The organism is Companilactobacillus sp. HBUAS56275 (assembly GCF_036913655.1).
In the GTDB taxonomy this organism is placed as follows: Bacteria; Bacillota; Bacilli; order Lactobacillales; family Lactobacillaceae; genus Companilactobacillus; species Companilactobacillus pullicola.
This window is the reverse complement of record NZ_JAYKKK010000003.1, coordinates 403,701-459,151: the sequence shown is the minus strand read 5'-3', so window position 1 is coordinate 459,151 and position 55,451 is coordinate 403,701. Positions and strand designations below refer to the sequence as shown.

The window sequence follows — 55,451 nt, the reverse complement described above, 5'->3', positions numbered from 1 at the left end:
AAAGTCAAAAAGACAATGAAGAAGAATATATTAAAGACAACATATTAAATCAAAACTTTAAGGTGTCTCAACCACATCAAGTTTGGTTAGCCGATTCAACCCAACTTGAATATGGAATAAAGAATAAACACAAAGTGCAGTTAAGTGGCGTATTGGATCTCTACGGCCGTAGAATGATCAGTTATCATATAAGTCCATCAGAGGATACTGACTCAGAGATCAGTACATTTAAAAAAGCTTTTAAATCTATGGGTGACGTCCATCCGATGGTCCATACGGACCGAGGATCGGCATTCTCGTCAAAAAGATTTAATATATTTCTTATACAACATGAATCAATTCATAGTATGTCCAGGCCGGGAACGCCTTACGACAATTCTCCAATAGAACGTTGGTGGAATGATTTCAAATTGAGATGGATCAATCTACATGAGACACCTAAAACATTGGAAGAGTTAAAACTTTTGGTGAAGGACGGAATGAATTATTTTGATACTCTAGATAGATCGGAAACAAGAAATGGACTCACTCCAAAGGAATATTGGAATGAGTCCATCTCTTAAAGTTATATTATTTACTCGAAAAAAGTGTCAACTTGACAAGGCCTAGTGCATTCCAGCGGTCCACAGAGATTTTGCTTTTGACGGCATCCAGCACTAATTAAACAATAGAACAACATCTTTTTTACTAAGAAAAACGTAATTTACAAATGTAGGCTTGCAAATTTTTCATTAAAGTTTTAAATAATAAATAGTAAATCTATATCTGTAAACTTTATTTACGAGAATTGGTCTTATCCAATTAGAATGCGGTTTTAGGGCAAAAAAATAAAGGCCTACCACTAGCCTTTATTTTGCGAGAAATTAAAACCAGAGCCTACCACAAACCCTGATTCCTAAGCAGTTGAGAAGGAGTACTACTCTAAAAGGATAACAATGAAACATTGTTAGGTTAATACATCTCGCCTATATAACCAATTTAATTATAAGTCCGATATAAATTTATTTCTACAATTCAGGAAAATAATTTGAGCAAAAAAACAAGATTTTAAAAAGATTCATAAATTAAGTACACTATTTTGTTGTATTTGATGACATTCATGACAGAGAACGAAAGGAATGTCATAATCAAAGTACGTATAGAATGCTGATATTATATAATTTGTTCAGAAAAGTATAAGTATTTTATATAAAATTGGAAGCACATCGTGGCCGTTATGATACATAATGGTCAATGATAAAGAGAGATTATTGCATATTGAGGATATTTTATAGAGAAGGGTGGTACGACATTGAAAGAAGTACGCATTTCTAATGCTGAACGTGATAACTTTATTCGATCGGTCGAAGAATCTGTTGGATCTTTTAACTTGGGTTGTGAAGGATCACTAATAAATCTTGTATTCAAGCATTTGGAATTATTAGGATACAGTGACAGTTTAGACGATGAATTGAATAGTTTCCGTCGTGACTTGATTGAATATGATATCAATACAGGTCACCGTCATAATCGTGACGTTGAAGAATTATTGTTTAAAATAAAAAATCGTAATTTACCATATATCTAATATATTGTAGGAATATTCGTTATTCCTACTTTTTTTGTGCCTGATAAGATAATATGATGACTAAGAGGTGCGAAAATGTTAAAGATAAATTCTAGATCAATTCAAGATGTTCCAACATTAGAAGTCGTACAAGAAAAACTAATTAATGAACCTCTACCTTTGGTAGTCTTCTATCACGGTTGGCGTTCAGCAAAAGAACAAGTTTTGACACAAGCTAGAAAACTGGCGCAGAAAAATATTCGTGTCGTTTTGCCTGATGCACCTAATCATGGTGAGCGTTATGCGGACGTTTCTTCTGTTCCTTCAGTGACTTTTTGGAACAGCATTCAAGGAAACTTGCAGGAGTTTGAACTTATTCGTAAATTTTATCAGGACCGTAATTTGATTAAAGATCAAAAAATTGGCGTCGGCGGTTATTCAATGGGTGGCATGACAACTGCTGGTTTGTTGACGCAACATCCTGAAATCACAGCAGCCACAGTAATAATGGGTACACCTGATTTCAAAGGTTACGCACAATTAGTGATTAATGATGCTAAACAACGTAATTTATATATGCCAGCTGATTTTGAAAAGTCAGTAGCTTGGATCGACAACTATGATTTGAATAGTCAGCCGGAAAAAATCAATCAACGCCCAGTCTTATTTTGGCATGGAACGGCTGATCCACGAATTCCATATCGCATGTCCAGAAATTTCTTCAATAATTTGCAGGGACACACGTATGGCGAGCAGGTGGCCTTTATTACTGGCTATAAAGCAGGTCATTTAGTTGAACCGAGATTGATGGATAAGATTGCTAATTTCTTTGAGTATTACTTAGAGTGATTCTTTCTAGGAACGTAGATAAATAGGATGCAAAGATTGATCAATCCAAGAATAACCAAGACGATAAAAGCATGTTGTGTACCGATAGCAGTGGATGTAGCAGTACTTAAGTGGGTATTGCTTTGACTTTGAGCAATAATAGCTGAGACGATTGAAGTACCAGTAGCACCGGCAAATTGTTGCAACGTGTTTAATAGAGCGTTGCCATCGGCCTGATCATCGTTAGATAAGTATTTAAGACCATCCGTCATGATATTGCCGACTGACATACCCATTCCCAACATGTAGATAATGTAGAACCAAACAATCATCGTATTAGATAGTTTTAAACTGAAAATGGCAAAGATGATCAATGAAATATTAGCTAAGGTGACACCAGATAAGATTGGAATTCTAGCTCCGACTTCGTCCAAAATCTTACCACCTAATGGGGCTAAAATGGCGCCGACGACTCCAGCAGGGAGAACAGCTAAACCGGCAACAGTAGCGTTATTACCATTAACTAGTTGGATATAATTTGGCAAGATAAAAGCAAATCCTAGAGATAAAATTTGAAATAAAAAGAAACTGAGTAAGTGACCACTAAAAATATGATTCTTGAGAACACCAAGATTTAACAGGGGTTCTGAAAGATTGTTAGAACGTAGAATAAACCAAGTTAGGCCAATAATACCGACAACAAAGGCCAGAATAACAGTTAGGTTCATTTGACTCATGTTGCTAAAACCAAAAATCAGACCGCTGAAAGTTAAGATTAGTGCAATTAAACTTGGTACATCAAAACTAGATTTTTGAATGGCGCTCTTTTGTTGGATATTTTTGGTACCCAATAAGAATGAAATAATTAAAACGGGTAAAAGGATAACGAAGATATAACGCCAGCCTAATGAATTGATGACTAAACCACCAAAAGTAGGCCCGATTGCTGGGGCCACAGCTGTAATGAGGGTACCTAAGCCCATCATGAATCCAATTTTACTTTCAGGTACATTTTCTAAGATGATGTTGAACATTAAAGGTAAAGCAATTCCGGTTCCTAAACCTTGAATTACACGGCCAAGTAATAGAGCAGGGAAAATAGGAGCTACAGCATCGATTAGAACACCAAGGATAAAGAATAAATTAGCGTAGATAAATAATGTCTTGGTCTTAAAATTGCGTTTAAAAAATGATGATAAAGGTACAACGATGGCGACAACTAATAGGTAGATCGTAGTCATCCATTGAACAGTTGAAGTGGTGATGTTGAATTCTTTCATTAAAGTGGGAAAAGCGATGTTCATTGATGTTTCAACAATGACCCCACAAAATGACATTAGTCCTGCAGCAATGACTGCTAGCAGAACGTTTAAAGGTATCTTTTCTTTTTTATCCATTATAAGTCCTCCTGGAAAGCTTGAAATTTAAGGAATTTTTCGACAGTGCTCAATTCCTCAGTAGTAAAGTTTTCTTCTAAAATATGTTGTTGATGGTGCATGTATTCATCAATCTTTTTTTCGAGTGCCTGCGCCTTGTCAGTTAGATAGACCGACTTTTGACGACCGTCATGAGCAGACGGTTTGCGGTAGATCAAATCCTTCTTTTCCATACGTTGCAGAGCAATAGTCGCAGTGGAGCGTTGAATAAAGAATTCATTTTCGATATCACGTTGGAATAATTCCTTGTCTTTGTTATGACTAAGAAAGTCGATGATCGACATTTGGACCCAAGTGGTGTCATATTCTTTAGCAAAAGCATCAAAACGTCGGGATATCTGATTTGAAGCAATTTTTAGTAGCGTATTAGTACCTTTTCGTGGCATGATTTTACCTCTTTAGAATAAATGTTAGATGACTAACGATTATTCATCTTACCCCGATGTTTTTTCGAATGCAATAGAAAGTTTGAATCAGAAATTAAAATGGCGTCTATTCAGGAATTGAATAACCTGAATAGACGCCATTATTTTAGTTTAAAAGTTTTAGAAAGCTAGATACAAATAGGATGGTTGCCTTACAATTTTTCATATTTCAACTTAAGCAGTTGCGTATGTAAAATTTTGCCGCTCGTAGTTTTAGGAATTTGCTTAACTAAGCGGAATTCTGTTGGTACTTGATAATCCATCAGATTGTGTTGACCAAATTCTTCGAGATTTGCGCTACTGAGATAGGCATGCTCTTTTAATTCGATGTAAGCGACGGGAACTTGTTTTTCTAATCCATTAGCGACACCGACAATACAAATGTCCGCAATTCCGTTGATACTGCGATAGACATTTTCAACTTCACGTGGATAAATAATTTTGTTGCCACGATAAATCAATTCGGATTTGCGACCTTTGACGTATAGAAAATTATCATCGTCTAAATAACCCATGTCGCCAGTTCTGAAAAAGCCATCCTCTGTGAAACGTGATTGATACAATTGCCTTTTGTTCAAGTAGCCGATGGCAATTGTGGGGGACTTAACTTCGATGCAACCAATGTTATCTTGGTTGATATCGGTAATGCGAATCTGTTCCGTGAAAAATGGTTGTCCACAGGATCCAGTTTTAGATTCGGCATCATTAAAGCTGAGAGCAGCGATATTGGAAGTAGTATCGGTCATACCATATGATTGTAAAACTGGAATGTTAAGCAAATTACAACGCAGTAGAGTCCAATTGTCGACTAAACCATAGCCTAAGAAAACACAGCGGAATTTAGGATTATAACTTTTTCCCTTAGGCAGTGTGTTCAATAATTCTCGTAACATTGGTGGCGTTAGAGAAATTATTGTAGCTCGTTCATTGATAAGGACTTTGTTGATTTGATTGATATCGAAACCATCAATTAAGTAAACACCGATACCATAAATCAGAGAACGCATGATAATGGAAAAACCGGGCGCATTGAAAATCGGTAGTGTTAATACCCAGATATCTTGCTTAGCGATGTCCAAACTCAAAGAAGTTCCCATTGCGGAGAAGAAAAAGTTGCCATAAGTCAGCATAACGCCGATATCATTGTTATCATTAGGAGTGTAGAGGATCGCTGCCACCTGATCATTATCGAATTCAGAAATCGGTGCGTAGTCGTAGCTCTTATCAAGACTCAAAATATCGGACATCAAAGTTTTTGACCAATCCACTTTGAGGATTTCAGAAGTGGGTGCTGAGTCACTGATCAGGATCGTTTTGGGTTTAGAATCGTTGATTTGATAGTTCAATGAATCAAAGGAAAGCTCGGTATCAAGCATGATGGTCCGTGCTCCAAGCTGTTGAAGTGCTAGAATAGCAACGTAACCGTTGAAGCAATTATCGGAAAATAATGCTACGGGATCATTTTTACGAATTCCACTAGTAAATAATTTGCTAGCAAATAGTTGCACGCACAGATTTAGTTCTTTAAAGGTGAAATCCGCATGTTCTAGGATTAAAGCCACCTTATCAGGATCTAATTTTGCACGTTTGACTAACCAATTTTCCAAAATGTGACCTCTTTTCCTTTAGTAATTTGATACCATTAAAATTGCTATAACTTGATTGTAAAACATTTGAATAATAAAATTTTAACTAATTATGAAAAAAATTGAGGTAAAAAATGAGTTTGCTAAATGATTTAGGGATTGAAGTAGTTGAAGAAGGAAAACATAAAGTAGTTTTGCAGATGGATGTCAGTGAAGAACACCTGGAAATGGAAGCAAGAAAAGCCGGTAGCATCAATGCTATGTTGTCGGAAACGGCAGCCAGTATCGGTGCTAATTTGAACATGGATAATAATGATACTGCCGCAATTTTAGGTGTGTCACTCCATAATCTTAATTCACTGAAACTCGGTAAAATTCTTGTTGAAGCAATCTCAATTAGAAATGGTAGCAATATTCAAACTTGGCAAGCCACGATTCATTATGAAAATAGTGCGATTACCAACAGTTTGAGTACAATTACCTTAAAAAAAATCCAGATCTAACTTAACGACGATAGATTCTGGAGTTTATGATTTCAAAGAAAGCTAATATGATGAGACTTAATCCGAATAATTGATAGATGAAAATAATTGTTTTGGAAGGGTTCAAGATAAACACAATACCTGCAAGCATTAGAAGGGCCGAGTAGAAGTAGTCCAAGTAGGGTGTTATCTGAACCCTTTTTGTCATCTCGTGAGAATCCCGAAATTGGTTGATACCGTTGACTAACAGGATGATTCCTAAAACTGGCGGTACTAGATTTACAAAAAAACGAGCAAAGAATAAAACCCCTAAGGCTAAGAATAAAGCACCAATTCCTAAACCGATAGCAATATTGTTTTCGCCAGTACTCTTACGAATACTCAAACCATCAATGATCGATAAAATCCCATAGATGGCTATGTAACTAGAAACGATATAGATGATAATGTTAAAACTTTTGATGGGTGCGATGACAATTAGAATCCCCGCAGCCAATAAAAAGAAGAAACGTAACCAACGATAAAGTTGGAACTGCTTAACCATATTTTTATCCCCCTAAAAACGTCTAAATATATGATAACAGAAAATGCTAAAAATAGAATTACTCATAACAATCTTATTCACAAACTGTCCATTATAAATATAAATAAATTGATATATCAAGCTATGAGCAAATCACTTTTATTGTGAAATCGTTATGGTACGGTATAAGTAATTGATACTAGGAGGGACAACTATGAGTGTTCGTGCATCGGATAAAATGGTCGAAGTTTTAGAAAAGTGGGGTGTCGATAACATTTACGGAATACCAGGCGATTCTGTAGACACGACAATTGATGCTTTGTATCGTTCTCAAGATAAAATTAAATTTACGCATGTTTTACATGAAGAAGTGGCTGCTTTAGCCGCTGCTGCGCATGCAAAATTGACGGGAGAATTAGGGGTCTGTTTGTCGATTGGTGGACCAGGCGCCATTCATCTATTAAATGGTTTGTATGACGCTAAGATGGATCATGCACCTGTTTTAGCAATTTTAGGACAAGTTCAATCTAAGTTATTGAACACCGATTTCTTCCAAGAAGTAGATACTCACGTCTTATGCGAAGATGTCGCCGTCTATAATAAAATTATCATGGATCCACAATCATTACCGAGAATTGTGGACGAAGCTATCAGAACTGCCATTGCCAAAAAAGGTGTGGCAGTCTTGACGATTCCTGATGACATTCCCGGACACATGATTAAGGATAATTTCACTCCTAACGTCGATAACTTCAAGCTAGAAGACTATAAAGTGGATGACAGTCAGATCAAAAAAGCCCTTGAAATGATGGAGATCCATTCTAATCCAATCGTCTTAGCTGGTGTTGGAATTAAGGGCGCTAAAGCTGAAACTAAAGAATTTATTGAAAAATATAAATTACCTATTATTTTGACTATGCCGGCCAAAGGTATGGTAGACGATGATCATCCTTACAACTTGGGACAATTAGGTAAACTAGGAACGAAGCCAGCTTTCGAGATGATGCAAAAAGCTGATCTGGTCATTATGCTAGGAACCGATTATCCTTATGCACCATACTTAAATAAGAAAGTCGATGCTATTCAAGTCGATATCAATGCTGACCGTCTAGGCAAACGCCGTCACGTCAATTTAGCAATTCAAGGGGATGCCAAAGAAGTCTTGAGTCGCTTGAATGAATTAGGTGAACCAGTCAAAGAACGTCACTTCTTGGATTTGGCAGTTTCAAAGATTGGCCAGTGGCACAGTTGGATGCACGATGTTTATACTAAGAAACACACAGGAGTTTTACCTTCATTAATGTTCCACAATCTCAGTAAGAGTGCCCCGAGAGATACTGTTTGGTCAATTGATGTCGGAACTTCAACTGCCTTTGGAGCTCGATTCTTAACCGCCAAATCAAGTCAGATGTACACAATTTCTGCTTGGTTAGGAACCATGGGCTGTGCACTGCCAGGAGCAATTGCTGCCAAGATGGATATGCCAGAACGTCCCGTTTATGCCGTTGCCGGTGATGGTGCCTTCTCAATGGTCATGCAAGACTTTGCCACAGCCGTAAGATATAATTTGCCGATATTATTTGTAGTACTGAATAATAAATTGTTAGCCTTTATTGAATATGAGCAACAATCAGCCGGACAACAAAATTATGGAATCAGTTTACCAACAATTGACTTTGCCAAATTTGCTGAAGCCTGTGGTGGAATTGGTGAAAGAATCACAACTGATGAAGAATTCTCCGAAGCCATTGCCAAGTATCGTCATCCTGAAAAGCCAGTGTTGCTGGATGTAGCCGTTAATGACGAAGCACCACTTCCTGGCAAAATCATGATGGATGAAGCTCAGGGATACGCTAAATTTGGATTTAACCACGTTGTAGATAAGAAGAGCTTGCCAGAATTACCACCAATGAAAGAAATTTTACGTTCATTCTTATAGAGAGCGAAGCAGGCCTGGGAATTTCCGAGGATTTGCCTAAGAACTGGAATTAGCCGCTGAACTTGCGGATGATTTCAGTTCTGTAGCAAACCGGAAGAAATTGGCCTGCGCAGCTCGTTTCCACTATAAAACATAGAACATTGGTTATTAACCAACAGAAAAAGGACCCGCAAACTAAAATTTGTGGGTCCTTTTTATATCCATATGATTAGTGAATTGAAACATCTTTAGAACTGATAAATTCGTTAGTTGCTAGACGATAGAAAGTTTGACCATTTAATTGAATAGTACGGTCAGTCTTCCAACTTGTATTAGCAGCTAGTTTACGGTTAGAAAGATTACCTTCAGCGGTATAAAGTGGTTTGGCAGCATCGCCATTCACAGTAGCCACGGCCTTAGCATATTCAAATACATAAACTTGACTAGCTTTAACCCATTGGTCGGTAGCAACACGATAGTAAGTTTCACCATCAACAGTAGTCTTTTGGTCAACGAGCCAATCAGTCTTAGGTCCAAGTTTTTGATTAGAAATCACACTTGGTTGATTTCCGTTGAATGAATATAGTTGGACAGCTGGTTGATCACTATAAGTAGCGACAACTAACTTAACAGCAGAACTATCAAGACTGCCATTAATGACATCGGCATCACTAACTTTAATAAATTCGTTAGCACTAACACGATAATATTCTTGTCCATTGATATAAGCAATACGATCACTAGTAAATTGTGTACCTTTAGCTAAGTTATGGTTAAGCACGTCACCTTCAGCTCTGATCAATTCTTTATCAGAGTCTGTATGAGCTTTGAGGTTCAAAAGATCAGCTTTGTATAGGTAAACTTGACTAGCTTTGACCCATTCGTCAGTGGCGACACGATAATAAGCTTCACCGTTGAAGTTAAGTTTTTGATCAGTTAACCAACCAGTATCAGTACCTAACTTACGGTTAGCCGCAATTGACATTTGGTTGTTATCAAAATTGTAAATATCAACAGCTGGCTTATCGGCAAAGGTTGCTAATGTTGCATTGATATCCTCAACATCTGCTTCTTGGTTAGTATTACCAGAATTGATTGGAGAATAGGTAATAGGTGTTGAAGCATCAACCGGTTTTTTGTCATTGTTAAGGTCAATAATAGTTGATTTGCCATCAGCATTATATTCAACGACTAAGTTAGGAGCTTTATAACCAGATTTTTCAGGAATATTAATGGTCTTTTGATCATCTCCATAGCGACCAGCAGGTACGGTTATGGTAGAAACAGAACCATCAGGATTCTTAACGTTTAGTTGTTGAGCAGGATTTTCAACACCAAGATATTGAACAGGATTATCTTTAGAGATTTCCTTATTATCTTGTTTAACAACGATACCTTCTGGAGTGTAAGTTACTTCAACTTCTGGAGTTTCATAGCCATTAATAGGATCCAGAGAAATTTTGTCGGAAGTAGTACCGATGGTACCAGCAGGGACTGTTATTTCCTGGGTTCCCTTTGAAGTATTGACGGTAACTTTACTTTCAGGAACTGGATCTCCATTATAAGAAATTCCTGTAGCAGGTATCTCATTATCCTTAAGATCTTTCAAAGTAGGAGTACCATTTGGTCCGTAAGTAACTACAACGCTAGGAGCTTGGTAACCATCTTTTTTAGGAGCAGTTACAGTAATGTCTTTGTCGCCAAAATTTCCTGTAGGGATGTCCAAAGTAGTAGTGCTGCCATCAGGGTTAGTAACGGTAACCTTTTGAGCAGGGTTAAGAGTACCAATATATTTGATAGGATTTTCTTTAGTAATAGGATTTCCCTTTAAATCGGTAACAACATTTCCTTGAGGAGTGTAGTTAACTTTGACTTGAGGAGCAGTGTAGCCATCAACGGTTGGTAGAGTGATTGGATCGGAAGTAGTACCGATAGTACCAGCAGGGATGACTGCAGGTTTTTCACCTTTAGGTGTTGTGACTGGGAATGTAGATGCATCAACGTGATTACCAGTATACTCAAGCGGTTGTTTGGTATCAGAGATAATCTTATTGTTACCATCTTTCAAAACAGGAGTACCGTCTGATCCGTAAGTAACAGTGACACTAGGAGCAGTGTAACCATCCTTATTAGGAGCAGTTACAGTAATACCTTTATCGCCAAAGTTTCCAGCAGGGATATCCAAAGTTGATGTGCTTCCGTCAGGGTTAGTAACGGTAACTTTTTGAGCGGGGTTTGGAGTACCGACATATTTAATAGGATTTTCATTGGTTATAGAATTGCCATTCGCATCAGTAACAGAAGTTGTTCCGTCTGGATTGTAAGCAACTTTAACTTGAGGAGTCTTATAACCTTCAATAGGGTTTAGATCAACAAGTTGAGTAGTACCAACAGTACCGGCAGGAATAGTAACATCCTGATTACCTTTTGAAGTTATTACTGAAGCTTGGGAAGAATCAACAGGGTTACCAGTATAAGTTAATGGTTTGTCTAGATTTGTAATAACATTACCGTTTTGATCCTTCAAAACAGGAGTACCGTCTTTTCCATAATCAACGGTAACACTAGGAGTTTGATATCCCGTTTGTTCAGTGGCACTTATTGTAGTTTTTGGATCTCCGTAGTGCCCTGCAGGAATATTCAAAGTAGTGGTAGTTCCGTCTAGATTAGTAACGGTAACTTTTTGAGCAGGGTTAGGGGTACCAACATATTTGATAGGATTCTTGCTGTTAATAGGGTTGCCAGCCAAATCAGTAACAACATTTCCATTAGGAGTGTAGTTAACTTTGACTTGAGGAGCAGTGTAACCAGTGACCACTGGTAAGTTGATTGGATCAGAAGTAGTGCCAATAGTACCAGCAGGGATGTCTACAGATTTATTTCCCTCAGGTGTAACAACTGAAAATGTAGATTGGTCAACGTGATTACCAGTATATTTGATAGGATTCTCAGCGTTAATAGTGTTTCCATCTAAGTCAGTAATAACATTTCCGTTAGGGGTGTAATTAACTTTGACTTGAGGAGCAGTATAACCATCAACTGTTGGTAAGGTGATTGGATCAGAAGTGGTACCGATAGTACCGGCAGGGATAGTAATCTTTTGATCACCTTGAGAAGTAGCTACTGAGGTATTAGAAGATACAACAGGGTTACCAACATATTTAATAGGATTCTCAGCGTTAATAGTGTTTCCATTTAAGTCAGTAATAGCATTTCCGTTAGGAGTGTAGCTAACTTTGACTTGAGGAGCAGTGTAACCATCAACGTTTGGTAGAGTAATTGGACCAGAAGTAGTACCAATAGTACCAGCAGGGATAGTAATCTTTTGATCACCTTGAGAAGTAGCTACTGAGGTATCAGAAGATGCGACAGGATTACCAGTATATTTGATAGGGTTCTCAGCGTTAATAGTATTGCCATTTAAGTCAGTAATGACATTTCCGTTAGGAGTGTAGCTAACTTTGACTTGAGGAGCAGTATAGCCATCAACGTTTGGTAAAGTGATTGGATCAGAGATGGTACCGATAGTGCCGGCGGGGATATTGATCTTTTGATCACCCAAAGAAGTGGCTACTGAGGTATCAGAAGCTGTAACAGGATTACCAACGTATTTAATAGGGTTCTCAGCGTTAATGGTATTTCCATCTAGGTCAGTAATAACATTCCCGTTAGGAGTGTAGCTAACTTTGACTTGAGGAGCAGTGTAACCATCAACAGTTGGCAAAGTAATTGGATCAGAAGTAGTACCGATAGTACCAGCAGGGATAGTAATAGGTTGACTACCCAAAGAAGAAGCTACTGAAGTGTCAGAGGAATCAACAGGATTACCAACGTATTTAATAGGGTTCTCAGCGTTGATAGTATTTCCATCTAGGTCAGTAATGACATTTCCTTGAGGGGTGTAGTTAACCTTGACTTGAGGAGCGGTGTAACCATCAACAGTTGGTAAGGTGATTGGATCAGAAGTAGTGCCGATAGTACCAGCAGGAATGGTAATAGGTTGACTACCTTGGGAAGAAACTACTGAAGTATTAGAACCATCAACATGGTTACCAACGTATTTAATAGGGTTCTCGTCGTTAATAGGGTTGCCATTTAAGTCAGTAATGACATTTCCTTGAGGGGTGTAGTTAACTTTGACTTGAGGAGCAGTGTAACCATCAACAGTTGGTAAAGTGATTGGATCAGAGGTGGTACCGATAGTACCAGCAGGGATAGTAATAGGTTGACTACCTAAAGAGGAATCCACTGAAGCATCAGAGGAATCAACATGGTTACCAACGTATTTAATAGGGTTCTTGTCAGTAATAGGGTTGCCGTCTAAATCAGTAATAACATTCCCTTGAGGGGTGTAGTTAACTTTGACTTGAGGAGCAGTGTAACCATCAACTACTGGTAAGTTGATTGGATCAGAAGTAGTACCAATAGTACCAGCAGGAATGGTAATAGGTTGACTACCTAAAGAAGAATTCACTGAAGCATCAGAGGAATCAACATGGTTACCAACGTATTTAATAGGGTTCTTGTCAGTAATAGGGTTGCCGTCTAAATCAGTAATAACATTTCCTTGAGGGGTGTAGTTAACTTTGACTTGAGGAGCAGTGTAACCATCAACTACTGGTAAGTTGATTGGATCAGAAGTAGTACCAATAGTACCAGCAGGGATAGTAATAGGTTGACTACCTAAAGAGGAATCCACTGAAGCATCAGAGGAATCAACATGGTTACCAACGTATTTAATAGGGTTCTTGTCAGTAATAGGGTTGCCGTTTAAGTCAGTAATGACATTTCCGTGAGGAGTGTAGTTAACTTTGACTTGAGGAGCAGTATAGCCATCAACGTTTGGTAGAGTAATTGGATCAGAAATAGTACCGATAGTACCAGCAGGGATAGTAATAGGTTGACTACCTAAAGAAGAAGTTACTGAAGTGTCGGAGGAATCAACAGGATTACCAACGTATTTAATAGGGTTCTCAGCGTTAATAATATTGCCATTCTCGTCAGTAATGACGGCACCAGAAGAAGTGTAATTGACTTTAATTTTAGGTGTAGAATAACCGGCAACATCTGGAAGAGCTACATCGTCGGAAGTATTACCAACATTGCCAGCTGGAACGGAGACAGGTTGATTACCCAAAGAAGTAACTACGGATACTGTGCTTCCAGCAATTGGAGCACCATAATAATTAACTGTTTCGTCAGCAGTTGCTGTGGTTTGACCAAATGTAACGTTAACTGTTTTGGTAGTTGTTGTATATGTTTGACCATCAACAGTTATGGTTTCGGGTGCATTGATCTCATTAGACTCACCAATCTTACCTTGTGCGACAAATTGTCGATCGCCATGGTTGGTGTGGATAGTAATTAAGTTACTTACGACAGTTCCTTGTTCTGAGGCACCACTTGCCGTAAAAGTTATTTTGATGCTGGGGTAGGAACTGATATCTAGACTACCCAAACCGCCAGAGGCAACACCGTTTTCATCGAAATTAGGAATACCGTTAAAGTGGTAATTTGGATCAGAGCTTACCCAAGTACTTCCTTTGCTAGATGTAAGTGCTGTTTCAGGGGAGAATTTGTTGTTTCTATATAAAGTAATGCTAGAGAAGTTAGTGCCGTCAAACATACCTTCACCATATAGGGAGTTACCAGTAGTTTTAAGTTGAGTAAGAATCATACCGCCGATATCCAATTTATCAATGCTGATATCATTTTTAAACATGCCATCAGTATGCTGTAGACTTTGAGTTTGCCACGCACTAATATTTGGGCTAGTAAGACTGATACAATTAGCGTAAGTATACCTAGCATCTGTTGCGTTTCTGACATTACTTAAATTAGCGGAAGAATAAGTGGTAGATATTAAGGAAGTATCATTCTCATACATATGACTGATGTTTGTCATGGAGCCTATGTTATTACCTGACCAGTCGACTGTGGTTAACTTGGGATCGTCTTTGAACAGTCCCTCAGCATTTTGGGTTCCTGGAATGACAGTATTTCCTGAAGCATCTGTAGTTCCTGCAGTATTTAAATTGGAAAGATTCTTAATAGTGGTCAGATTACTCATACCAGAGAATACGTATGAGATATCTGTTAGTGCGGTAGTGGGTGCTGTGAAATCAATTGTAGTAACATCAGTGGCATGTCCACCCCAAAGGGTAGGATCTGGTTTACTTGTATTCTCAGTAGCATTAGGGTCAATATCTTTACCAATGGTTCCACCATTAATCGTTAAATAACCATTAGCATCAATTGCCCAATTATCTCCAGAGTCAGGTAATTTAGAAACTGAAGTGGATTCGGCTACAGGTGCAAGGGCAGCCTTTTGTGCAGTAGCTGTTAAAGTTGTTTTTTGATTGGCACTTTCACCAGTGTCAGTTTTTGAAGCATCTGCTTGTTGGGCATCAGAACTGGTAGTGTCAGTCTTTGTACCATCTAATTGTGTATTTCTAGTAGTATCAGTACTTGATTCAGGAGTAGATGCTTGTGGTTCAACAGTACCTGAAGTTTTTGCAGCGGTATCAGTTCCAGTTGCGGGAACATCAGCTTTAGTTGCTACTGGTTGATCGGTAGTTTTGTCATCAGTATTATTAGTACTATTTTTGGAAACGCTAACAACGTTGTCGGTAACTGATGAAGTTTCCGCCGAAGGGGCTTTTGCAGTCAAAACTGTTTGTGTTTGGTTGCTAGTTGTGTCAGCTTTGACCAAAACACTAGGCGCACTTAGTAGGAACAATCCCCCTGCGATTGAAAGGCTACTTAGGACGACCCAATTCTTCTTCGATTTAACGAGTCGTTTTCTCTCGATTGTATTTGGATCGTGCTTTAATTGTTGGAATCTCATAATTAATTACCCTTTTTATTCTATAAAGAATATAAAATATCACGGTATTGATTATAGTTCTCAACTATTTTAGTAAAAATTCATAAATGATAAACAATTCTTAATAAAAGTGGAATGTTTTATAGGCCTATAAGTATTAAGAAAATATAGTGTAATTGGGAATAAAATAAACTGCTTATATATAATGATGTATAGATGATTAATTCAAATCTAATTTATCAGAAAAATATATAGCTAGGTTATATACCGAAAACTCGGTCTTTATTGTCTTTGTAGTGGTTGAAGCTTTCATAAAATTCTTGCAAGTAAATTAAAAAAACATTAAAATAAGACGAATTATATGAAATAGTAATTTTGATTACTTAATACAAGATTTCTTATAAGAAGGGATGTTTATATGAGAAACCTTTTTAGACGTTTAACTCTAAAAGAAGATCCGAGTATTTATGAAGATAAGGATTCACACTTAGTGAGAGTCTTAACAGTTAAAGACTTTTTAGCCTTGGGTGTTGGGACAATTGTATCGACCTCTATTTTTACTTTGCCAGGGGTGGTAGCGGCTCAACATACAGGACCATCAGTGGTCTTTTCTTTCATAATTGCGGCGGTTGTTGCTGGATTGGTAGCTTTTGCCTACGCTGAAATGGCGGCTGCGATGCCGTTTGCTGGATCAGCTTATTCATGGATCAACGTAATGTTTGGTGAATTTTTTGGCTGGATAGCTGGTTGGGCTTTGTTGGCTGAATACTTCATTGCTTTAGCGTTTGTTGGTTCAGGACTGTCGGCTAATTTTCGAGGACTGTTAGAACCGATTGGAATTCGTTTTCCTAATGCGATTGCCAATACTTTAGGGAGTAATGGTGGCGTGTTAGATTTGGTCGCAGTTATTGTGATTGCGGCGGTAGCGTTGTTACTTTCCCATGGTGTCAGTGGCGCAGCTCGTGTTGAAAATGTTTTGGTTGTTTTAAAAGTTTTAGCCATCTTAACTTTTATCGTTGTCGGTTTAACGGCAATTCATGTTGAAAATTATGTACCGTTTATTCCTAAATATCGTGTAAACAGCGATGGAACGGCCTTTGGTGGTTGGCAAGGAATCTATGCTGGTGTTTCGATGATTTTCTTGTCATATATTGGTTTTGATTCGATTGCGGCTAATTCCGCTGAGGCTAAAGATCCAGGGAAGACAATGCCACGTGGAATTTTGGGCTCACTGTTGATTGCGGTTAGTTTGTTCATTGCCGTGGCTTTGGTGTTAGTAGGAATGTTTAAATCATCTTCCTATATGAATAACGCTGAACCTGTTGGTTGGGCTTTACGTCAAGCAGGGCATCCGGTGGTAGCTAGTGTTATTCAAGCAATTGCCGTTATCGGAATGTTCACTGCTTTGATTGGAATGATGTTGGCAGGGTCACGTTTGATCTATTCATTTGGACGTGATGGGATGTTGCCTAAGTGGTTAGGAAAACTTAACGAGAAGAATCTTCCTAATAACGCGTTATTAGTTTTATCCGTAGTAGCGATTATTATCGGTGCGGTCTGTCCATTTTCATTCTTGGCACAACTGATCTCAGCGGGAACCTTGATAGCTTTCATGTTTGTTTCCTTAGGAATCTATCCTTTGAGAAAAAGGGAAGGCAAGGATATCGAGAATCCTGATTTCAAGATGCCATTTTATCCGGTCCTACCAGCATTAGGATTTCTGGGTTCCTTAGTTGTTTTCTGGGGTCTTGATATTCAAGCTAAACTTTATGCCGGTGGTTGGTTTGCAATTGGATTAGTAATTTATTTTGCTTACGGTATGAGTCATTCAACCTTAGGTAAAAAGAATAAGACAAAATAAAAAGGAGTTACCACGTAGAGGTGGCAGCTCCTTTTTATTCTGCAGCTATGTTTTCCAGACATAGGGGTGCAGGTAATAATTTTGCATACTTAGTATAACAAGAGCTGAATCAGAAATAAAGTCAAATTTCAATCGAATTTGTTATACAAAATGTATAAAAGCGGAATTTATCTTTAAAACATATAGTTATCAAGGACCATAAATAAAAAAATAGTGCCAATTGCAATATTTATCGAAAATAATAAACATTTAGTGTGTCACTTTTTGAGATTAGAACTATAATGAACTCGTAACTAAGGAGGTTGTTGAATTATGGCAGAAGTAGATCCATCAAAGATGGCTGATGCAGCCATTGCAAAAGAACCAGAAGTATTAAACCTAAAGATGAGCGAGGCTTTCGACTGGAGTGACGATAAGACAGTTGTCCGTGACGCTATTTGGGATTATTTCATGGAAAACAACGATCACGATACAGTTAAGACCGAAGAAGCTGAAAAACCATTCTTGGACATGAAAGATGCAGACGTCCGTGACTGGATTGAGAAGAACCTCAAGAAATAAGCTAGTCTTTAAATTTAAATAGCACCAAACCATTCCTTTAGAGTACGAGAAGCGTTCTCTAAAGGATTTTTTGTTTAGAGAGCGAAGCAAGGGCGCTCAGCCCACGAGGATTAAGACTACTTTCTCAGTCGGCAACGAAGTGCCGGCAGAGAAAGTTGACTTAACCGGAATGGGTTGCCCTTGCGTAGCTCATTTCCAATAGAGAGTGGAACAAGCCGCTTAGATTCTGAGCATTTGCAGGACTTTGCGAATTGACTGCGAAGCAGGCAGTTCGTGAAGTCAGGCAAAGCACAGGAATCTAGCTTGTGGAACTCGTTTCCACTATTCCGCAAAGCACCATGGTTATTTTCAAATAGAACAAAAAAATCCAACATCCTTTTTATGGGTGTTGGATTTTTATTTAGAGACGAAAACATTAGAAAAATCAGATGAATATTTATTAATTTTAAATTGTTTATATTTATCCAAATTACGATGTTTTAAAGTCAGCACGATCGTATTAGTAATAATGTGATTATCAGTCCGAATGCAAGGCTTAATCCGATAGATCAGAGCATACTCATGCAATTCTTTCATCTTATATACGTTAATCGAAACATTTTGATAATTATCCCAGTCAAAGGGACCATCTTTTTGGTCGATTGCAGTTCGAGCTATTTTGACAAATTGTTTTTTCTGATAGTCGTTCAAGTGCTTTGTTTTATTATCCTCTAAGACAATCTGTTTGCCGGAGAAGTAAAAATAGGGAGCTGAATAATAATTTCTGTGAATTTGAGGAACAATAAAGGCCGCTAAAAGTAATACAAAGCACATGAATAAGACAAATTTGTCTAAAAAGTTGTGTTTCCGAGTTTTTGCTATGATGTATCACCTCCGCTGCAATAGTACTTTTGAACAATCGATACTATTTTAACAAAAAAATGAATCCATTTAGCATTCTTGGCATATATTACCTATTTTCTGTCATCAAAAATTTGAATAGACAAAAAAAGAGCCTCCATTCTTTTGGAGGCTCACTGTATATCAGGGAGGTGATTATATTAGTCTGTTTATTTATATTATTATAAGTTAGTAATCAACATTCTTGTTTACCAACTACAATACTAGTTTATAAATGTGAAGAAAGTGTGAAATATACAGATATTAATAAAATCACTTCATCTATTGTGTAACGGATGTTGCAAATTCGGGTTCGCTATTTACATTATTCCCAGCATCATTTTGATTTAAATGCATGTTTGAACTTTGTGCCCACTCATTAGTAGATACTTGATAGAAAGTATAGCCATATTTGTTTTGAACCATTTGGCCGATCTTCCAGTCAGTGCCTTCAGGTAATTGACGGTCTGAGAAAGAATCCATTGAAGTATCGTATAAGTCAGCAGGACCATTGACAACAGTTCCAACGACAGGTTGTTGTTGTTGTGTGGTAGTAGAAGCAGCATTGGTTGTGGCGCTATTTGCTGTGTAACTTTGATTAGGTTCAGTAACTTGAATATTCAAGTCATTAGCAGCAACCCACTCATTTGTCGCAACTTGCAAATAAACATTTCCATTAACATTAATGGAAGCACCAAGTTTCCAAGAACTACCAGCTGGTAAAGTTACACCAGTGATGGCTTGTCCTTGACTATTAACTACAGCAGAAGCCCACTTTGTCGTTCCAACTTTTGTGGCGTTAACATCAATTTGGTTGCTAGTATCGGAACTAAGATTAGTTACTTGATGGGATGCATTACTGATATCAATGCTATCAGCAGCAATCCACTCGTTAGTAGCAACTTGATAATAAGTAATGCCATTAATTTGAGTTGAAGGACCAAGTTTCCAAGAGCTGAAGTTAGGAAGGTAAGTACTTGTAATAGTCTGACCTTGGTTGTTAACCAGAATACCGCTGCCACGACGAACAGTACCGACCAATCCACTTTGTGTTGATGTATCTGCCGCACTTACGTCTTGAGGCGACAAATTAGACAGAACAGTTGGGGCAATTAATAATGCCAGTGCTGAGCCGATTAAAGCTTTATTCTTTTTCATCTTTTAAACCTCCTCGTCTTATTTTGCGGTTCATAGTAAACCTATAATGCAATCGAGATTTAATCAATATGTTTAAAAAACTGTTAAGAGAAACATTACACTTTCTTTAGAATTAACTCATTATTTTTGTAATATTTTTGAAATAAGTGAATTTAAGCAAAAAAATGAACTTTATTTTATACTTCAAATTCAATGTTTATGAAGACAATATATTCGTAATATAAGGCATTTGTATGTATAATGTCCTTAAATAGGAGGTGTTAATATGCAAATGAAGAAAGACCCTAAAAAGAAATTGAATATTAATATCGACAAAAATCTGGCTGAAGAGACACAGTCTGTTTTAGATGAATTGGGATTAAATCAAACAACGGCAATAATAATGTATTTTAAACAAATTGTTGCAAAGGGGAAGATACCTTTCTCTATAGAATTAACTGATAAACAAAAGGCCTCAAGAGAGTTACGTGAAAACTTAAAAAAAATTCCGGTGGAAAAATTAAATACAAAAAAACAAATAGAGGACTGGTTCAATGATGAATCGCAAGACTACTAAATCAGATGATATATTAATACTTTACGTTAGTTTTGTTGATTCTAATGGAGGAAAGAAAAGGCCAGTGCTAGTTGTCGAAACGAGTGATGATGCCTTTACCTTTTTCTCACTAACAACCAAATATGATAAAAAATCAGATAAGATAAAAAAACAATATTACAAAATAAAAAAATGGAAAAAAGCAGGACTATTAAAACAAACGTATGTTGATATAGGTAAAGTGAGAGAAATTTCGTTCAAGAGTAAAATTGATTTTTATAAGATTGGTGAATTATCTGCTGATGACATTATAGGGTTAAGCGAGTTTATTGAAAAATTTTATCAATGATTAAAATAAAAAAGATTCAGAGAATTTTAATTCTCTGAATCTTTTTTTGAATATGTCACACTGAATTAGATCCCTGCGTGTTATGATTTTTTATTGAATTTTACCGTCGTCTGCTGTAACTGTAGAACGTCCATCTTTAGCGGCATTCTTAATAGCACGGACAATATCATTATCACTCCAAGCATCAACGTTCTTAACGCCTGCATCTGATAGTTGTTGTCTAGCTTTGGCAATATCATCGTCAGTAATAGCTTTGCCATTGACTTCTTTCTTTTCGATATTGAAGTCGCCACCTTGAGCAGCTGGATTGTTGCTTTGGTCGGCTGATGAATTATTACTACTATTATCAGAAGAATTATTGTCAGTTGTAGTTGTTGAACTGTCATTATTAGTATTGCTGTCAGTATTTGTACTGTCTTTACTGTCGGCAGGTAATGACTTAAGTAGAGTATTAGCTTGTGTATAAAGGTCTGAATAGTACTTACCCTTAACACCCTTGAATGTTGTTACTTGTTCGAGCAATGCTTTAGCTTGATCGTTAGCCCCTTGCTTGATCAAACTTTTAGCATTCTTGATGTTAGCCTTGAAGTTACTACGGTTGAATTGAATCTTCTTCACTTGCTTAGTAAGTTTCTTGGCATAAGAAACCATCTTCTTGTTTCCGTTATCTTGTTCTGTAACCTTATTCAAAGCTGATTGAGCAGAACTAAACTTGCGTTGGTTCATTAGTCTCTTCGCCTTGACCAAGTTCTGAGCTTGTAATTTTGAGTCATGTGCTTTGTCAGTTTTTTTAGCCTTAACCGCTGAATCGAAGTGATCGGCAGCTTTTGAATATTCTTTGTCGTCTACGGCATCGTTACCTTTAGCCATTTCAGTCTTGTAGGCATTACTAGAGTCACTAGACTTAGATGCTGAAGAGTTGCCGTTACTGCAGCCAGCTAGCAATAGTGCTATCCCAGTTGTTGCTAGTAAGAAAGCTTTTTTCATTTTTAGAAATTCCTCCATATAAGTGCTGGTTGAATTATAACATGTCGAGAAAAATTACCAAAAATATTTCCGTTTCGTACACTTTCAAACGTTACTATCTGTGTAAGTTACTTAAACCGGCCGGTTAGTTCTTACAAAATATAAAAATGAGGTAATCAACAATGTGGAAAAAGACAGCAATCGTCGTAACAATGGCAAATGAAAAGTACCCAAAGGGCAAGAGAGCAATTAACTTTAATAATATAGTAGAAAAACCAACTCAAGAGCAGATTGATCTCTTCACACAAGGACTAGTTTTACTATCAGATGGGGATGCACTTTACGGAACAGAAGTTATCAAACACGACACAATGGATGCGGAATAGGGGAGTAAAATATGAAAAGATTACAATTGAAATTTAAAACAGCCGATGGTCACAATAAGAATTTGGTTTTGAGCTATGTCAAAGCAGACTTAGATCCCACTACCGTTAAGACCGCAATGGAAAAAATCAGTGCCAGTAAGCTATTTGAAAAAAGTACTATCCAACTTTATCAAGAAATTACTGGTGCCAAGTATGTTGAACGTGTTGAAAACAAGGTATTCTAGAATTTTCCAGATTTTAGTAAAAATTATTAAAATATTTAAGGTATAAACCTTGAGCCTACGACTCATTTAGAATAGAATGAGAGTAGGCTCTTTTGGGTTAACAAATTAATCTAGTCATTGTTTAAACGTTAATTACATGACAATATAGAGTTTTTTTCTTGGAAAAAATTCATTTTTGACTGTAAATATGTATAAAATGTTACAAAATCGTGATATTTAATACAGAAATGTTACAAAAACAGTGACTTTTTAAATTTCAGTTGATTCACAAGCCGGAGTTTCATATAATGGTTGTCAGTGGGATAGCCCACGACAATTAAAATAATAAATTCTTGTAGTCCAGGGGAGGATTAACATTGAAAAAATCTATTAAATATGCAGGAATCGCTGCTGCTACACTTCTAGCTGTTGCACCAGTTGCTGCTCCTGTTGTTTCACAAGCTGCTGACAGTATTGTTGCTACAACACCAGATTATAACAAACAACAAAACTCAGCTGACGCTTTTAAAGCTTCATTAAATACAGAAGCTAAAGCTACAGATCTAACTGTTAAGAGCATTAAGAATGGTGCTACTGCAGCTGACAAGACTGCTGTTTCCATTGAAAATGGTTCTATGACACTTGCTAACTTCAATGCTAGTGAAAATGGTTTGATTAAAGCTGCTATTGGTGCTACTGATATTACTAACATCGGTGATTCAGCAAGAGTTACTGTTTCAGCTAAGACAACTAAGGGCGCTGCTATTACAACAGACTATGACCTTAAGAAGATTCTTAACGATTCAACACAACCAGAAGTTGAATTCACAGTTACAATGAACTTCACAAACACTAATGGTAAAGCTGATTCAAGAACAGCTGTTGTTAAAGCTACAAAGACAACAGATGCTAAAGATGATATGACTTCAGCAAAGGCAACATTTACAACACCATTGTCAGTTGCTTTGAACACAACAGTTACAAGCTCAACTCTTGATGCAAGTAACGATGCTAAGATTGTTGACCAAAATGGTAACTCTGTATTGACAGATGGTAGTACAGTTAAAGCTGGTACAAACTTCTTTACTACATACAGCAATGCTATTGAAGCTGCTAAAGCTGGTAATGAAAGTACTGACCTTACAGATGATGCCGCTACTAATGCAGGTATCGCTTCTAGTGTAAAGGCTGATACTAGTGTTGAACCTAACGGTACAAAGGTATTTACAAAAGCTGGTACATATTACCAAGTAATTACATTTACTGGTGCTGATGGTACTGCTTTGAACCAATTCGTTAAGAACTACAACCTTGACCCATCAACATACTCAGTTTATGTAAATGGTTCAAAGGCTTCAGCAGGTTACGACTTTGTTGCTGATACAACAAGTGCTACAACACTTAAGTTTGTTCGTGCCGTTAACGTTTCAAACACAACTGACCAATGGTCAACAACAGACACAACTGGTGTTGTTACAACAAAGACTGCAAGCAAGTACTACACACTAAAGAACGATGACAATGTTACAATTGCTAACCGTGCTTTAGGTGCAAATACTGCTTGGAAGACTGACAAAGTTCGTACAAACCAAGACGGTGTAAAACAATACCGTGTTGCTACTGGCGAATGGATTGACGCTGATAACGTTGTTTACGCAGAAAACAACAACAATAACAACAACAACGGTTCAGGCTTGACAGAAATCAAGACTGTTTCAGGTGTTGCTACATTGACAAAACCAGCTGGTTACTTCATGACATTGTTCGGTGACAATGGTAAGGCATTGGATAACATGATGCTTGCTTCACAAACTGCATGGAGAGTAGACAGAACTGCTAAGGATGCTAACGGTGTTACATACTACCGTGTTGCTACTGGCGAATGGCTACAAGCCGGTGAAGGCGTTTCATTCAAATAATTTTTAATTATTGAATATTAAAGGACTCACGTAAGTGAGTTCTTTTTTTATGCTCTTTTTTAGAAAACGGTTGCATATCTCCCGCCATATTAGCTAGAATTGTTATATTGGAATTTTATCGACAATGGGGGGCGCAATTTTGGAGTCAAAATATGAGGTACTAACGAAACTGAATGATTTGAATTACAGTCACTCGTTGCCAATCAATACTAGTGATATCTCGCAACAAGTTAATCTTAGTCGATCGGTCACTAGTCACTATTTGAATCAGTTATTGGAAGATGGGTTGGTCGTAAAGATCGAGGGGAGACCAGTTCTTTGGGATTTAACTGAAGCAAAAACAAATAAAAAAGTCTTGCCGTTTAACGATTTTATCGGTTCGAATGGTAGTTTGAAAAATGTTGTTTCTCAATGTGAAGCAGCGGTTAACTATCCACCTAATGGTTTGAGCATTATCATTACTGGTAACAGTGGTGTGGGTAAGAGTTTTTTGGCTAAACGGATTTACAACTATGCCGTTTCATCGAAATCAATCGCCAGTAATGCACCGTTTCTGACTTTGAATTGTGCTGACTATGCGAATAATCCAGAATTGTTATCGAGTATTTTGTTCGGTTACGTTCGAGGTGCTTTCACGGGTGCCAATGAAGATAAGAGTGGCCTGTTGGAACAGGCTGATGGCGGATATCTATTTCTTGATGAAGTTCATCGACTATCAAGTGAAAATCAAGAGAAATTATTCAGTTTTATCGACAGTGGCTCATTTATGCGCATGGGTGAAAATAAGCAAACGAAGACTTCTAAAGTTCGTTTCTTATTCGCCACTACAGAAAAAACAGACGACGTTTTACTAGAAACTTTCCGGCGACGAATTTCAATTGCGGTTCACTTACCGGATTACCATAATCGACCTCGAAATGAACGTTTGAGTCTAATCTACTCAATTTTTTATCATGAAGCTCAAAAGATGCAAAAACCTTTGAAGATTGATGATGGGGTAATTGAATCTCTGATCAATTTGAAAATCGATGGAAATATCGGTCGTTTGAAGAATATCATCCGCGTTAGTTGTGCTAATGCCTATAAGGATCAAAAGGATAATGCAGAAATTAAGATCCGGCCTGATGCCGTCATGCTCAAGCAAAAAGCATCCGATACTGGAAATTTCTTCGATATAGATCCGACCCATCAATATAATTTTTCCGAAGTTTCGATTGGTGATTCTTATCAAAAGAAGATGGAACAAATTATCAGCAACCTGGGTTCTTCGGATGTAAATGACTTTCAATTCCAAAGTAAGAAAGCCATCCACGACATTGAAAAACTAGAACAGTCAGTGAAAATCAATGAGTTGGATCAGCCAACTTTCTTGAAGTTTCAAAAACAAATGAAAATAGTGATTGAGCGTCGTTTCGGAATTAAGAATATTGCTGATATCAGTTCGATTATTTTTAAGTTATATCGGTCAAATTTCTTATTATCAGAGAAAACACTGACTGAATTGGACAAGAAGTTACAGAGTCTGTGTCCCCGTTCAGTGCATGTGGCAGATTGCTTCTTTAAGAGTCTTCATTATCAAATGACGCCAAAGTATCATTCATTGGGAATTGTTTTGGCAATTCTATTGAGTGAACATGTCGATGAATCCTTGAAGCTGCGGGGATTGTTGTTGGCACATGGGGAATACACGGCTACTAGTATTCAGGCGGTCGTTAATCAGCTCTGTGGAAATTATATTTTTGATGCCATTGATATGCCGATTGATACCGGCTTGGCTGATATTGTTAAGAAGACTAAGACGTTATTTGATTCTTACGATACTTCTAACGGTACGGTGATGATCGTCGACATGGGATCACTTAATCAACTTTATTCTGAGATTAAGAATCATTTGAATGGCGACTTACTGGTTATCGATAATTTAACTACCGCAACAGCTTTGGACGTAGCTTTGAAAATTCAGAGCAAAGAGAAGTTTAAGGAGATTGCGGCAGCGGCTGAAAGTGAATATGAAATTCACAGTCAGTATTATTCTGGTTATTCGAATAAGAAGAACATCATTATTTCTTGTATCTCTGGTTTGGGAATTTCTGAAAAAATCAAAGAGACGATGTTGCCTTATTTTCCTAAGGATATTCAGATCAATACCCTGGATTACTATGATTTGAAGAAGAATATCCATCAAAATGACAATCACTACTTTGATACGACTTTATTTGTGTTGACGACAACCAGTTTGCCAGATGATTTCAATATTCCTAACATCAATATTTATGATCTGCTGGATGCTAAAGGTGAACAGAAGTTGACTAAATTATTGATGCCTTATTTAAAAGCTGATGCGATTGACGATCTGAATCAAGAGTTATTGCGTTTCTTCTCAATTGAAGGAGTTAGTGAGCGTTTAAGTTTCTTGAATCCGAAGATCATTATCAAAGAAGTTGAGACGGTCATTTACAAGTACGAGAGTTACTATAATCTCAAACTTGATGGGAAGGTCAAACTTAATCTGTACATGCACATTGCTTTAATGATCGAACGATTGATGGTTCGCAAATCTCAGAAAATGCCTGAGGTTAGACCAACTGAAGACGAACAAGAATTTATTTCAATTTCCAAGAGTATCTTCCAACCACTGGAGTTGAAGTACAATGTCGAAGTTAACGACTATGAATTATCACTGATGTATGAGGTGTTCAAGCAACTGTTTTAGTGTTCAAAAATGAAGAGAGCTAGTGTTTAACGTTAAACACTAGCTCTCTTTTTGCTTTCAGGACAGGCTTTTGAAAAGTTGGCACGAAACTTGCTTATATAAAGGTGAAGACGATGCAAGGAGTAAGAGGATATGAATAAAATTTTAATCGCAAGTCATGGTCATTTAGCCAGTGGTATTCAAAGTTCATTGGAAATCTTAACGGGTATGGGAAACAAAGTCACAGTAATCGATGCTTATGTTGATGATCACGACTATGTACCGGACATTAAAAAGTTCATTGAAGAGCTAGATGGTCAAACTGGAATTATTTTTACTGATTTATTTGGAGGCAGCGTTAATCAAAAAGTCATGTTGGAAGTTGCCAATCAGGAAAATGTTTATGTGATCACTGGTATGAATTTACCAATTGTTTTGTCAGTAGTTTTGGAGAACGAAGCAATAAACAAAACAAAACTCGAAGAATTGATTGCAGCTAGCCAAGTACAGTTAGTTGAAGAACCAAAGGAAGATACAGATTTATCGGATGACAGTTTTTTAGAATAATCGGAGGGAAAAATTATGATTGCACAATTAAGAATAGATGATCGTTTGATTCACGGACAGGTTGCTCTAGTTTGGACAAAGGAATTGGATACACCAGGAATCGTCGTTGCTAACGACAACGCTGCCAGTAACGAAATGGTTCAAATGACTTTGAAGATGGCTACACCAACTGGTAAGAAGCTTTTGATCAGATCAGTCGAGGATGCCATTAAAGTTTTCAACAATCCAAAGGGTAAAAACATGCGTATGTTTGCTTTAACTAACAACGTGGCTGATGCTTTGAAGATTGCTCAAAATGTTTCTGATATCGACGGTATCAACGTGGCTAATGTTGGTCGCTTCGCCGACAAGTCAGAAGGGGAAACACACCAAGTTGGTAGTACTTTGATGTTGAGCGACAAAGAGTTAGAGGCTTTGAAGGAATTAACTAAATTAGATGTTCCAGTATTTCAACAAGTTGTTCCAAGTAATCCTAAGTCATCAATTGCTTCAATGCTTAAAAACAAATAAGTCCTGAGGGGGAAATAATTATGTATAAAGAAGCGTTTTTAGCCGCTTTGACAGTTTTCATCTGTTACGGTGGAAATTGGCTATTCGGTCAAACAATGATTGAACGTCCACTAGTTGTTGGATGTATTGCCGGTATTGTTTTTGGCGATATGCGTGCCGGAATTATCATGGGTGCTTCACTAGAAGCTATTTTCATGGGAGCTGTTGATATCGGTGGAGCTTTATCAGCCGAACCAGTTACAGCTACAGTTTTAGCCACAACGTTCTCAATTGTTCTGAATGTTAACGAAAAGGCTGCTTTAGCCTTAGCTGTACCAATTGGAGTTTTAGCCGCTTTTATTTCTATGTTTATGAAGAACGTCGTAATGAACTTATTCGCACCACTTGTTGATAAATATGCTAAGGATAACAATCCTCGTGCCATGGCCATTATGCATTATTCAATGTGGTTTATTAATTACTTTGTATTCTCACTTATTACATTCTTTAGTGTTCTTGAAGGGGCAAAACCAGTTCAACACATGATCAACAGTATTCCTGATAATCTGATGGCCGGACTTTCAGCCACTGGAGGATTATTGCCAGCCGTCGGATTTGCTATCTTGATGAGGATGCTTTGGAGTAAGAAGCTAGCACCATACTTCTTCTTAGGATTTATTATGGTTGCTTATCTCAACTTGCCATCCGTTGCCGTTGCTGCTTTAGGTATCATTTTGGTTCTAGTAATCAGCTTCAAAGACAAACAATTGTTGGATATGGAAAACAATCAAAAAGAATTAGCGAAGAGACCAGTAGCTGCTACTGGAGAAGCTTCTAATAACGAAACAGCTGAAGAACAAGAAGAAGAGGAGTTTTTCTCATGAAATTAAACGAAAACATTTCAAAAGAAGATCGTAAAATGTTAAATGGTATCTTCTGGCGTTCATTTACCGTTTTTGCCAGTCGTGCCGGTGCTACAAAAGCTCATGCTCCTGGTTTTATTTACTCAATTACACCTGCTTTGAACCGTTATTACAAAGACGATCCTGAGGGCAGACGTGAAGCCATGATGCGTCATACAACTTGGTACAACATTACTCAAAACGTTGGTACTTTCGTTATGGGACTAGTTGCTTCCATGGAAAAGAAGAATTCCCAAGAAAAAGATTTCGATGCCGAATCAATCGTTGCTTTGAAGACTTCCTTGATGGGACCATTATCAGGTATCGGTGATTCAATTTTCTGGGGTGTTATTCGTGTTATCGCTGCCGGTGTTGGTATCAGTTTAGCTACACAAGGTTCAATCTTAGGACCAATTTTGTTCCTATTGATCTACAATATTCCTTCAATTTTAACGAGATATTATTTAACATACATGGGCTTCTCATTAGGTTCATCCTTCATCGAAAAAATTTATGCTAACGGAAGTATGAAGATTTTGAATAAGGCCGCAAGTACATTGGGTCTTCTAATGATTGGTAGTATGACTGCAAGTATGGTTAAGTTTGAAAGTAAGTTGTCTGTTCCTATTGCTGGAGGCAAGCCAATTTTGATTCAAACCTACTTAGATCAACTATTTAAAGGATTAATTCCATTGAGTATCACACTTCTTTGCTACTGGTTATTGAGCAAGAAAGTTAACGTTAACTGGATTCTTTTAGGCGTCTTAGTTCTGGCTATTATCCTAGGACTACTTGGTGTTGTTTAGTTGACAACTCAATTGGATGCCGTCACAGTAATCACTCGATTATTGATGGCAACAATTTTTTCCGGAGCCATTGGAATTGATCGAGCCTATAAGCACCGACCTGCCGGATTAAGGACGCACATCTTGGTTTGCTTAGGAGCTTGTATCATCGCAATGATTCAGAAGAACCTTGGTTTCAATGCATTAGCAGTTGCTCAGCAGTATCCGCAATACAAAGGGATTTTACGAGTAGATGAAGCAAGACTGATAGCTCAAGTTGTTAGTGGAATCGGATTTCTTGGTGCAGGGACGATCATCGTCGAAAACCATTCAATCCGAGGACTGACCACAGCAGCCAGTTTGTGGGTCGTAGCTTGTATCGGAATCGCAATCGGCATGGGCAATTATATTATTGCAATAAGTGGATTTTTGGTGGTGTTTAGCGTGGTAGCATTTTTGAAAAAGATTATCCGGATCAGTCCGGTACGAAAACTAAAAGTTGAATATAAGCAAAAAGTAGAAACTAAGGAATTCATTGACGGTTATTTTAAGGAAAACAAAATTTCCGTAGAAGACGTAAAATTCCGTGTTTCCAAATTGAATAACAACAATAGTATTTATACCAATATTTACTCGATTGATTTTGGCAAAAATGTTGATTACGTGGATATTGTTGAGAATCTATCAATGAATGAAAATATTGTTAAGGTAGAGACTATTAACGTGTAATATGTCGCCCTCCATAAAAAGAACTGATTTAGTCGGAGTATAATCTAACGCTGATATAAATTAGAATACTAAAAACATCATTCAAATACTTTTAAATTTATGGTAGATATAGATTTAGAGGTATGGGAATGGTGTTTTTAGTATGATATGTACAAAAATAAATTATATATTCACAATCCGATAATTAATCGTTATCTTCACTCGTTTAATAGTCCACAAGTCTTGATGTTACACATAGTTTATAAATCATAGATTGAAAATAAATCATCATTTTTTCAATGATTTATTTTTTGATGAATTCTATAATAGGTGAATAATCAGATGAATGGTGATGAAATTCAATGATAAGAACCCAGAAAGTAAGGATTTATCCGAATAGTCACATGACAAAGATTCTGGATGATTTGTGTGATTATCGACGATACTGTTGGAATATGGGGCTGGAAACATGGAACGATATGTATGATTTACATACTATTGAACCAACTAATAGTTGTCCTAATACATATGTCGTACGGAATGAAATGGTTCGTAATAAATATGATTGGCAATATAAATTATCTGCGAGAACATTACAGTTGGCTATTGATGATTTGGGGAAAGCTTGGAAGAACTTTTTTGATAAATCTCAACCTGATTGGGGTAAGCCTCGTTTTAAGTCAAAAAAAATACCTCGTCAAGGATTTAAGACTGATCGTGCTAAAATAATTTCAGGCAAACTTCGTTTAGATAAGCCTTGCGATGTTAAGAATTGGTACGACATACGGATTAGTAAAAATTCTGATTTAACTGGTGAACTTAAAGTTGTGAGTGTTTATCGAGAAAATGGTAAATATTGGGCTAGTTTGCCATTTGAAGTTGATTTAAAATCTAAGGCTAAATGTGGTAGAAGTACGGCAGTCGATTTAAATGTTGGCCATATTAACTACACTGATGGAATAGTTAATACTTTGCCGAAAAAACTAGGTATTCTTTATGAGCGAATAAAGATATATCAAAAAGGGTTAGCTAGAAAACGTTTTTTAAATGGTAAAATAGCTACTAAAAGTAATAATTACAAAGCGATGAGAATCAAATTGCAACGTGATTATGGACGAGTATTTAATATTCAACACGATATTATACAAAAATTTACGACTAAGTTAGTAACTACTTATGATAAAGTAGTTATTGAAAATCTTTCTGTTAAAGATATGAAAATGACTCATGTCGCATCTAAAGGATTACATCGTTCAATGTTTGGCTATTTTCGTCAAAATTTAATGTATAAATGTAATTGGTATGATAAAGAATTAATCCTTGCTGATAAAACCTATCCATCAACTCAACGTTGTTCTAAATGCGGATATATAAAGCGAGGCGAGGATAGAATTACATTAGGAGGAAATTCTAGTCATGGAACAAGACACAACGAATATGTGTGTTACAAATGTGGATTTGTTTTAGATCGTGATGAGAATGCTGTTTTGAATTTATTAGCATTAATTTAAAGTGACTGCGTGGATTGGCCAGATCCTTAAATTGTCATAGTTGGTCAATGTGATTACTCCTTTAATGGAATATCAGAATACTAATGTTTAACGGCAATAAACAAAATAAAGAAAAGAAATATATAGCTTTTCTAAATATGGAAGTAAATGCTTGTTTTCTGTATTTAATAATATTTTGTATGGCATGACTTTTTCTCATGATTGTAAGAAAAGATACTTTAAAATTTATTTAAAATAGGCATTGTTAATAATTGCGTCCACCACGTTCCAGCGGTCCACAAATATTTCTCTACCGACGGCATCCAGCACCACACTCCCAGCACCAACCAAAATATAAAGATTTGTTCAATTAAGCACAGTTATGGTAGAAAAAACAACTCCCTTTACGTTATGATGAAACTTGAATAATGAAAAGGGAGTTTTTATATTGAAGAGCTTAAAGAAAATAAGTATCTTTTTAGTAGCTTGTCTTTTAATGCTTAGTTCATTCTCATTTGTCGGAGTGAAGAGTGTTCAAGCTGCTGATACAGATCAAGTACAATATACAGTTGGAACAACTAAAAATATTTCTTCCGCTATTGCCGCAATGGGTAAGAATCGAAATGCTTATACCAACAACAATTTGAATGCTGATGTTAAAGCTTATGATTCTACTAAAGAATTAAACAGTGCTATTAGCGATGGAACGGTTAACGCAGCTGTAACTGATTTAGTAAATTATGCTGCCATTTCTAAGCAACATTCTAACTGGAAGATTGCTGGTACAATGCCTGGTTATTATGGCTTGGTTGCCAACAAGAAGTACAAGAGTGTTAAGAAGTTAAAGGGTAAGACAATCGCAGTTGATAAGGCTGATTACTCAAAATATTACTTAAAGAATGTTTTGAAGAAGAGCAAGCTCAAGTTGTCTAGTGTTAAATTAAAGCAAATCGATTCTGAAAAGGATCGTGTTAGTGCTTTAAAGAGTGGCGACGTTGATGCTGCTGTATTGCAAGATCCTTCAATTAGTGAAGCCAAAGTTAACGGTGATAAAGTCTTGAAGAGGGATAAGACTAAAACTGATAATGGTAATGTTTTGATTGTTAATAATGACTACGCTAAGAAAAATGAATCCAACACAAATATCTTAGTTAATGTTATCAAACAAGAAATCAAGTCTATTAACAAGACTGGTGGCTACATGACAGCCAATAATTCTTTCTCCGATTACGGAGTTAGTGGAAAAGCTGTTCAAAAGTTAAATGACACTAGTGTTAAGTTTAAGACAGTTCATAAAGTTAAGAAATCTGATTTTAACAAAGCCTTTAAGTATGCTAAGCAACAAAAATTGTACAAAGGTAAAATTAGTTATAAGAAAGCTAATATGAAGATCAGACAAGTTAAATAACAAAAAGTTCATCGAGATGATGAACTTTTTTTCTTGCCTAAATATTAATGGTAAAATATTCTTATTATTTAATTGATTTGAGGAAAATATCTTGCAGAAAAAAAGATTGATCTATGTCGACACGATTAGAGTCTTTGCAATGTTGTTAGTCGTTTTAGCCCATTCCTGCGCTACGGATTTAGCCAATCGTCAACCAACAATGAAGTGGGGCGTTATAAATTCTATCGTCATAGTAACAGAAATCGCCGTGCCACTCTTTTTCATGATCAGTGGAGCCATGGTTTTGAATAGTCAAAAGACTTATGATTTAAAGTACTTATTCAAGCACCGCCTAGTCAGAGTAGTAGTGCCATTCTTAGTTTGGTCAGTCGTCTCAGCTTATTTAGCGAGAGCAATGTCGGGTCCCGTTGATATGAGAGATTTCACGAATACTTTGTTATTGATGTATCACAAACCAGTTCTAGTAGCATATTGGTTCATGTATCCATTGATAGCCTTGTATCTCTTGTCACCATTCTTGAAAGCCATTGCCGATAAAATTGACGATAAGATGTTAATGTATCTGTTGATCCTTTGGGTCATAATTGATATCGTCTTGCCAACATTAACAACAACGACACCAAAGAATATCGGAGTATACTTCAATTCCTTTGATTTAGGACGAGTCGTTGTTTCCAAAGATGTCGGCTATTTCTTTATCGGATATCGCATCTCTAAGATTGAAAAACATTCGTTGAAACTGAATATGAATATCCTAGGACCAATAGTTTTATTAGCCATCAACATTTTAATCAGTTTTATCATTTTAAATCCAAGTTTCCAATGGTTAAATGCGCTTGCCAACGTGAATACACCAATCATCGCGGCCTTAGTCTTCATGCTCTTCAAACGCTTTGAACCTAATTATGGTAAAGGCTTTGCCAGAGTAATCGAACTAATAGCACCGTTGACCTATGGAGTATATTTAGTCCACGGGTTATCAATTCAAGCAGTGACAAAGTATTACGTAAACGCTAATTTCTTATACGTCTTTGTTTTAGCAACAGTCATATCATTGCTAGTAATCTTGATTTTAAGCAAGATACCAGTTGTTAAGAGACTATTCACATAACCATACTTCTATATGTAAGTTGGCGTAGGATGCCGTCGTCCGCAAAATCTTCTGTGGACCGCAGGAACGTGGTGGACACGACTTGAAGCCAATTGAAAACCGCAATTGTCTCCAAGTTCGGTCTTTGACTAAACGATAAATCGTTAAGTCAAATTTCACCACTGAGGGTCCACAGAAGATTTTGCTACCGACTAGAAAACTTATTTTATGCTTTATCTCAAATAATTCAGAAGAATTAAAAAGCAGTATCTATTTAGAATTTAGTACTCACTAGAAAAGCTAGGGAGTGTGAACTCTGAATAGATATTGCTATTTTTATTTTGGATTTAGATTTTACAGTAATTAAGCAAAAAAGTAGGATTTAGTCCGGAGCAACAAGAAAATTGGCTCAGCCATGAGATTTACCTTAGCGATTTATCGCTTAGGTAAAGGCCGAGCTTGAAGATCCATGATTTTGCGCGAAGTGCAAAATTATTAGCTTCTAGTCGGACCATGGCGTTCCAGCCAAATTTTCTTGTTGTGGAGGACGGCATATTTCTGTTCTAACAAAATAGAACTTTGCTATAAAGGTATATTACTAATTATTGCAAGTCATTTTTTCACGCATTAATGTATAATGTAACTAATATTAACTTTAAAGGTGGTATTGCAATGCTTGAACAAGTACAAGGAATCGTTAAAGTAACTCAAGACGATCGCTATGTTGTTTTCCTATTTGATAATTATGAGGTTAACCGTAAAATGCTCCAAGATAAATACGTTAAAGGCCAAACTGCTTGGTATACAGATGCCAAGGGTACAGGTGAAGATGGCAAATCCTTCTACCGTATCGCTGAAGATGGCGAATGGATCGAAGCAGAATACGTTGAGTTCATTCCTACCGAAGATTAGTGATTTTAAATCATTAAAAAAGTTTAAAAATATCCAAATTTCTTAAGGTTTTATTGTCGAATTCCAAATTAAATAGTAGTCTAAGCAATAGATATACAAGAATTTGGGAGGAGACAAATTATGAATAAAAAATGGGTTGCCTCGACGGCGTTAGCAAGCTTTTTAGCCGCTGTTGGTATTTCTTCTAATGCTTCTCCAGTTAAGGCAGCTGTTTCTGATGACAATGGTGATCAAACTGATGACCAAAATCAACAAACTTCTGAGACAAAGGATTCTACTGTTGCCAGTGTAATGGACAAGAGTGGTGCACCTATCAATGAAGATTCAGCTGACGCAATTGAAGCTAATCAAAAGGCTGGTAATAGCAGTGTATTACCAGCTAATGCAGTTAGAGCTTTGACTCAGGCTGGAACAACTAAAGGGGCTTCGACGGCTCAACAACAGGCTTATTTGGCTAAAGTTGCTCCGCAGGCTCAACAAGTTGCTTCGAAGTATAATCTATATGCTTCAGTGATGATTGCGCAATCTATTTTGGAAAGTACTTGGGGTACTTCGACGTTATCTAGTCAATATAATAACTATTTTGGAATGAAAGGTAGTTATCAAGGTGCATACGTCTCAATGCCAACGAAAGAGTGGAGTGCTGATAAGGGTTACTACACTATCTATGATAACTTTAGAAGATATCCTAGTGTTTACGCATCTTTTGCCGATAATGGTGACAAGTTGCGTAATGGTATTCAAGGAAACAGTGCCTTTTACAAGGGAACTTGGAGAGAGAATACTACTTCTTATAAGGATGCTACAGCTTGGCTACAAGGACGTTATGCCACTGCACCAACTTATGCATCTGTACTAAATAATATAATTGAGAGCTCTAATTTGACACAATATGATGGAAAAGCCAGTACAAGTGGTACTGGTAATGAAAACGCAATTGAGGGTAAACAAACAAGTTTAACTGATGTTGTAACAATAACTAATAAAAATTCAGCACACGTTTATCTAAATGCTGATCCTAATAAAATAGCTGCTAACCGTACTTTAGATAATGGAACCAGCTGGGCAACTACGTCTAAAGTTGTTAAAGCCGATGGAACGGTCTTTTATCAAGTTTCTAAAACTGAATATGTTAAAGCATCTGATGTTCAGCTAGAATCTGAAAAAACTAATCCACCAGTTAATATTGCTGATACAGCAATTATTATTAACAATAGTGGTTCTGTAGTTTATCGCCTACCTAATTTGAAGACGGCTACAAACCGAGTATTGCCTTATCAATCTTCATGGATCACGACTAAGTATGTCATGGATAATTCTGGCAATAAATTCTACTTTGTAGGTAATGATTGCTATATTAAAGCAACTGATGTCTCATTGAAGTCAACACAATCTGGTGGCGATTATACCAAAGATAAAGTGGTTGCTTATCCTGATATCATTAACATTACGGCCAATCCAGGTGCTAAAGTTTACGATGATAAGCACAATCTTTTAGCTGTCAGTCTTTCTAATAGAACTAATTGGAAGATTGATCAAAAGTCGACTCATGCTGATGGCTCGATCTGGTATCGTGTGGCTACAAACCAATGGGTCAGTGCTAATGACGTTGAAGTTAAAGGATCTAATTATGTAACTAGTGTTACTGGTATGGCTAAAATTAACTATATTCCAGGATATGGAGTTAACGTTTATAATAGCCCCGCAGCTAACAATAAATTTACAGGAACTCGTCTAGCTGATGGTACGACTTGGCGTGTAACCTCTAAACAAATTGTTGATGGTCAAACTTGGTATAAAGTAAATGCCGGTTGGGTCAACGGAAAATATTGTATTTTTAATGCAGATTAGGAGAGGACCTTTGGGTCTTCTTTTTTTTTGCGTAATTTACGAATTTTTTTGAAAAGTTGCATTTTTTTGTATCTTCAAAACGTATGTTCTTGTTATATTGATACCATACTCACAATGGTGAGTTAATTAAAGAAAAGAGGAGAAATAAGATATATGAAGCAATTGAATTTGACATGTATGTCAAAAATTATTTCTAAATACAGTGTTGATTCACTTAATATTTTTAAGGACTTTAAAGTTGATTATAAAATTGAAGCTTTGTTAGATATTTCGAATACCTCTTCCTCAGGCAATACAATTATCATTCATTCTAAATTAGGAGCGTTTATTGATGAACGTACAACTAAACAGATCATGAACGAAATGTACACCATCAACGGAGTCGGCTTTGCCATGACTAAGTTTTTGGTCAATTTCTATGGGATAACTCATTACACGCCCTTTGTTTATGGGAAATATGCTTATATGCCAATGACTGGCGCTAGTCGCAAGAACGCTGACTGGATTGCCATTGATGCTCTTGAATGTTACGAACAGATTGAAAAAACAGCTTACTTTATTACTAAAAGTGAGCATAAGATTCAAATGGATTTTCCAAGGGGAAATCTAGAAAGACGCTTTCACAAAATTTGTTTTTTGGTTAAGTGTTCAATAACAATTTTGGAAAAAATAATTAATGTCGGCGGATGCTGCTTGGAGTATACCTGCAATCATTTATTTGCAACGTACGATCGTTGTCGTTGTGATCTACATTCGAGGATTAGTCTCTTGAATAATTTGCCGACGCTTTACTTTAATATTATTGAATTCATTTTGCTCAATGAAGGAATTGACGAACTGGGGCAAAGTGAAACTAAGAAGTTTTATCATCAAAATTTAGTACGTATAAAGAAATTATATTAGTCGCTGAAACGACGATAGGATGCCCATTTGTAGGTATCCTATTTTTATTTATCTGGAAAGAGCCTTATTTTTAGAACATTTTGGCAACTAAAAGTTTGATGTGAAATTGGTTATTCTGGGTCTACCACAAGCGCTTGTGAGTAAATTAGGAGATACTCACAATGAATCTAGAACAAGGATTTCAACATGCATTAGCCAATCAACAATTAATTCATGGAGCTTTGAAACGGGTACATATTTATGTGACTCGCTGTGATTATGAAGACTATTTTCAAGAGGCAATGATTATTTATGCACAGACTTATGTGAATTATTGCCAAAGAAAGCAAGATCTGAGTAAATTCAGACCGTATGTATTCCAAAAATTAGTTTGGCGATTAACGGATATGTTGCGACAGGAGAAACAATATTTTGATTTTCACAGTTTAGAGGAATTTGATTTCCAACGAGTTCCAGAAGAAGAAATGACCAAAATTGACTTCATTGATTGGCAAAAATTATCCCAGTTAGAAAAAGAAATATTTCAAGAACATTTCATGGAGGGGATTTCATTAGCGGTGATCGCTAGACGGCATCAACAGACCCCACGTAACCTTAGGTACCAACGAAATAGGCTTTTGGACAAATTAAGAGAAATGCAACAAAAATGAACTTTACTATCTGTTTACATATTTGTTACTTTTCTCAAAAATGCTTTGAAAATTGTTATAATTTATGAGTTAAGGAAATTAACATTGGGAAGGGAAATATATATTATGGTCTCAAAGAAATTAATTACGAGTTTAGCTACTTCAGCTGCACTTGCAAGCGTCGGGTTTGCAACTGTTGGACAAGTGGTTCCACAACTAGGTTCACAAGTTCAAACAACACAAGCTGCAACTTCAGCAATCAACAATTACATCAATAATAACAATATACAACCAGTTTCAATCCAATATCGTGCCGGTACATTTAATAAGATGTTCGGTTATGAGAACGGTGTTGGTAAGCCCGAGGGAGTCGTTATCCACGAAACTGCAACACCTGGTGCTTCAGCTGAAAATGAAGTTTCATACTTCAGTTGGTCATGGAAGACAACACAGACTTACGTTCACGCTTTTGTCGATGATAAAGAAATTATAAATATTCACAGTGCTGATTATGGTGTCTGGGGAGCAGGTCAAACTGCTAACAGTAAATACATCCAAGTAGAGTTATGTCGTGTAAATACAACTGATCAATTTGCTAGATCAGTCGCTAACCAAGCTTATTACGCAGCCTTTAGATTAGTTCAATACGGATTGCCATTTACACCTGGTAAGACAGTTCTATCACATAACGACGTTTCAAGAATGTATAGAGAAACAACTCATACTGATCCAGTTGGTTACTTCGCACAATGGGGTTACAGTATGGATCAATTCTACGATCTAGTTGGTAAGTACTATAACCAATTGAAGGGTAGCAGTACTAATAACAATAACAACAATAATAACAACGCTAATACTAATAACGGTAACAATACTTCCAAAGGTATTATCAGAGTTAAAGATGGTTCAAAGCCTTATGTTGTTTTGTACTCTCTAGACAGCACTAACAATACTATGTCTAGAATTACTAACCGTGCTTTAGGTACAGGTACTGATTGGCAAACTGATCAAACTAAAGATATCAACGGTGTTAAGTATTACCGTGTTGCTACAAACGAATGGGTTCCTGAAAATACTGTAGGACAAGTTATCAAAGCTCTAGCATAATTTCGATATAAAATGAAATATTCTTTGATAAGAAATTATTACAAAAGACACGCTGAAAAGCGGGTCTTTTTTTGCTATCATTATTCAATAATAGGGTAAGTCTGGAAGTTGTATAATTGTCTTCAGAAAGGCATTGTGTGAACAATATGGTTAAAAAGTTCTTAGCGGTAATTGGGGTTCTTTGTTTATTTCTAGTGGTCTTGGGATGCAAGCCAAAAGAAACTGATGAAGTGGTTTCTAGCAATAAGACATGGTATTTGTATCAGGACCAGGGAGAAAACGATACTATCTCAATTAAATTTTTAAAAGGCCAACGAGCAGAAATTAAAGACGTTTCGACTATTAATGGGAAAGTCGGAATCAGTCGATTTGATAATCAATTTAACAATCCAAAATATACGTTAGATCGTGATGGGAGAACGATTACGTTTAAAACGGCTAATAAGGATTTGGTTTTAAAAATTGAAAAAAATTATCACGAAAATGTTTATGGTAAGCATATGAAAGGGTACTCTGTCACTTCAGGTGGGGAGACCTATAAATTTGCTTACATAACCAAAATAGATAAGCCGTCAGCTACAAGCAATAACAAAAAAGCTCAATCTCAAAGTATTTCAGCTGAGCAGATGCCAGATCACGTTATTAATGTAAACAGTAATACAAAGCCATTAACGGCTAACAATAAGATGATCGGTAATTATAATTTCAAAACGATCATTGATTATCGTCGAACTGATGGTAATTTAACTATTAATCAGAATGGAACTTATCAATTAACGTTAACAGAGCATTCGGCTCAAAAGCTGAGCGACGATATTGATAGCAAAGTTGTCATGGAGACATCGATTGAGAGTGGGCAGGTTCAGAGTTTATATGGTAAGTACTATTTAACGCCGAAGAATCTCTTAACAATTAACTACTATTATCATGGACAGAACACGGATCGACTTTTGCCCAAGAGTGTTAATTTAAAAGTTAATTCGAAGGCAACTGGCAATCAAATTAAGCGTGCCAATATCAGAATTGAAACTGATTCTGACCAATTGTATTTGTATTCTGGTGACTATACAGTTCGAATGCAAGATGGTCAGGCTAATAAAAATGCTAACTTGCTAACTAAATCAGATACAGCACAGACTGATTTGAAAGCTGCAATTACGCAGACAAAAGATTATTATGATAAATACAAAGAAAATCCGTTATCATCAAATGCTGATTTAATGCAATTAGCGGGGGCAATTTCGGATAATAACGATAAAAAGATTGGTAATTTGGGGGTTAACTTTGGTGGTCAGTACGGAACTAATTTACAGCCATCTGACTATCAGGGAATCAGTGTCAATGGTAGTAAGCAACCGTTGATGCAATATATGTTCTTAGTATCACCTTCGGCTTATTCTCAAAATGGACCAGCCGTTACAACGACTAAGGGTAAATTTTTAGTTTATGGTTCATTGGATAATCGACTATTTCTTTTGAAACAACCAGATAAAGATTCGACAACAGTAACGTGGACTTTGGTTAAGGACTTCTCATTGAAAGTTCCTAAGTTGAAGTTTAGCTTGGATTAAGCCATGGAGGGGAATTATGACTTATTTATTAATGCTTGCGGCGTCAGTGATTGAAATTGTGATTATTTATAAAATTCGATATGTTTACAGCCGTTGGCCGGGATTTGCTATAACGGTATCAATAGCGACCATAACGGCGTTATATTCAATAGCGGCCTTGGCTACAAACAAGTACTTGCGTGCTTATACATTTAATTTTGCAACGATTGATTTGATCTTGCTGATCATCATGCTGTTTTATATGTATCAGATGAAACGAGATTTGCATAAATCATCTGTAGATGATCAACCTGATTTCTTAGTTGTTTTGGGAAACAAATGTATGGGATCACGAGTACCGCCAATTTTAAGTGAGCGTTTGGATAAGGCAATTGAGCTATACAATAGTTTTGAGAGCAAGCCCCGAATCATCGTTAGTGGCTATAAGAGTTCGGAGGCATCGTATGAAACAGAAGCGGAAATGATGCGTAAGTATTTAGTGGATAAGGGAATTCCTGAATCAGTTATCATCAAGGAAGATGAATCAATCAATACCGTTCAGAATTTAGAATATTCAGCAATCAAAATTCATAGCACATGGCAGAAAAAAAATCGTCCAAGGGTTATTATAGTAACGAGTGATTATCATATTCCTAGAACTAAATGGCATGCTAAAAAATTAGGCTTAAAAGTCCAGTTTGCCGCGGCAGGAACAGTTAGAATGTTAAAATGGCCGGCAATGTTTCGTGAATTCACGGCGATTGTCTGGTATCATCGCTACTCATTGTTGACGTTATTAGGAATGGATTTGGTGTTTTCACTAAGTATGTGTATGTAAGGAGTTTTATATGAGTTTGTACGATAAGTTCGTTGATAACAAACGTTTGAGAAGAGTGACGTTACTGGCCTTAGTTATATTGCTGATCTACCTTTTTCGAGGGATGATGAGTTTATTTCTATTAACTTTTACCTTTACCTTCTTATCGGTTCAATTAGTTCGGGCAGTCCAAAGGAAATTTCCACGGGTAAAGCCGATTTGGATCATAGCACCGGTATATTTGATAATTATTGCTTTGCTGGTCTTTGTTATTGCTAATTATGTGCCCCAATTGATCAGTCAAACGGCAAAGATGTTTGCCTCGTTACAGAAGTTTTATGAAAGTAAAGAAGTTCGTTCAAATCCTTATTTGAATGTTATTTATAATTACTTGCAACAAATTAATCTAGATAGTCAAATTAAGGGAGCCATCACGCAGGTAGTTAACTACATTAGTAGTGTTGGTGCAGTTGGTTTCAATATTGTTGTCTCATTCTTGCTGAGTTTCTTCTATGCTAGTCAGGTAGAACAAATGAACTCTTTCGGGAGACAATTTTTGGATAGCAATTACGGTTGGGTATTCTCTGACTTGAAGTATTATGGACAAAAATTTGTCAATACTTTCGGTGTTGTTTTAGAAGCTCAATTGATGATTGCCATTGTCAATACGGCTTTGACGACTATCACGTTGTTGTTCATGCAGATGCCAGGCATTATTGCCTTAGCGGTCATGGTCTTCATCTTGTCCTTGATTCCAGTTGCCGGAGTTATCATCTCAATGATTCCGTTGAGTTTTATCGCTTATACGGTTGGCGGGATCAGATATGTTATTTATATCATTATTATGATCGTTATAATTCATATGATTGAAACGTATTTCTTAAATCCACAATTCATGTCGAGCATGACGCATCTACCAATTTTCTTCACCTTTGTTGTGTTGATCGTATCTGAAGAATTGATCGGTACTTGGGGATTAATCATTGGTATACCAATCTTTGTCTTCTTCCTTGATATTTTAGGAGTGCACTCGATTACGAAGAACTCTAAAAAGAAGAGAATAAAATTAAAGAAAACGTTATAATTAAACTTAAAGAAAATTTGTCATATATAATGAAGATAACTAACCGACGTAGATAGGAGATTAAGGTATGTCATTTTTTGATAGAAAAAAGAAAGACAACGATAATAATTATTCTGATCTAAATAATTCTTCTTATCAAACACCGCAACAACCAGATCAAAATAATTTTGATCCTAGTCAAGGTCAATTCAATAATGACCCAAATATGGGGATGGGGACTCAATTTACACCTAACAATCAAGATTTCAACAACAATAATAATAACTATTACTTTGGACCCCAAGAGCCTCAAAACCAGGCACCTATTCAACCAGGACAACCTGAAAATGAGGACTGGGAGTACACTGAACAAAATCTACAGAATACTTTAGATCAAAGTGCTGATCTCAAATCACAACTTCGTAGTCAATTGTTGGCCGACCGTAGTTACTGCAACCATATTTTAAGAACTGTTGGCAGTGATCAAATTGACGAGCGTCGTCAAGCAACTGACCGAATCAATGATATCAATGATTCATTGAAGGAATGGTTTGGCACAGATGAAATGGCCAACGAGATTTATTTGGATCCTAATGCCAGTTACTTCGTCTTTACTGATGATTTAGCCGCTAACCCAGATAGTGACACCACGGCAATGTGGCAACAGATGACAATGACTTTAGCTGAACGGGGATTATTGGCTAATGCCATTTCGGTTACTTACAACGATCAAATCGACGCTACATGGATGAACTATCAAGATGCTGGATTCGTTGATGGCAATGCCTATCTATTGAACATGTACAATGAATTGCAAGGTCGCAATTTGAATGTTTCAGTGACACCAGCGGAGATACCATTTGATGCTGATTATCGTGTACAACATGTGACTGATAAAGTTGATAAGATTTTGGATGCTAACGACAAATTAGTTATGGAAGTTTCTCGTGATTCTAATCATCAGCTTCAAATCATTCGTCATTACAAAGATGATCAAGTTTTGAGTCGTGATATTTTTGACGTTAACGGCGTCATTTCTGCCACTCAATTTTATGACCACCGTAATGCTAATAAAGTTGTCCGTGAAAACTTCTATCGTCAAGACGGAACGTTAGTCTTAATTAAGAGCTATACAGGCGATGAACCTTATATTCAGCTTTTCAGCGAAGGTAATGTCTTGATCAGTATATTTGATAGTGATGAGGACTTAATCGTCTGGTGGCTTAAGAATCAGGCTTTGAAGCAGGGTGTATCAACAGTCTTTGTTTCAATCGGTTCAGATTTCTACAAGAAACTCTTATCACTTCGCGATAGCAATATCGAGGTTATTCCAATTGTGATGAAACAGAGTGAAAATGCTGATCGAATTTCCAAGTTGATTGATGGTACTGATAAGGTTTCTGCTGTGATTGCTGGAACTGATCAAGTAAATACTTACTTGAATAAGAATGCCAAAAATAAGATGGATATCACAACTTTGAAAGAAATCGAAACACCAATCTATAAAGAACAAGAATAAATTTTCATACAAAAATATTTTTTCATGAGAATGGTGCCAAAAATTAGTCTTTTGGACTAAATTAGGTATCACTCTCTTTTTTTTATCATCAATATCGTGTAAAATGTAGATTGTTAATGAAATGAAAAGAGGATCATATAAATGGCAAAATTAGTTTTCATTCGTCACGGACAAAGTGAATGGAATTTATCAAACCAATTTACTGGTTGGGTTGATGTTGACTTAAGTGAAGAAGGTGTAAAGCAAGCTCAAAACGCTGGTAAACTTCTTAAAGAATCTGGCATCCAATTTGACCAAGCTTATACATCAGTATTGACACGTGCTATCAAGACATTGCACTACGCTCTTGAAGGCTGTGACCAATTATGGATTCCTGAAACAAAGACATGGAGACTTAACGAACGTCACTACGGTGCACTTCAAGGTCTTAACAAAGCTGAAACAGCTGAAAAATACGGTGATGAACAAGTTCATATCTGGAGACGTTCATACGATACATTGCCTCCACTATTGAAAGCTACTGACGAAGGTTCAGCAGCTAACGATCGTCGTTACGCAAACTTGGACCCAAGAATTGTTCCAGGTGGTGAAAACCTTAAAGTTACTTTGGAACGTGTAATTCCATTCTGGGAAGACGAAATTGCTCCTAAGCTATTAGATGGCAAGAACGTAATCATCGCTGCCCATGGTAACTCACTACGTGCTTTGACTAAATACATCGAAAACATCTCTGATGCTGACATCATGGACGTTGAAATGACTACTGGTGAACCAGTTGTTTATGACTTGGATGACAAGTTGAACGTTGTAAGTAAGAAGAAGCTTAACTAATTTTTGATTAGTTGATAATAAAAAATACAATCACACAGTGTGTGGTTGTATTTTTTTGTTCAAATTTGTTACGTATTAGATAATAATAATATTATAAAATTTCCTGAGGGGAGTATAAATGAAACAAATAAATGAGATTAAATCACTAATAATTCTAGGCAACGGTTTTGATTTAAGGTGTGGCCTACCTTCACGATTTTGGAATTTTTTTGAAGAGTTAAATAAAAGTACAGTGAATGAAGATTTTGGGAAGTTACGTACCTTCTTTAAAAGTGATTTTAAACTTCATGGATTCTCGGCATATCCAGGTAATAGAAATCAAAGAATAAATTTAAGTGAATATAATTGGTTTGAAATGCGAAAATATGATTTCCCAGAAGATTCAGAAGAAAAGCCAGAGATGGAAAATGATCAAGAATTTTCTGATTTGTTTTCGTTGGAATTAAGAAAATTAGGATTTTGGACCAGTTATTTTGTTATTTTTTGTTCAAATTCAAAAAACTGGTATAATATCGAAGAATCTATCAGTACTTTCTTCACAGAAGAATCAGATCTATATGGTAAAAAAAATACATATAGATCTGATTCAAAAGAGACAAGATTTTCAGCTATTGATAAGTATATCAAAGGTTTAAAAAAGGTTAGTACAATACAAAGATTTAGTGCCAATGAGGAGACTGATTTACTGACTAGAAAATTAGCACTGTTACTATTAAGTGTATTTGAATATAAACCAGATACTGACTTGAGTGAATTTTTACTTAATCAGTTAAAGATATTTGAAAATTTGTTTGATAGTTATCTAATTAAAAAATCGTCAAGCAATGTTTTTTATAAACCAGAGACAGAAGAGGTATTAGAAAGGTTATCTGATGGTAATTTATATAATTTATTGAATTTTAATTATACGATGGTAAAGTCTGAAAATACAAATATTAGAAGAAATATCCACAGTACGCTTGGTAATAAGCCAATTATTGGAATAGATGCCGACAAGGTATTCGCAGATAATAGGGTTTATAAGTTCACTAAGACTTATAGAATAATGCGCTTGGCAATGAGAACTGATGATTCTGAATTGATTCCACAGTCAATTAATGAAATTATCTTTTATGGTCATTCATTGGCCCAGGCGGACTATTCTTACTTTCAATCAATTTTTGATAAATGTAATATTTATAATAATGATATAAAATTAGTATTTTATTATTCAACATATGATGGTTGTAATGAAGAACAAGCAACAAGAACCATGTTTAATAGGGTCAGCCAATTATTAGATAATTACGGAAAAACAATACCCAATCATGGCAAAAATTTATTGTCAAAAATGTTACTTGAAAATAGAATTAGAATTAAAGAATTATAATTTTTAAGAAGATTTGGTTGGATAAGTTCGTCAATAATTGGACACTATAAAAATGTGGAATAATCTTTGTAAATCGGTAGCGTTAACAGATATAATAATAATTTCACAGTCCATCTGGGAAGATGAAATTGTTCCTAAGCCATTAGATGACAAGAACGTAATGATCGCTGTCCATTGTAATTTACTACGTGCTTTGACTAAATTTTTGATGCCGATATCATGGACGCTGTAAGTAAGAGGCCTAACTAGTTTTTGATTAATTGAATACAAGGTGTTAGATGAGTTAGAAAAGAGAGCGGAATTGAAAACTGTAAAAGAGTGTCATTTCGATTACCTTACCTAAATAGTATTATGAATTGATTAAATAGTTTGTCCTTAAGTATATTGTCGAGACCCACAAACCAAATGGTTTGTGGGTCTTTTTGTTTTGCCAAAAAGCGTCATTCTCATTGTGTTATGCACTAAAAATTACTTGTGTCAGACTGGTGTACCACTTGTGCCACAGGGTAAATGCTTAGTGTGGCGCTTGCTTTCAGTGACAGGTGTAATTTGCTAATTTAATAATTGAAAACAGGTGTTGCGGGGAAGGAGGAAAAGTAATGCGGGCGGACATAAATTATGATGTGCTTCATCCCTCATATAAAGCTCTTTGGGATTTAGTTGGCGAAGATAATATGATGAAAATTTACGACCAATTTCGGGGGACACAATTACAGCTACCGATGAAGCTATACGATCGTGTCGAATTGGAAAAATATTTGAATAAAAATCCCGATGACAAAGACGATATCAGAGAACTCTCTAATACCTATGGCTTCTCGCCTAGGTGGATTAAAAAACATATGGAACAGTAGGAGGATATAGATTATGAAGTTTTGTACAAATTGCGGATATAAAATGAATGACGATGTTAAGTTCTGTCCTAAGTGTGGAACTCCTCAAGGCAGTGTAGTCCAAGATAGCAGTGTATCTGAATCTAGTGATAGCGGAAGATTTCAAGGTGGTTCGGAGTTTGATAAAGGAAGTAATTATTCTCAAAATAATTCAACTGACTTCCAACAACCAAAACAATCTGGTTTTGATGATAAGTTACAACAAAATGATTACAACGGACAACGACAGAACGGCTTTTATAATGATAACCAACGGCAAGGATATCAACAGCAAAAACGTCAAACATATGATGGTGAATTTACAATTGGTCAACCACAACATTTAGATTTTAGTCAAAGTATGGGTTATATCTGGCAAAATAAATTTGATTTTAGTCCAACAGTTCAAGATAATCAAAAATCGATTTTTTGGTGGTCTCAATTAATGGTAGCAATATTGGGAATGGCAGTATACATTATTTTAGGAATACCAGCTTCAGCATTAGGTTCAGGATTCTTAACAATTATTATGTTGTTACTCGAACTAGCACTGTGGTTAATGGAAATACCACCTATCATGAGAAGACTAAACTACCTAGGTCAAAATAAGAATATGGCTTGGCTTTTCTTCGTACCGGTAGCTCAGATTTATATTTGGTATTTAATGTGTATAGATAGGGGACAAGTAAATCATGCCTAAGAAAAGTCATAAACCAGTGATCATAATAGTAATATTAGTAATTATTGTAGCTATAATAGGTGGTTTTTATTACACAATATTTAATTCGAAAAAGAATACCAGCAGTTCAGCTGATACAGGTTTAACACAGGTGATTCAAAATCAAAATGCTGACAAATTTCTAGCGATGTTTGATGGCAACACTACTAAATCCTCAATAAGTAAAATTGGTGCTAAAAGTATTCTTTTGGATTGGAATCAGAATTCTACTGTGGATATTGGTAAAATATCATCCACTTTAAAAAAGGGTCAAAAAATAGCTGGAACGAATAATAATTATCATATTAAATATGAAGAAACTACCAAAATGTTGTTCATCAAGCAAAGCAAACTTACAACGATGACTAGTAAATTGATTGTTCCATCTAAACTAAAAAAAGCGTCAATTAAGGTTGATGGGAAGAGTGTTAGTTATTCGGATTTGACCAAGAATAATCTTTTCCCAGGTGTTTATAACTTTAAAATAAGACTCGATAAGACTGAATCAACTCAAAGAGTCACTATTCTAGGGGATGGTCGTTCGGCAACTTTGCTAGTGCCAAAGAAGCAGATCACAACACCAAAGACTAGTGTAGAGAAGTCGTCTAATAAAGAAGTTGATAATAACAATCAAGATAATAGTGATGTAAACAAAAAAGAATCAACGCCTTCAAATAACGATCCGACATATAAAGATGCGTCACAACTTACTTCGTCAGATCTAGTTGGAACATGGGATGGCGTCGATGGTGAAAATGATCCCGTTGGTGCTTTGCCAGAAAAAATTGTGTTTACGGCAACAACAATTTCGGTTCAACGTGCTCATAGTATTCAAAATAATATGAATATTGGTTCAGCAAATTATTCAGAAAACGATGGATTGATGGTCTTTTATAGTGATGATGATGAGAATATGCCTAACGGGTTTGCGGTTAAGTTGGTTAAACGTCAGTATAACGGACAAGAAAGAGTCATGCTTGAACAAGATGATCAAGGTATGACGGGATGGTATATCCGCCAGTAGCACATCATTTATTGTAACCGTTTACTTTATTGTGGTAATAGCCTTTTAAACAGAAAGATGTTGCTGTATATTTAAGATAAATAAATCACAATACAAAGTTAGGGGGGATTTATTTGGAAGGCACTTTTAATTTTGAAGACGATTTTTATAAAAAGCTTAATACAGAAAAAGCTTATAAAGTAGAAAATCAACAAATGGAAAATTTTTGGGTGGTTTTAAGAGACCAGTTGAAAGATCAAGTAATTCAAAGTTTTGGTATTCAGTCAATACTAGATAGTTTAAATCTTGGTGGACTGTCTCAGTACAAGGAAGGAGGAAATGTAAGTACAATTCATAATGCTCAGGAGGGGGTATTTGTTGATTCGGAACATGAGAAACGTTTTAACAAAGCCTATGATCGGAAGAATTATGAAGGAAGAAAGAGTGACGGTATAGATAATCGATTAAATACTCAACGTAAAAAAAGGTTTCAAAAAGAAGGTGTTATCTATGATGAATATACGGGAAAGGTGCTAAATAAGGATGGATCTACGCATTTGGATCATATTACATCTGCAAAGCATATTCATGATAATGATAAAGCTAGGTTATATATGACTGATGACGAACGCAATGATATGGCCGTTGATAAACATAATATGGCTGCCATTGATGGACGAATGAATCAGTCGAAGGGGGAAATGGATTTACACGAGTGGGAAAATAAAGAAAAGAATGGACAGACTAATGCTGAGAGGTATGGAATAGATAAAAAGAAAACGGCAACTAAGCAAAAAGAATCAGAAAAATTCATTAATAAAACTGTTAATAATGCTGCTGCCAAAGAATTTAATAATGCTGCTAAGAAAAAAGGGATGGAGCAGGCTAAAAGACAGGCTTGTGGCGTCGTTTTGTATATGGCATCTGACATTGTGATAGATGAAGTAAAAACTTATGTTGGAAATTGGAGTAAGTATACTGATGTATCTAGAAAGGTATCTGAACTAAAAAAAACATTTGAACATATAAAACAAAGGTTATGGGAGACTATAAAACAAGTGAAAGTGTGGAGTGGTCAAATTATCAGTGCTGCCTTTACAGGTTTCACAAGTGGAATACTAGGTACATTAGTTACAACCATTGTAAACTCTCTGACTACAACGGTATCCGCTTGGGGGAAAATTCTGCAGAGTGGGTTGAGTACGTTTATCGAAGGATTTAAAACTCTAATCACTAATCCGAGCAAACTTCCTTGGGACAAACTTGTAAAGAGTGTCGTAAAAATGATTGGAATTGGTTTGGGAACCACGGTAGGACTAGTTGTTGGAGAAAGTTTTAATGAAAAACTTTCTAAAATACCAGGATTACCTAAATTTTTAATTGATGCAATTTCAACTGTAATAGGAGCTATGGTATCAGGATTTCTTAGTGCAATAGTTATAGCATCAGTAGATAATTTTGGACAAATTATCAAAAAATTCAAATCTACTTGGGACAATATAATTGGAGATGCAAGAATATCTATTAAACAAGTAGAGACAACATATCACCAAGCTTTACAAAATATTGACGAATCTTATAAAGAGATATTAGAAGACATAGAAAAAGAATATGAGAGAATGGGCGAACTCTCTAAATTGGCGCATGATATGACAATGTTGGCCAGTGATCAACTGTTTGCAAGTGCTAATTATGCTAAAGCCAGTGGAGTAGCAGAGAACAAGATTCTACATAGTAATTCGGAAGTTGAAAAATACTTTTTGGGAGGAAAGTAAAATGTTCAATTCAAAAGAACGTAAAGAGGCAAAGGAAGATCTAGAATCAGCAGTTAATTCTCAAAAGACAACGGCTGATCATCTTAAATACGACGTGGAAGAATTGTATGAAACACGTCAACAATTGAAAAAGCAGATTGAGAATGCTATGACCTATATTAATTCTCTGAAAAATGTACCTGAAGAATTGAATCTAACCATTCAAAAGATTGAACTAAAAATTGATAGATATGAGAATCTTTTAAAACAGGCGGATGTTGAATATTCGAAGGTTAAAAAGCAGGCTGGTGGCACAGCAGCTGCTGGTATAGGAGCAGGAATAGGAGTTGCTACACTTGCACCGACTGCTGCAATGGCAGTGGCAACAACATTTGGTACAGCAGCTACTGGTACTGCAATTTCTGCCTTATCTGGAGCGGCAGCATCTAATGCAGCTCTAGCATGGTTAGGTGGAGGTGCTTTAGCAGCAGGTGGTGCTGGTATGGCCGGTGGAGAGACATTATTAGCTCTTGCTGGACCCGTTGGTTGGGCAATTGGAGGAGCAGCACTAGTAACTGGTGGAGTTTTGGCAAATGGTAAAAATAAGAAGGCTGCCTCTGAAATGCGAGATCAAACTGAAAAAGTGGTAGCAATTAATCGAACACAAGAAGGATTAGATCACGAAGTTAAGAATATGAAAAATCTTTCAGAAGAAGATATCTTGGATATTAAGAGTAGAACACTAGTCGCTAACCAATATCCATTAGATTTCAATGAAATGTCAGAAAGTGAAGTTTCAATGTTAGGGGCCTTAGTGAACAATGTTCACAGTTCAGTCGAACGTTTGAATGCTAGGTTAGGTGAGAATGGACAATTTGCTTCATAATTTGCGGGAGAGTATTTAATTCATAATAATAATGAAAAAGAATAAGCAATTGACTAAAAAAAGACACTGATATATTCAGTGTCTTTTTTTAGTCTAAATTTGACCGATATGTTCATCAATCGTTGCTGCAACTTGATCGTGAACAGTTACGCCATTGGCTTCTAGTTCTTGAATTTTTTCGGCAAACTGTGGCAAGTATCTCTTATTGGCAACCAACATTTCATCTAAGAGATCCTTAGCTTTTTGACCACTAGGAATAAGTGGATTCATGATAAAAGCTTGTAATGCTAAACCATAATCGCCGGTCACTGCGGCCTCATCGATAACTAATTCCATGTTTTTCATCAATTGAATCCAGCCACGTTCAGCTGGTTGGAAGTGACCGAATGTCAGTGGGGTAGCTCCACTGGCTCCAATTTGAGCAGAGACTTCAACAGTATGATCACTTGGCAGATCAGGAACAGCTCCACGATTTAAAGTTGAAACGACCATATGTGTTCTTTTATCAGCGTAAATTGAGGCAATCGATTCACATGCAGCGTCAGAATAGTGTGCGCCACCACGTTCAGCCAGTTGTTTAGGTTTGTAGTCGAGATTTGGATCTTGATAGAGTTCAAACAATTCGTGTTCGATTTTCATAACCTGTTGAGCACGAGTGGCACCTTGATTGAATTCTTCTAAACTGTGATCTAGCATCTCAGTCTGACGATAGTAGTAACGATGATATCCACAAGGAATCATCTTCATTTGATTAAGTTGTTCACGGAAAAATTGAACATCAAAAATATTTTTAGGTAATCCTGCATCCTTGCCATCGTACATTTCATCAATGATATCCATTGTAACTTCTTTACCAGTAGAGTCCCAGACACGATGCCAATGGAAATGGTCGATTCCCGCAAATTTGTAAGTTAAGTCTTTCAACTCTTTACCGATTGTTTGAGGTTCGGTCATCATTGCCATAACTGGAACATTACATAATCCAATTACTTTGTCCCACTTACCGTATTGTTGAATAGCTTCAGTAATCATTCCACTCGGATTAGTGAAATTGATCAACCAAGCGTTAGGGCAGAGTTCTTTCATATCTTTAACGATATCAAGAATTACTGGGACAGTTCGAAAGGCCTTAAAGATACCACCAGCACCGTTTGTTTCCTGACCAAGTAAACCATAACTGCCGGGGATTCTTTCGTCTTTAACACGTGCTTCCAGCAAACCAACTCTAAATTGAGTTGAAACGAAATCGGCATCTTTCAAAGCTTCACGGCGATTCAAAGTCAGATGTATCTCCCAATCGAGACCGGCTGCTTTAACCATTCTTTTGGCCATTTCACCAACGATATTGAGCTTCTTTTCTCCATCGGGAATATCGACCAACCAGATTTCTTTAATAGGTAATTGATCCTTGCGCTTGATGTAGCCTTCAATTAATTCAGGGGTGTAACTAGAGCCTCCACCAATTGTTACCATCTTCAATGCATTGCGTGACATGTGATTACCTCCGTCTGATCATTATTTGATTGTATCGATAGGATAAGTTATGGGATTGGTCCCATGTCAAGTTAAAAATAAATCAACTGTGCAGATGATAATTCATACCACAGTTGATATCCTAAAAGTTGTATTTAATCAAAAATGCCGATTCGATTGCCACTTACAATGGTCATCGAGTCGACATTATTTTGTTTAATCAGTATAAATCTTTCACATCAGTAATTTTGATGTTTTTAATGTCTGGTATCAATACAGTAAGAACGAGTAGGTGATTCGCCGACTTCGATTCTAACTAATTCTGCGTTTAATTTTTCCAGAGCAGGATTCAATTGATTAAATAGCCAAACAGTTACATTTTCAGTTGTTGGATTAACTTTCTTAAAATAAGGCAGTTTATTTAAGAATTTGCCAGAAAAGGTATCAAAAATCTTCTTCATTTCATTTTCAATGTCGTTAAAAACAATCATGTGGTCATCCTTACTGTGAATTTCACAGACAATTTCCCAAGTATGGTTATGTTGCTGACCTTCACCGTCTTTCCAACGCATGGCATGACTAGCGTTGACATAGTATTTGATTTTGTAAGTGTGATAATATTTGTGCATTATTTATTATCCTCATTTCTGTTTCGTTTGAAGTCATTTTTAACAACAGTGGCGACTCTCTTTTTTTCAGTACTGAATGATTCTGAATTCCAACCAACTTGTGTCGTCATACTATTAATAACGCCGATCAATCTGATTATTGAACAAATGAAATTATAAAAAGGAAGAGTTAAGGTTACCCACCACTGTTTGCGATAGAAGGATTTCTCTTCAGGAAATTCTTGTAACAGCTCTAATACACAAATGTAATTTAAAAGTTCAACAAGGATATAAAGTAGGTAAATTATTACGTAGGACATACCCATCATAATGGGTGAGTAGCGGAAAAAGAGTAAAACAACACTGGCACATAACCAGATCATTCGTGGAAATAGAAAAGTATGATCAATTAGTAAACGTTGTACCATGAAATTCTTGAAAAATTCCTTCATCTCTAATTGATTAGCGTATTCGTGGATAACTTCAACTTCTCCGCGTTGCCATCGTTGACGCTGAAGATATAGCTCTGATAAATCTTCTATTGGTTCAATAAAGAAGAAAGCATTGGCACAAAGACCAACCTTTCGTTTCATTCGTTGTCTAATTTGAAAAGTCATGTCGGTGTCTTCACCGATTGTATCGATGTCATATAGGAAAGAACGCATTACAGCTTCTTTTCTAAAAGCAGAAAAGGCTCCAGACATAGTAAAAAGTTGATTATTATCAGATTCGATGACTCTACCAGATAGGAAGGCTTGAGCGTATTCAAAGTATTCGTTATAACGGAGTAGTGAACCATGCTTTTTTAGTAGTTCTTTTTGTGGAAGGATACTTCCAGTTAGGGCGGCAACATCGTAGTCATTTTCAAATCTTAAAACCATGTTCATCAAAGCATTTTTCTCTAGAATGCCATCACTATCAATATTAATAATGTAGGTTCCAATTGCGCCGTAGAGAGCAGCATTTAAAGCCTCAGCTTTACCTTTCTCCGTATGAATTAATCTAAGATTCATATCTGAAAAAGTATTTTGAGCGTGGGCAAAAACTTGAAAACTGTCGTCTGTACTT

The 55,451-nt window shown here is 36.4% G+C and carries 48 protein-coding genes (1 of these 48 only partly in view); 37 read left to right on the top strand and 11 right to left on the bottom strand.

The features are described from left to right. From U8526_RS08560 to U8526_RS08550, 3 genes are all read left to right on the top strand, one after another. Positions 1 to 563 (top strand): DDE-type integrase/transposase/recombinase (locus tag U8526_RS08560; protein WP_334341531.1); only part of this gene is annotated, 563 nt, incomplete at its 5' end. Positions 564 to 1,291: 728 nt separating this feature from the next. Then, positions 1,292 to 1,567: a hypothetical protein gene (locus U8526_RS08555; RefSeq protein WP_334341530.1), complete on the top strand. Its 276-nt coding sequence runs from the start codon at positions 1,292 to 1,294 to the stop codon at positions 1,565 to 1,567. A 75-nt stretch (positions 1,568 to 1,642) separates the two neighbouring features. Next, complete coding sequence (locus tag U8526_RS08550) at positions 1,643 to 2,395, top strand: alpha/beta fold hydrolase (RefSeq protein ID WP_334341529.1); 753 nt, start codon at positions 1,643 to 1,645, stop codon at positions 2,393 to 2,395. Here U8526_RS08550 and U8526_RS08545 read toward each other — a convergent pair. The 3 genes from U8526_RS08545 to U8526_RS08535 form a co-directional block, all read right to left on the bottom strand. Then, positions 2,383 to 3,774, bottom strand: a complete 1,392-nt coding sequence (locus U8526_RS08545) for an MDR family MFS transporter (protein ID WP_442886223.1) — start codon at positions 3,772 to 3,774, stop codon at positions 2,383 to 2,385. The genes U8526_RS08550 and U8526_RS08545 overlap by 13 nt on opposite strands. Further along, entirely contained in the window at positions 3,771 to 4,196 is a 426-nt protein-coding gene (locus tag U8526_RS08540; protein WP_334341527.1) for a MarR family winged helix-turn-helix transcriptional regulator, read from the bottom strand. Before U8526_RS08540 ends, U8526_RS08545 begins: the two co-directional genes overlap by 4 nt. 191 nt (positions 4,197 to 4,387) lie before the next feature. Next, positions 4,388 to 5,842: an AMP-binding protein gene (locus U8526_RS08535; protein ID WP_334341526.1), complete on the bottom strand. Its 1,455-nt coding sequence runs from the start codon at positions 5,840 to 5,842 to the stop codon at positions 4,388 to 4,390. Positions 5,843 to 5,955: 113 nt separating this feature from the next. Between U8526_RS08535 and U8526_RS08530 the strand changes: the two genes are divergently transcribed. After that, complete coding sequence (locus U8526_RS08530) at positions 5,956 to 6,324, top strand: aromatic compound catabolic protein (protein WP_334341525.1); 369 nt, start codon at positions 5,956 to 5,958, stop codon at positions 6,322 to 6,324. A gap of 1 nt (position 6,325) precedes the next feature. On the opposite strand, the gene U8526_RS08525 is transcribed toward U8526_RS08530, so the two are convergent. After that, complete coding sequence (locus tag U8526_RS08525) at positions 6,326 to 6,847, bottom strand: DUF308 domain-containing protein (RefSeq protein WP_334341524.1); 522 nt, start codon at positions 6,845 to 6,847, stop codon at positions 6,326 to 6,328. Between the two features lie 193 nt (positions 6,848 to 7,040). On the opposite strand from U8526_RS08525, the gene U8526_RS08520 reads away from it, so the two are divergent. After that, entirely contained in the window at positions 7,041 to 8,765 is a 1,725-nt protein-coding gene (locus U8526_RS08520; protein ID WP_334341523.1) for a pyruvate oxidase, read from the top strand. Positions 8,766 to 8,973: 208 nt separating this feature from the next. On the opposite strand, the gene U8526_RS08515 is transcribed toward U8526_RS08520, so the two are convergent. After that, positions 8,974 to 15,591, bottom strand: coding sequence for a beta strand repeat-containing protein (locus tag U8526_RS08515; RefSeq protein WP_334341522.1), 6,618 nt, complete (start codon positions 15,589 to 15,591; stop codon positions 8,974 to 8,976). A 397-nt stretch (positions 15,592 to 15,988) separates the two neighbouring features. Between U8526_RS08515 and U8526_RS08510 the strand changes: the two genes are divergently transcribed. Further along, the gene (locus U8526_RS08510) at positions 15,989 to 17,431 is read left to right on the top strand and encodes an APC family permease (RefSeq protein WP_334341521.1); all 1,443 of its coding nucleotides are present in this window, start codon (positions 15,989 to 15,991) and stop codon (positions 17,429 to 17,431) included. Between the two features lie 312 nt (positions 17,432 to 17,743). Next, the gene (locus tag U8526_RS08505; protein WP_442886221.1) at positions 17,744 to 17,992 is read left to right on the top strand and encodes a P8 family protein; all 249 of its coding nucleotides are present in this window, start codon (positions 17,744 to 17,746) and stop codon (positions 17,990 to 17,992) included. Positions 17,993 to 18,388: 396 nt separating this feature from the next. Here U8526_RS08505 and U8526_RS08500 read toward each other — a convergent pair whose 3' ends face one another. After that, entirely contained in the window at positions 18,389 to 18,805 is a 417-nt protein-coding gene (locus U8526_RS08500) for a hypothetical protein (RefSeq protein ID WP_334341520.1), read from the bottom strand. 348 nt (positions 18,806 to 19,153) lie between these two features. After that, a complete protein-coding gene (locus U8526_RS08495) occupies positions 19,154 to 20,029 on the bottom strand; it encodes an SLAP domain-containing protein (RefSeq protein ID WP_334341519.1) in 876 nt (291 codons plus the stop codon). Between the two features lie 265 nt (positions 20,030 to 20,294). On the opposite strand from U8526_RS08495, the gene U8526_RS08490 reads away from it, so the two are divergent. Together U8526_RS08490 and U8526_RS08485 are read left to right on the top strand one after the other, a co-directional pair. Then, positions 20,295 to 20,585 carry a type II toxin-antitoxin system RelB/DinJ family antitoxin gene (locus U8526_RS08490; RefSeq protein WP_334341518.1) on the top strand — a complete coding sequence of 97 codons (291 nt, stop codon included), beginning with the start codon at positions 20,295 to 20,297 and terminating at the stop codon, positions 20,583 to 20,585. After that, on the top strand, positions 20,563 to 20,913 hold the full coding sequence (locus tag U8526_RS08485; protein ID WP_334341517.1) for a toxin-antitoxin system, toxin component, MazF family protein: 351 nt from the start codon (positions 20,563 to 20,565) through the stop codon (positions 20,911 to 20,913). Before U8526_RS08490 ends, U8526_RS08485 begins: the two co-directional genes overlap by 23 nt. 90 nt (positions 20,914 to 21,003) lie before the next feature. On the opposite strand, the gene U8526_RS08480 is transcribed toward U8526_RS08485, so the two are convergent. After that, the gene (locus U8526_RS08480; RefSeq protein ID WP_334341516.1) at positions 21,004 to 21,900 is read right to left on the bottom strand and encodes a hypothetical protein; all 897 of its coding nucleotides are present in this window, start codon (positions 21,898 to 21,900) and stop codon (positions 21,004 to 21,006) included. Positions 21,901 to 22,061: 161 nt separating this feature from the next. On the opposite strand from U8526_RS08480, the gene U8526_RS08475 reads away from it, so the two are divergent. The 28 genes from U8526_RS08475 (at position 22,062) to U8526_RS08335 (ending at position 52,302) form a co-directional block, all read left to right on the top strand. After that, positions 22,062 to 22,265: a hypothetical protein gene (locus U8526_RS08475; RefSeq protein WP_334341515.1), complete on the top strand. Its 204-nt coding sequence runs from the start codon at positions 22,062 to 22,064 to the stop codon at positions 22,263 to 22,265. 11 nt (positions 22,266 to 22,276) lie between these two features. Further along, a complete protein-coding gene (locus U8526_RS08470; RefSeq protein WP_334341514.1) occupies positions 22,277 to 22,489 on the top strand; it encodes a DUF2922 domain-containing protein in 213 nt (70 codons plus the stop codon). 356 nt (positions 22,490 to 22,845) lie between these two features. Beyond that, positions 22,846 to 24,387, top strand: coding sequence for a hypothetical protein (locus U8526_RS08465; RefSeq protein ID WP_334341513.1), 1,542 nt, complete (start codon positions 22,846 to 22,848; stop codon positions 24,385 to 24,387). A 139-nt stretch (positions 24,388 to 24,526) separates the two neighbouring features. After that, entirely contained in the window at positions 24,527 to 27,100 is a 2,574-nt protein-coding gene (locus U8526_RS08460; RefSeq protein WP_334341512.1) for a sigma 54-interacting transcriptional regulator, read from the top strand. A gap of 132 nt (positions 27,101 to 27,232) precedes the next feature. Then, entirely contained in the window at positions 27,233 to 27,646 is a 414-nt protein-coding gene (locus U8526_RS08455) for a PTS sugar transporter subunit IIA (RefSeq protein ID WP_334341511.1), read from the top strand. A gap of 15 nt (positions 27,647 to 27,661) precedes the next feature. Next, positions 27,662 to 28,156, top strand: a complete 495-nt coding sequence (locus tag U8526_RS08450; RefSeq protein WP_334341510.1) for a PTS system mannose/fructose/N-acetylgalactosamine-transporter subunit IIB — start codon at positions 27,662 to 27,664, stop codon at positions 28,154 to 28,156. A 20-nt stretch (positions 28,157 to 28,176) separates the two neighbouring features. Continuing rightward, positions 28,177 to 29,019, top strand: coding sequence for a PTS mannose/fructose/sorbose/N-acetylgalactosamine transporter subunit IIC (locus tag U8526_RS08445; RefSeq protein WP_334341509.1), 843 nt, complete (start codon positions 28,177 to 28,179; stop codon positions 29,017 to 29,019). Next, positions 29,016 to 29,843: a PTS system mannose/fructose/sorbose family transporter subunit IID gene (locus U8526_RS08440; RefSeq protein ID WP_334341508.1), complete on the top strand. Its 828-nt coding sequence runs from the start codon at positions 29,016 to 29,018 to the stop codon at positions 29,841 to 29,843. Before U8526_RS08445 ends, U8526_RS08440 begins: the two co-directional genes overlap by 4 nt. Before the next feature lie 45 nt (positions 29,844 to 29,888). Further along, on the top strand, positions 29,889 to 30,551 hold the full coding sequence (locus U8526_RS08435; RefSeq protein WP_334341544.1) for an MgtC/SapB family protein: 663 nt from the start codon (positions 29,889 to 29,891) through the stop codon (positions 30,549 to 30,551). A gap of 341 nt (positions 30,552 to 30,892) precedes the next feature. Further along, a complete protein-coding gene (locus tag U8526_RS08430) occupies positions 30,893 to 32,041 on the top strand; it encodes an RNA-guided endonuclease InsQ/TnpB family protein (protein ID WP_334341507.1) in 1,149 nt (382 codons plus the stop codon). A 427-nt stretch (positions 32,042 to 32,468) separates the two neighbouring features. Continuing rightward, on the top strand, positions 32,469 to 33,428 hold the full coding sequence (locus tag U8526_RS08425; protein ID WP_334341506.1) for an ABC transporter substrate-binding protein: 960 nt from the start codon (positions 32,469 to 32,471) through the stop codon (positions 33,426 to 33,428). A gap of 91 nt (positions 33,429 to 33,519) precedes the next feature. Further along, the gene (locus U8526_RS08420) at positions 33,520 to 34,539 is read left to right on the top strand and encodes an acyltransferase (protein WP_334341505.1); all 1,020 of its coding nucleotides are present in this window, start codon (positions 33,520 to 33,522) and stop codon (positions 34,537 to 34,539) included. A gap of 651 nt (positions 34,540 to 35,190) precedes the next feature. Further along, on the top strand, positions 35,191 to 35,430 hold the full coding sequence (locus U8526_RS08415) for a hypothetical protein (protein ID WP_334341504.1): 240 nt from the start codon (positions 35,191 to 35,193) through the stop codon (positions 35,428 to 35,430). A 120-nt stretch (positions 35,431 to 35,550) separates the two neighbouring features. After that, positions 35,551 to 37,281, top strand: a complete 1,731-nt coding sequence (locus U8526_RS08410; protein WP_334341503.1) for a glucosaminidase domain-containing protein — start codon at positions 35,551 to 35,553, stop codon at positions 37,279 to 37,281. Between the two features lie 153 nt (positions 37,282 to 37,434). After that, positions 37,435 to 38,184 carry a hypothetical protein gene (locus U8526_RS08405; protein WP_334341502.1) on the top strand — a complete coding sequence of 250 codons (750 nt, stop codon included), beginning with the start codon at positions 37,435 to 37,437 and terminating at the stop codon, positions 38,182 to 38,184. A 161-nt stretch (positions 38,185 to 38,345) separates the two neighbouring features. Continuing rightward, the gene (locus U8526_RS08400; protein ID WP_334341501.1) at positions 38,346 to 38,834 is read left to right on the top strand and encodes a sigma-70 family RNA polymerase sigma factor; all 489 of its coding nucleotides are present in this window, start codon (positions 38,346 to 38,348) and stop codon (positions 38,832 to 38,834) included. 105 nt (positions 38,835 to 38,939) lie between these two features. Next, positions 38,940 to 39,920 (top strand): peptidoglycan recognition protein family protein, encoded by a 981-nt coding sequence (locus tag U8526_RS08395; RefSeq protein WP_334341500.1) that lies wholly within the window; start codon positions 38,940 to 38,942, stop codon positions 39,918 to 39,920. A 146-nt stretch (positions 39,921 to 40,066) separates the two neighbouring features. Next, the gene (locus U8526_RS08390; protein ID WP_334341499.1) at positions 40,067 to 41,491 is read left to right on the top strand and encodes a hypothetical protein; all 1,425 of its coding nucleotides are present in this window, start codon (positions 40,067 to 40,069) and stop codon (positions 41,489 to 41,491) included. Between the two features lie 16 nt (positions 41,492 to 41,507). Then, positions 41,508 to 42,308, top strand: a complete 801-nt coding sequence (locus U8526_RS08385) for a YdcF family protein (protein ID WP_334341498.1) — start codon at positions 41,508 to 41,510, stop codon at positions 42,306 to 42,308. A gap of 10 nt (positions 42,309 to 42,318) precedes the next feature. Then, entirely contained in the window at positions 42,319 to 43,371 is a 1,053-nt protein-coding gene (locus U8526_RS08380; RefSeq protein ID WP_334341497.1) for an AI-2E family transporter, read from the top strand. Positions 43,372 to 43,438: 67 nt separating this feature from the next. Further along, positions 43,439 to 44,869, top strand: a complete 1,431-nt coding sequence (locus U8526_RS08375; RefSeq protein ID WP_334341496.1) for a hypothetical protein — start codon at positions 43,439 to 43,441, stop codon at positions 44,867 to 44,869. A 141-nt stretch (positions 44,870 to 45,010) separates the two neighbouring features. After that, positions 45,011 to 45,700 carry a 2,3-diphosphoglycerate-dependent phosphoglycerate mutase gene (locus U8526_RS08370; RefSeq protein WP_056953412.1) on the top strand — a complete coding sequence of 230 codons (690 nt, stop codon included), beginning with the start codon at positions 45,011 to 45,013 and terminating at the stop codon, positions 45,698 to 45,700. A gap of 118 nt (positions 45,701 to 45,818) precedes the next feature. Next, positions 45,819 to 47,069, top strand: coding sequence for an AbiH family protein (locus U8526_RS08365; protein ID WP_334341495.1), 1,251 nt, complete (start codon positions 45,819 to 45,821; stop codon positions 47,067 to 47,069). 599 nt (positions 47,070 to 47,668) lie between these two features. Next, positions 47,669 to 47,923, top strand: coding sequence for a hypothetical protein (locus U8526_RS08355; protein ID WP_334341494.1), 255 nt, complete (start codon positions 47,669 to 47,671; stop codon positions 47,921 to 47,923). A gap of 13 nt (positions 47,924 to 47,936) precedes the next feature. Continuing rightward, entirely contained in the window at positions 47,937 to 48,641 is a 705-nt protein-coding gene (locus tag U8526_RS08350; protein ID WP_334341493.1) for a zinc ribbon domain-containing protein, read from the top strand. Continuing rightward, positions 48,634 to 49,683 carry a hypothetical protein gene (locus tag U8526_RS08345; RefSeq protein WP_334341492.1) on the top strand — a complete coding sequence of 350 codons (1,050 nt, stop codon included), beginning with the start codon at positions 48,634 to 48,636 and terminating at the stop codon, positions 49,681 to 49,683. The genes U8526_RS08350 and U8526_RS08345 overlap by 8 nt, the downstream gene beginning before the upstream one ends. A 113-nt stretch (positions 49,684 to 49,796) precedes the next feature. After that, positions 49,797 to 51,437, top strand: coding sequence for a hypothetical protein (locus U8526_RS08340; protein WP_334341491.1), 1,641 nt, complete (start codon positions 49,797 to 49,799; stop codon positions 51,435 to 51,437). 1 nt (position 51,438) lies between these two features. Further along, positions 51,439 to 52,302 carry a hypothetical protein gene (locus U8526_RS08335; RefSeq protein WP_334341490.1) on the top strand — a complete coding sequence of 288 codons (864 nt, stop codon included), beginning with the start codon at positions 51,439 to 51,441 and terminating at the stop codon, positions 52,300 to 52,302. Positions 52,303 to 52,395: 93 nt separating this feature from the next. On the opposite strand, the gene U8526_RS08330 is transcribed toward U8526_RS08335, so the two are convergent. The 3 genes from U8526_RS08330 to U8526_RS08320 form a co-directional block, all read right to left on the bottom strand. Beyond that, positions 52,396 to 53,796 carry a 6-phospho-beta-glucosidase gene (locus tag U8526_RS08330; protein WP_334341489.1) on the bottom strand — a complete coding sequence of 467 codons (1,401 nt, stop codon included), beginning with the start codon at positions 53,794 to 53,796 and terminating at the stop codon, positions 52,396 to 52,398. Between the two features lie 236 nt (positions 53,797 to 54,032). After that, positions 54,033 to 54,404 (bottom strand): 6-carboxytetrahydropterin synthase, encoded by a 372-nt coding sequence (locus U8526_RS08325; RefSeq protein WP_334341488.1) that lies wholly within the window; start codon positions 54,402 to 54,404, stop codon positions 54,033 to 54,035. After that, on the bottom strand, positions 54,404 to 55,451 hold the 3' portion of the coding sequence (locus U8526_RS08320) for a TIGR03111 family XrtG-associated glycosyltransferase (protein ID WP_334341487.1). 281 nt of this gene lie beyond the right edge of the window; 1,048 of the gene's 1,329 nt are visible here — the last part of the coding sequence; its start codon lies off the right edge, out of view; the stop codon is at positions 54,404 to 54,406. The genes U8526_RS08325 and U8526_RS08320 overlap by 1 nt, the downstream gene beginning before the upstream one ends.

Excerpts from the sequence above, each read along its gene's own strand:
- U8526_RS08370 (WP_056953412.1), top strand. The coding sequence starts at position 45,011 with ATGGCAAAATTAGTTTTCATTCGTCACGGACAAAGTGAATGGAATTTA.
- U8526_RS08375 (WP_334341496.1), top strand. The coding sequence starts at position 43,439 with ATGTCATTTTTTGATAGAAAAAAGAAAGACAACGATAATAATTATTCT.
- U8526_RS08530 (WP_334341525.1), top strand. The coding sequence starts at position 5,956 with ATGAGTTTGCTAAATGATTTAGGGATTGAAGTAGTTGAAGAAGGAAAA.
- U8526_RS08330 (WP_334341489.1), bottom strand. The coding sequence starts at position 53,796 with ATGTCACGCAATGCATTGAAGATGGTAACAATTGGTGGAGGCTCTAGT.
- U8526_RS08435 (WP_334341544.1), top strand. The coding sequence starts at position 29,889 with ATGGCAACAATTTTTTCCGGAGCCATTGGAATTGATCGAGCCTATAAG.
- U8526_RS08355 (WP_334341494.1), top strand. The coding sequence starts at position 47,669 with ATGCGGGCGGACATAAATTATGATGTGCTTCATCCCTCATATAAAGCT.
- U8526_RS08505 (WP_442886221.1), top strand. The coding sequence starts at position 17,744 with ATGGCAGAAGTAGATCCATCAAAGATGGCTGATGCAGCCATTGCAAAA.
- U8526_RS08490 (WP_334341518.1), top strand. The coding sequence starts at position 20,295 with ATGCAAATGAAGAAAGACCCTAAAAAGAAATTGAATATTAATATCGAC.
- U8526_RS08335 (WP_334341490.1), top strand. The coding sequence starts at position 51,439 with ATGTTCAATTCAAAAGAACGTAAAGAGGCAAAGGAAGATCTAGAATCA.
- U8526_RS08455 (WP_334341511.1), top strand. The coding sequence starts at position 27,233 with ATGAATAAAATTTTAATCGCAAGTCATGGTCATTTAGCCAGTGGTATT.
- U8526_RS08520 (WP_334341523.1), top strand. The coding sequence starts at position 7,041 with ATGAGTGTTCGTGCATCGGATAAAATGGTCGAAGTTTTAGAAAAGTGG.
- U8526_RS08430 (WP_334341507.1), top strand. The coding sequence starts at position 30,893 with ATGATAAGAACCCAGAAAGTAAGGATTTATCCGAATAGTCACATGACA.
- U8526_RS08390 (WP_334341499.1), top strand. The coding sequence starts at position 40,067 with ATGGTTAAAAAGTTCTTAGCGGTAATTGGGGTTCTTTGTTTATTTCTA.
- U8526_RS08485 (WP_334341517.1), top strand. The coding sequence starts at position 20,563 with ATGATGAATCGCAAGACTACTAAATCAGATGATATATTAATACTTTAC.
- U8526_RS08515 (WP_334341522.1), bottom strand. The coding sequence starts at position 15,591 with ATGAGATTCCAACAATTAAAGCACGATCCAAATACAATCGAGAGAAAA.
- U8526_RS08550 (WP_334341529.1), top strand. The coding sequence starts at position 1,643 with ATGTTAAAGATAAATTCTAGATCAATTCAAGATGTTCCAACATTAGAA.
- U8526_RS08450 (WP_334341510.1), top strand. The coding sequence starts at position 27,662 with ATGATTGCACAATTAAGAATAGATGATCGTTTGATTCACGGACAGGTT.
- U8526_RS08525 (WP_334341524.1), bottom strand. The coding sequence starts at position 6,847 with ATGGTTAAGCAGTTCCAACTTTATCGTTGGTTACGTTTCTTCTTTTTA.
- U8526_RS08415 (WP_334341504.1), top strand. The coding sequence starts at position 35,191 with ATGCTTGAACAAGTACAAGGAATCGTTAAAGTAACTCAAGACGATCGC.
- U8526_RS08440 (WP_334341508.1), top strand. The coding sequence starts at position 29,016 with ATGAAATTAAACGAAAACATTTCAAAAGAAGATCGTAAAATGTTAAAT.
- U8526_RS08350 (WP_334341493.1), top strand. The coding sequence starts at position 47,937 with ATGAAGTTTTGTACAAATTGCGGATATAAAATGAATGACGATGTTAAG.
- U8526_RS08325 (WP_334341488.1), bottom strand. The coding sequence starts at position 54,404 with ATGCACAAATATTATCACACTTACAAAATCAAATACTATGTCAACGCT.
- U8526_RS08345 (WP_334341492.1), top strand. The coding sequence starts at position 48,634 with ATGCCTAAGAAAAGTCATAAACCAGTGATCATAATAGTAATATTAGTA.
- U8526_RS08500 (WP_334341520.1), bottom strand. The coding sequence starts at position 18,805 with ATGTGCTTTGTATTACTTTTAGCGGCCTTTATTGTTCCTCAAATTCAC.
- U8526_RS08410 (WP_334341503.1), top strand. The coding sequence starts at position 35,551 with ATGAATAAAAAATGGGTTGCCTCGACGGCGTTAGCAAGCTTTTTAGCC.
- U8526_RS08470 (WP_334341514.1), top strand. The coding sequence starts at position 22,277 with ATGAAAAGATTACAATTGAAATTTAAAACAGCCGATGGTCACAATAAG.
- U8526_RS08510 (WP_334341521.1), top strand. The coding sequence starts at position 15,989 with ATGAGAAACCTTTTTAGACGTTTAACTCTAAAAGAAGATCCGAGTATT.
- U8526_RS08400 (WP_334341501.1), top strand. The coding sequence starts at position 38,346 with ATGAATCTAGAACAAGGATTTCAACATGCATTAGCCAATCAACAATTA.
- U8526_RS08395 (WP_334341500.1), top strand. The coding sequence starts at position 38,940 with ATGGTCTCAAAGAAATTAATTACGAGTTTAGCTACTTCAGCTGCACTT.
- U8526_RS08405 (WP_334341502.1), top strand. The coding sequence starts at position 37,435 with ATGAAGCAATTGAATTTGACATGTATGTCAAAAATTATTTCTAAATAC.
- U8526_RS08475 (WP_334341515.1), top strand. The coding sequence starts at position 22,062 with ATGTGGAAAAAGACAGCAATCGTCGTAACAATGGCAAATGAAAAGTAC.
- U8526_RS08540 (WP_334341527.1), bottom strand. The coding sequence starts at position 4,196 with ATGCCACGAAAAGGTACTAATACGCTACTAAAAATTGCTTCAAATCAG.
- U8526_RS08445 (WP_334341509.1), top strand. The coding sequence starts at position 28,177 with ATGTATAAAGAAGCGTTTTTAGCCGCTTTGACAGTTTTCATCTGTTAC.
- U8526_RS08480 (WP_334341516.1), bottom strand. The coding sequence starts at position 21,900 with ATGAAAAAAGCTTTCTTACTAGCAACAACTGGGATAGCACTATTGCTA.
- U8526_RS08385 (WP_334341498.1), top strand. The coding sequence starts at position 41,508 with ATGACTTATTTATTAATGCTTGCGGCGTCAGTGATTGAAATTGTGATT.
- U8526_RS08495 (WP_334341519.1), bottom strand. The coding sequence starts at position 20,029 with ATGAAAAAGAATAAAGCTTTAATCGGCTCAGCACTGGCATTATTAATT.
- U8526_RS08365 (WP_334341495.1), top strand. The coding sequence starts at position 45,819 with ATGAAACAAATAAATGAGATTAAATCACTAATAATTCTAGGCAACGGT.
- U8526_RS08380 (WP_334341497.1), top strand. The coding sequence starts at position 42,319 with ATGAGTTTGTACGATAAGTTCGTTGATAACAAACGTTTGAGAAGAGTG.